The sequence below is a fragment of the Providencia sp. R33 genome (genome assembly GCF_019343475.1).
GTDB lineage: Bacteria > Pseudomonadota > Gammaproteobacteria > Enterobacterales > Enterobacteriaceae > Providencia.
The window spans coordinates 1380178-1437620 of the sequence record NZ_CP072453.1 but is presented as its reverse complement, the minus strand read 5'-3'; the positions used below and the strand labels follow the sequence as shown (position 1 = coordinate 1437620).

The window sequence follows — 57443 nt, the reverse complement described above, 5'->3', positions numbered from 1 at the left end:
GAATGCATTAATTTCGTGAACGTGAACCACAATGTAAAAAAGAAAAAGACGTAATAAAGAAAGTCTTTGATTTTATTTATGTATTCGCAAGAAATAGAAAACTCATAAGGATACCCACCAAATAAGATAATCGGAGTGCATTCTTTATACTTGGGCAAAACTTGATAAATGGATTTGACTAAATCACCCACTCCAAAAATTGAGGTAAATGTCCCATAAGCTTTAAAATCGTCTCTAAAATCAATCGTATCAGAACGAATCGAACCGTCTAATTGATTGGCAATCGAAGACAGTTGTAAATTGCTTGGTAAGTGGGAAGTTAAACCTGACAATTGTTCTCGATAGATATTTGAAAATGACCTGACAAACGCATCTCCTTGCATATTGGAGGCGATATCCCCATACAGTGAAAACTCATTGTCATTGCGATACCCAAATTCGGCATTAAATATTGAATTAGGCTCTTTAATCGAGGGGCTAAAATAGGTGCTGTAAGTGGTATCAAAAGAATTCAGCCATTCGGAAAAAGAGTGTTCTTCTGGGCGTAAATAACGCTCAATCTTTGCAACGTTTCCATCAATATTAGCGAGCCTATCGTCTATCGATGATGCTTTATCTTTGATGGAATTCAGGTTTTTATCCATGGATGATGTGGTTTTACTGATACTTTGTGTATCTGTACGAATTGAGTTTAAAATACCGGCATATTCACCTGACGCACTCCCGCCTCCATTACCGCCTTCGTTGCCGTTACCACCTTCGCTGCCGTTACCACCTTCGCTGCCGTTACCACCTTCGCTGCCGTTACCACCTTCGCTGCCGTTACCACCTTCGCTGCCGTTACCACCTTCGCTGCCGTTACCACCTTCGCTGCCGTTACCACCTTCACTGCCGTTACCACCTTCACTGCCGTTACCACCTTCGCTGCCGTTACCACCTTCGCTGCCGTTACCACCTTCACTGCCGTTACCACCTTCACTGCCGTTACCACCATCATTACCATTATCATTTTCGATAATTTCGCTATCACCAGTATCTAAATCAGCGACTCCAATTGTTGCCCAATCACTTGTAATACGAAGTGGATTTTCTTGTTTTAATATAACGGAACCAACTGAAAAGTATTTACAGCCATTTTCTGCATTATTAAATATATAATCTTTACCATCATGCGTTGGGTTTTTAACTGTAGTGTTATATAACGTGGGTTGTTTTAAACAATATTCTTCCAAGCTACCATGCTCAATAGAGGGACATCCTTCTTTTTTATCTAAATTATTGTAAGAATAAGCAGATTCATTAGGGCAATAAAAAGCGCGATAAGTTATCGTTAATATCGCTGAATTGGCTTTATCGGTTAATGAATATTTTGGTTTATCCTCAACCCAATCAACTGTACATTTTACCTTTGGATTAAATTTAACCGATAATGATGGCGGAGATGCATTTGGGTTTCTATTCGGTAGTTTAATATATTTTTCGGCAATCGTTCTCGGAGCAATAGAAAAACTACGTTCAAGAAAACAATCACTCGCTTGATAAGTTTGAAGCGGATATTCAAGAGTAAATGATGAAGACCAAAAACCCGTATTAGGGTCATATTGAGAGACTTTATAATTGGTATCAGATAATGTCACATTATACGTTTTAATTACCGCATTAGAATAGAAACTAAAACCGAGTAATAAAAAGAAAATAAAACGCATAATTGAAAACCTTGTTATTTAAAAAAATGGGGCACGAAGCCCCAAAGAGGATATAACGCTGAGTCAATAGCGTTAGACTTTTGATGCCACTTTTTTAAACATCTTAATGGCTAAGAAACCACCGACAACAAGCGCGATAACAGGCCACGCCAAATCAATCATGCCCGTTGCGGTACTGCCAACTCCTGTAATTGCATCTTGCGCAGCTTGCGGAACTGTTGACGTTGGTGTTTCAGCTGCAAAAACAGCAGGAGAAGCGATGGACGCGGTAGCAACAATGATTGTTGCTAATGTTTTTTTAAACATAAATCACCTTTCTAGGATAGTTCACGAGTTAATCGGTCAAAAAAACCGACGAGATAACCAGCCGCAAAACCTGAAGCAACAATTGATGAAAATAACGCAATTAATCCAAGCATAATTACCTCGGAGCGGTTAAGCGACCAGCAATAAATGACAATAAAAAAACAATGAAACCAGAAACGACATAAATAAAATCTCTTAACTCAAAAAGTAATGACGGTTCGAAATTAAACATGCCCTTTCCTATTAAAATTAATTAAATTTATTTTTTATCAATGGGGATTAATTTAATATTTCGAGAGAATTTTAATGCACCAAAATCCCCCACATCATATGAATCTATAGATAATGTATAAAAGCCCGCAGGATATGCAGCCTGATCTTTTTCCAGACCAATCATGAATTGCTTGGGATAAATACCGCCATTATAAATATAGGCTTTTTGCTCACGGAAATGTAAAATTTCACCTGTACGAGTTGAAGTGACTTCTTTTGTTTTAACTGCACAATCTTCAGCGTTTAATTCAATTTTAATCATAATAAATTCATCCTAATTATTTTTAAAAAGGTGTTTGAGAAAGCTTTAATTTTTCGCTCATTAAAGTTTGGTATAAAGTGTGATATATAGGCGGTATATCAAAACGTACATTTAGATCTTCAAGGTGTTCTTCCCTAAGAACCATAGAAAAAACTTTTAACATATCACCTTCATGATAATGAAAAACTTTAGCAAGCGTTGCTGATGCCTGTTTGCGTAACCATCGAACTTTTGCTTCAATGGAATCAATGGCTTTACGAACAAAAAGCGGTGGAATAGAAGTTGGTACAGTCGGATTAATTTGAGCAGAATAATCACATAGCCCAGTATAAATTCCTGCGATATTTAGCAATGTATCAATTGAAAGCCCTTTTAACTCGACCTCTGAACGATACCAAATACCCGAAACCTTTTGTTCCAATGCTTTATTGTAAATACGCCAGTAAATACGAGATTGACGAGAACCAATATTGACGATTTCTTTTGTCACACATCCATTGGCATCAATGCCATTTGATGTATCGAGTTTAGGTTTGGGACCTGCTCCACCATAGAACGCATCAAAACGATAATCCCGTAATGCCGCTTGACAGGTAAAAATCCCATCATAATCATCGGTTGCTAAGTCGAGACGTTTTAATGTAAAAATATCAAGGTGTTTTAACCACTTATGAATTTTTTGTGGTGTTGTTCCACTAAATACATGAGCACAACCTAAACCTGAAATTTGAACATAAAATGTATCGTTATTACCTCCCCAAAAAATCACACCGCAATGATCTGAGCCACCTTGGTCACTATACAACAGTGCGGAATCACTATATGCAAAACCGCCCTTACCCCTTGGCAGCCCCATAACTAAGCCAAAAACAGAAGCTATCCATGTTTTTAAACGAGAAAAATAGCATTCTATTAAGTCAGTATCATATTGATTTAACTGCTCATCGGTCATAGTGTTTGATGGGATCTCGGGGATCCCTTGAAACTCAGGCAAACATGCATAACGTGGTTCAGTTTGATAATGACGATAAGAAGGTAAATATTGAAATTTACGCCATTCAAAACCCTTTTCTTGAAAAGTATGAACATCTTTCATGACTGAAATGGGTGCGGAAAAAGCTAAATAGTCAATAAAAACAGAGCGAGTTGATTGATTACTCATAGCAAGCTCTCCCTGTAACCTAAGAAATTCCCTGAAATAGCCGTGGTTGGCGCTAAGATAAAATTATCGTGAAAGCAGTTTGAACACTCTTTAATCAATTCCTCAAAGGAACGGTAAAAATCCCACTCAATACCGACTTGAGCGTTAATGCCATACCCTTCTATAAAATCGAAATAGACAATGTTCATAAAATACCATGTATACATATTACAAATTATATTTCATTTGAAGATATACCTGTTACATATTACATGTCAACTAGTAATTGAAAATATGTATACATGTTATAGGATCTGAGTAGGCAACTAATGAGAGAAAAAAATATGACAGAACCACTGATTAAAACAGTTAGGCTAAAAGACACAGAATCCGCTGATTTAAAAGAAATTTCTTATAATTTAACAAGAAAAAATATTATGAATGGGCTTAAAGCGGTGTATAGAGAATCTGATATTGTTCACTTTGTCTTAGAGAACAAAATTCATGATGTAGATGTAAATGAAAATGGAGAGCTATTTTTCAAAAGTGACATAAAAAAATAAAATAATTACAGAAATGATAATATGTTTTGTTTTTAGATAGTTGCCTGAAATATTGTAGTTATCCTGAGACTACCCCCGTAGTACAGCACGGGGGTTTTCATATTCCTTGTAACATTTGTGAAAATGGAAACCACAAACACTATGCAAAGTATATTTGAAATTATTAGTTTTATTGCATCCATAGCCTCCTTACTGCTTGCTGTTGGTGCGATTTGGCTATCAATCGTATTTTTTAAAATGTCTAACGAGGCTGCTAAAGAAACAACAAAGGCAGCAAGTGAAATTCAATCAAACGTTGAAAGATTAGAAAAGCTATTTGATAAGTTATATTCGGATACATTCTCTATGATGAAAGATACAGTGACAGATATGAGAGAGCATATTTGGAAAAAACCTAATGAAATTAACGAAAATGATGATGAAAATACATTAGAAAAAGTCAAAGAAACATTGAAAAATGAAATAATTTCACTGGTTGACAATAAAATAAAAGCAATTGATGGTAATGAAGAAAAAATCAAAGAATTAGAGCTGTCGATTAACAATGTTATTGATTCGAAAATTAATAGTAACAATCTTCCAACGTTAAAAGATAGACTGGTTTTAATGGCGTTAATAAGTGCTAATGCACCGATTAAACTTAAATATCTTCGTGAATTATGGGCTGCTAAATCAGATAATGAATTTCCAACAGAACTCTTATTTACATATAGAAATAAAGGCTCTATTACGTGGGATGGCAGTCCTGACATCGTATCTAGTGACTCTGTAATTTTTAAAGTTAAGACACTTAAAAATGAAGATAATTAATTCACAAAATTCACTCTATGTGTAAAGACGAACATTTGAGGTTATAATGTCAAATTTTAATGATGATATGAATGCAATGATTTCTTATTATGCAGGTAAAGCCGCCATAATTTTAGGAGTATTAACGTTCGCCATGTTTTTACTCACATCTAAAGTTAACGCCATTGAATGGAAATATACGTTATATTTAGGAGCTGCAACTGCTTTCTGTGCGCTAGTAAGATGGAAATTGTAAGCTAAATGAGTATGTTATGATTAAATGTATTTTAAAAAAAGAAACACTACTTCTTGCTATAATAACAAGTGCTTCTTATTGCTCTGCTTATTTTTTTGAATTAGGTTATGCAAACCATTTTAATTATTCAAAAGACCTTATTTCCATAAGTATAATGAACTTATTACAGATGGGCTTTGGGTTGTTTATGTTTATATTCATAATCACAGGGATAATGGATATGCTTGTAAGCTTAATAAACCCATTGGGTATTATAGGTAAAATAGCAAAAAACCTATTCTCTTATTTTTTCCTATTTATCATCATGTTAATGATTTTATTTTTGAATGGTAATGTGAATTTTAAATACTTAGCTATTTCTATAGGGATATTTGCATTGCTAGTTGTTATTGTATCTTTCCCATTCAAAGAGAAATCGAAAAATATTTTTGAGAGCATCAATAATAATATTGAAAAAGAGTTGGTAGATAGAAAATCCAGCGTTAGAGAAACAAGGTTGTCAACCGATATGTTAGCAATTCTTTTTATTTTAATTATATTTTCATTAATAATTACTTCACTGGGTAAATATGGTGCAAGAACTAAATCAGTATTTTATTCAATTGAAAAGAATAATATGACATATGTAATAGTCAATAAGTATAATGATTATTTTATTGCTAAAAAAATCAATAAAGACAAAGAGCTTGAAGATGATACGTATATATTTAACATTACTGAGTTAAATAATATTCCAATGCGGGAAATTAAAATAGTAGCAGGCGATTGATTAACACAAGATGAAAAGATAAGAGGTCACATGAATAAAATTAAATTAGAAATTAATAAATGGTTAATTAATGATAAAAACAATAATAGAAAATCAAGAGCAGAATTAATTACATTTTTAATTGAAGATATTTATGAGTTTGTGAAAACTGAGGGGGCTGAAGGAGAAATCTTAAAAGGTAGTGATGAAGACGAGTATCAAGGTATCGGCATTATTTTAGATGTAGCAGATGATTATCTTTTTAATACAGTAATAGAATTATCTAATAAAAAAGAGTTAAATGATGGCAAAAGATGAATTAATAAAACCCTTTAATGATTTCTCAGATTTTAGCCTAGTAGATTCGCACAATGCACGCTATGTGTAAAGACGAACCTTCCCGATTGCGGTAAACCCCAAAACCATTCTACCGCAATCACTCAGAACCCTTTTGTAACATAGCGTTATACATTATGCGAACCTAGGTATAAAATGAAGAAATCCAGCGTTCTGGCTGGTTAATTGTGTTGGTTCTTTTTGGCTTCGTTATAGTCATTAATGAACCTTGTTACATCGGTTAACGTCATTTTGAAATGCGTATTATTGCCATTTTTGCGTCTTGGCGGTAATTCGATACCAAGCAACTTATTGTTATCTAAACGTGCATTGCTATAGTCAATCCAGCCAATTTTAGCCATTTGCAAAAAAGATTCTTCATCAATCCAAACAGTCTTCATTTAATTCATTCCCTATAAATTATCGCTGAAAGATTCTTTCGTCTTCGACCATAAAACTGTTGAGTTGCTATTAGATCGAACAATTAAAATCCTGTCAACCAGTGGCGCAAGCGCGGTTTCGTGTTTTTCAAAAAAGCCCGCCCGTTTTATCGGCGAGCGAGCTTTGGGTATTTCTGAAATTTTAGCGTGTCGCCTTACATGCCTAACGGCATATAAAGAAACTTTATTCTGATATAATCACAAAAGCTATATTCATAAATAAAATGACTGTTAATAGAAACCCCATTAGCGATATCCGCCCCCCGCTCTCGCAGTGAGCGAACATCGCTAACAGGGTTCTGATTAAAAGAGAGATTGATAAATAATTAGAATGTAACGTAATAAAAAATTAGGATAAAGGCGAAACAATCCGAGCTCTAATCAAAATATACATGGTGTTTTCAGTTTCAGATTCTGAGGTGGAATCAAACATCCAACCAATTAACGGGATAGAAGACGCAATAGGTGTTGAGTCTTTTTGATTAATCGCGTTATGTTGAATTAACCCACCAATAAGCAATGTATCACCATCTTTAAGCTGAACGGTCGTCTTAATGGTGCGTTCGTTTAAAATGATATCGGAAGCTGCGGTAACATTAGAAATTGAGCCGGAATTAGACGATAAATCTAACATAATCGAACCGTCACCCAGTACGATAGGCGTAACCCGTAAGTTAATTCCTACATCACGGCGCGTGATGGTTTGGAACGGATTTTTGGCGTCAACGCCCTCTCCAACCAGTTTTCCTGTCACAATCGGCACGTTTTGGCCTGAAGAGATAAAGCCCTCAGAGCCTGATAAGGTTAAAATACGGGGTACAGACAAAATTTTTGAGTCCTGAGCGCCTTCTACAGCTGTTAATGCCAACGATAATATGTTGCCTGAGAATATGCCAAATGCCGCTCCCTTGGAGGTCAGAGAGTCGGATAATGAGGTGGTATTGATACCCCCAACAATGTTTGAATCTGAACGCTTACCTGCTGCAAATGAAAAATCAAACGATGAACCTTTGCCAACCTCGAACATAATCGCTTCAATCAGAACTTGTTCTGTTTTCACGTCAATATCACGAATAAAGGAGCCAATATTATCAAAGTTGCCTTTAACGGTCGTCACAATCAGTGAATTGGAAGCCGCATCGAGCACGACGTGTGAACCTGATGTGGGTAATGATTTTAAATAGATATCGACAACGGGTAAGGCAGATTTAGCCGTAATACGCTGAAATTTAAAGGTGCGTGTTTCCATCTCCAAAAACTTAGGTGCGGATTGAACTGGATAATCTAATAAATTGTCCAGTGATGAGCCATTATCTTGATAATCTAAGCTGTTGGAATCATCATTACTTTCAAGCGGTGTCATATTAAGGCGCGTTTGTTTCACATCAATAGTCGGGTTCGCTTTAATAATCAGTGGACTCCCAGACACAACTTCATAACCACGAGAAGCCAGGACTGAAATAAAAAAAGCATCAATATTAGAGGCGTCCACATCCGAATTATAAATGGTAATTCGCCCATCAAAATTGCTGGGTAAAACAACGCCCTTTCCTGATAGCTGCGAATACCAATTCACAAACTCCGTCATGGGCGCATTATTCATTTCTAGTAATTGAGCGTGTGCGCAGGAGCACCACAATAAGAACGCCCCTATCAAGCTATTTACATGTGACTTCATGTGAAACCCCATTTAAATTTAATGACACTTTACAGGGCGATACCTGCGAAATTTTTATGCCTGCATTTGTTAAATCGTCTTCAGATAAAATGCCATTTGGTGTTGAAAATCGGTATTGAGTCTGATTACCGTGCTTCACGTAAGAATCAATAAAAACGTCAGAAAGTGGCAAGATGGGTGTTTCTGACGTTGATGGCCAATACTTGTGATAAAAAAATTGCCCTGAAAGGCACAGGAATATTCCCAAAAGAATTAAGCTGAGTCGTTTAGAGCGTTTGAAATAGATTTTTGTTAAGCGCATAAAAAAGCTCACATTAATTTTTGTGCGTTTTAAGACGTAGTAATGCGGAGGCAAAACACAAAATGCCCCATGCGCATAGAAATCAGAAAATTGCTGTTTGGTGTCATAAGCGGAATACAAAGGCCCACCTTGGTAAAACCAACGGTCAGTGACTAATGCAGTCGGTGAATCCCCGTATTTCACGATAGCCATGTGGATTTTCGGGAGTTGAAAATGCCCTAATGTCACTAATTGCAATAACCAATGAATATAGGGGATTTTTAAACGGTCAGCACGACGGCAATACACCACGTGTTCCGCAAACATCAATCGACTCTGTTTATCGACAACATGAAGACTTTGCACAAGGAAAAGAATATCCCAGCCGAGCTTTCGCGCATGTGCAAACCAATTGATTAACTCCTGTCGGCTCTTATCTGCCCAAGAACGCGAGTTAAACCATGTTCCGCATTCGTCCAAGACCAGTAAGCCATTGAGTGACTCATCGTAAGTAGAATTACCGCGCCCAATTGACTCTAAATCAATGATATTGGGTTTATCAGGAATACGTACCAGATTAATATTTTTGGCGTGATAACCAAACATCCCTGTTAACGAGATATTTAAGTTTGTCGCCACCTTACGCCCATTCATTAAGTAATCGCGGATTTTATACACGGCTGAGAGTGTTTTTCCTGAACCGAGTTTACCCGTGACAAAATAGACCGCCATTTCCCCTCCTAAAGTGAATAAGCATATGAATGCGTTAAATGACCATAGTAATATTCAAGGCGTGTCGGTATAAACGGGATGATAGACATAACATCACCTTATATAAGATAAAAGAAACATTGAGAACGCAAATGCCATAACGTCCCACACAGTAAAATCCACTTAAATCGCTCCTAATGCCGTTGCAATACGATGTTTCCATGACAAAACCATGGCAAGAACGTAATCTGAAATGATGATATAAACGCAGGTTTCAAAATTTGAGGGTAAAAATAACGAAAAGGCATCAATAAACGGGGAAATATACGTTAATGAAGTTGAGACCCAATTAATGAGTGCCGAGATAAATCCACCAAAAACATAGTTCACTACAGCATAGGTAATAATGACACCTGCAATATATTTAATGATTTTCCATAAAAAAGAAGCTGCAACGTAAATACGCCATGCATTAAACAACCATGTAATCAGTGCAGGTAACCAAGCCAGTAATAACGGCATAATGCGCTCCTTTTGGTATTAACTTTCTTTTGCGGGCGTTGCTGAAATTGAATGCATTAATTTCGTGAACGTGAACCACAATGTAAAAAAGAAAAAGACGTAATAAAGAAAGTCTTTGATTTTATTTATGTATTCGCAAGAAATAGAAAACTCATAAGGATACCCACCAAATAAGATAATCGGAGTGCATTCTTTATACTTGGGCAAAACTTGATAAATGGATTTGACTAAATCACCCACTCCAAAAATTGAGGTAAATGTCCCATAAGCTTTAAAATCGTCTCTAAAATCAATCGTATCAGAACGAATCGAACCGTCTAATTGATTGGCAATCGAAGACAGTTGTAAATTGCTTGGTAAGTGGGAAGTTAAACCTGACAATTGTTCTCGATAGATATTTGAAAATGACCTGACAAACGCATCTCCTTGCATATTGGAGGCGATATCCCCATACAGTGAAAACTCATTGTCATTGCGATACCCAAATTCGGCATTAAATATTGAATTAGGCTCTTTAATCGAGGGGCTAAAATAGGTGCTGTAAGTGGTATCAAAAGAATTCAGCCATTCGGAAAAAGAGTGTTCTTCTGGGCGTAAATAACGCTCAATCTTTGCAACGTTTCCATCAATATTAGCGAGCCTATCGTCTATCGATGATGCTTTATCTTTGATGGAATTCAGGTTTTTATCCATGGATGATGTGGTTTTACTGATACTTTGTGTATCTGTACGAATTGAGTTTAAAATACCGGCATATTCACCTGACGCACTCCCGCCTCCATTACCGCCTTCGTTGCCGTTACCACCTTCGCTGCCGTTACCACCTTCGCTGCCGTTACCACCTTCGCTGCCGTTACCACCTTCGCTGCCGTTACCACCTTCGCTGCCGTTACCACCTTCGCTGCCGTTACCACCTTCGCTGCCGTTACCACCTTCACTGCCGTTACCACCTTCACTGCCGTTACCACCTTCGCTGCCGTTACCACCTTCGCTGCCGTTACCACCTTCACTGCCGTTACCACCTTCACTGCCGTTACCACCATCATTACCATTATCATTTTCGATAATTTCGCTATCACCAGTATCTAAATCAGCGACTCCAATTGTTGCCCAATCACTTGTAATACGAAGTGGATTTTCTTGTTTTAATATAACGGAACCAACTGAAAAGTATTTACAGCCATTTTCTGCATTATTAAATATATAATCTTTACCATCATGCGTTGGGTTTTTAACTGTAGTGTTATATAACGTGGGTTGTTTTAAACAATATTCTTCCAAGCTACCATGCTCAATAGAGGGACATCCTTCTTTTTTATCTAAATTATTGTAAGAATAAGCAGATTCATTAGGGCAATAAAAAGCGCGATAAGTTATCGTTAATATCGCTGAATTGGCTTTATCGGTTAATGAATATTTTGGTTTATCCTCAACCCAATCAACTGTACATTTTACCTTTGGATTAAATTTAACCGATAATGATGGCGGAGATGCATTTGGGTTTCTATTCGGTAGTTTAATATATTTTTCGGCAATCGTTCTCGGAGCAATAGAAAAACTACGTTCAAGAAAACAATCACTCGCTTGATAAGTTTGAAGCGGATATTCAAGAGTAAATGATGAAGACCAAAAACCCGTATTAGGGTCATATTGAGAGACTTTATAATTGGTATCAGATAATGTCACATTATACGTTTTAATTACCGCATTAGAATAGAAACTAAAACCGAGTAATAAAAAGAAAATAAAACGCATAATTGAAAACCTTGTTATTTAAAAAAATGGGGCACGAAGCCCCAAAGAGGATATAACGCTGAGTCAATAGCGTTAGACTTTTGATGCCACTTTTTTAAACATCTTAATGGCTAAGAAACCACCGACAACAAGCGCGATAACAGGCCACGCCAAATCAATCATGCCCGTTGCGGTACTGCCAACTCCTGTAATTGCATCTTGCGCAGCTTGCGGAACTGTTGACGTTGGTGTTTCAGCTGCAAAAACAGCAGGAGAAGCGATGGACGCGGTAGCAACAATGATTGTTGCTAATGTTTTTTTAAACATAAATCACCTTTCTAGGATAGTTCACGAGTTAATCGGTCAAAAAAACCGACGAGATAACCAGCCGCAAAACCTGAAGCAACAATTGATGAAAATAACGCAATTAATCCAAGCATAATTACCTCGGAGCGGTTAAGCGACCAGCAATAAATGACAATAAAAAAACAATGAAACCAGAAACGACATAAATAAAATCTCTTAACTCAAAAAGTAATGACGGTTCGAAATTAAACATGCCCTTTCCTATTAAAATTAATTAAATTTATTTTTTATCAATGGGGATTAATTTAATATTTCGAGAGAATTTTAATGCACCAAAATCCCCCACATCATATGAATCTATAGATAATGTATAAAAGCCCGCAGGATATGCAGCCTGATCTTTTTCCAGACCAATCATGAATTGCTTGGGATAAATACCGCCATTATAAATATAGGCTTTTTGCTCACGGAAATGTAAAATTTCACCTGTACGAGTTGAAGTGACTTCTTTTGTTTTAACTGCACAATCTTCAGCGTTTAATTCAATTTTAATCATAATAAATTCATCCTAATTATTTTTAAAAAGGTGTTTGAGAAAGCTTTAATTTTTCGCTCATTAAAGTTTGGTATAAAGTGTGATATATAGGCGGTATATCAAAACGTACATTTAGATCTTCAAGGTGTTCTTCCCTAAGAACCATAGAAAAAACTTTTAACATATCACCTTCATGATAATGAAAAACTTTAGCAAGCGTTGCTGATGCCTGTTTGCGTAACCATCGAACTTTTGCTTCAATGGAATCAATGGCTTTACGAACAAAAAGCGGTGGAATAGAAGTTGGTACAGTCGGATTAATTTGAGCAGAATAATCACATAGCCCAGTATAAATTCCTGCGATATTTAGCAATGTATCAATTGAAAGCCCTTTTAACTCGACCTCTGAACGATACCAAATACCCGAAACCTTTTGTTCCAATGCTTTATTGTAAATACGCCAGTAAATACGAGATTGACGAGAACCAATATTGACGATTTCTTTTGTCACACATCCATTGGCATCAATGCCATTTGATGTATCGAGTTTAGGTTTGGGACCTGCTCCACCATAGAACGCATCAAAACGATAATCCCGTAATGCCGCTTGACAGGTAAAAATCCCATCATAATCATCGGTTGCTAAGTCGAGACGTTTTAATGTAAAAATATCAAGGTGTTTTAACCACTTATGAATTTTTTGTGGTGTTGTTCCACTAAATACATGAGCACAACCTAAACCTGAAATTTGAACATAAAATGTATCGTTATTACCTCCCCAAAAAATCACACCGCAATGATCTGAGCCACCTTGGTCACTATACAACAGTGCGGAATCACTATATGCAAAACCGCCCTTACCCCTTGGCAGCCCCATAACTAAGCCAAAAACAGAAGCTATCCATGTTTTTAAACGAGAAAAATAGCATTCTATTAAGTCAGTATCATATTGATTTAACTGCTCATCGGTCATAGTGTTTGATGGGATCTCGGGGATCCCTTGAAACTCAGGCAAACATGCATAACGTGGTTCAGTTTGATAATGACGATAAGAAGGTAAATATTGAAATTTACGCCATTCAAAACCCTTTTCTTGAAAAGTATGAACATCTTTCATGACTGAAATGGGTGCGGAAAAAGCTAAATAGTCAATAAAAACAGAGCGAGTTGATTGATTACTCATAGCAAGCTCTCCCTGTAACCTAAGAAATTCCCTGAAATAGCCGTGGTTGGCGCTAAGATAAAATTATCGTGAAAGCAGTTTGAACACTCTTTAATCAATTCCTCAAAGGAACGGTAAAAATCCCACTCAATACCGACTTGAGCGTTAATGCCATACCCTTCTATAAAATCGAAATAGACAATGTTCATAAAATACCATGTATACATATTACAAATTATATTTCATTTGAAGATATACCTGTTACATATTACATGTCAACTAGTAATTGAAAATATGTATACATGTTATAGGATCTGAGTAGGCAACTAATGAGAGAAAAAAATATGACAGAACCACTGATTAAAACAGTTAGGCTAAAAGACACAGAATCCGCTGATTTAAAAGAAATTTCTTATAATTTAACAAGAAAAAATATTATGAATGGGCTTAAAGCGGTGTATAGAGAATCTGATATTGTTCACTTTGTCTTAGAGAACAAAATTCATGATGTAGATGTAAATGAAAATGGAGAGCTATTTTTCAAAAGTGACATAAAAAAATAAAATAATTACAGAAATGATAATATGTTTTGTTTTTAGATAGTTGCCTGAAATATTGTAGTTATCCTGAGACTACCCCCGTAGTACAGCACGGGGGTTTTCATATTCCTTGTAACATTTGTGAAAATGGAAACCACAAACACTATGCAAAGTATATTTGAAATTATTAGTTTTATTGCATCCATAGCCTCCTTACTGCTTGCTGTTGGTGCGATTTGGCTATCAATCGTATTTTTTAAAATGTCTAACGAGGCTGCTAAAGAAACAACAAAGGCAGCAAGTGAAATTCAATCAAACGTTGAAAGATTAGAAAAGCTATTTGATAAGTTATATTCGGATACATTCTCTATGATGAAAGATACAGTGACAGATATGAGAGAGCATATTTGGAAAAAACCTAATGAAATTAACGAAAATGATGATGAAAATACATTAGAAAAAGTCAAAGAAACATTGAAAAATGAAATAATTTCACTGGTTGACAATAAAATAAAAGCAATTGATGGTAATGAAGAAAAAATCAAAGAATTAGAGCTGTCGATTAACAATGTTATTGATTCGAAAATTAATAGTAACAATCTTCCAACGTTAAAAGATAGACTGGTTTTAATGGCGTTAATAAGTGCTAATGCACCGATTAAACTTAAATATCTTCGTGAATTATGGGCTGCTAAATCAGATAATGAATTTCCAACAGAACTCTTATTTACATATAGAAATAAAGGCTCTATTACGTGGGATGGCAGTCCTGACATCGTATCTAGTGACTCTGTAATTTTTAAAGTTAAGACACTTAAAAATGAAGATAATTAATTCACAAAATTCACTCTATGTGTAAAGACGAACATTTGAGGTTATAATGTCAAATTTTAATGATGATATGAATGCAATGATTTCTTATTATGCAGGTAAAGCCGCCATAATTTTAGGAGTATTAACGTTCGCCATGTTTTTACTCACATCTAAAGTTAACGCCATTGAATGGAAATATACGTTATATTTAGGAGCTGCAACTGCTTTCTGTGCGCTAGTAAGATGGAAATTGTAAGCTAAATGAGTATGTTATGATTAAATGTATTTTAAAAAAAGAAACACTACTTCTTGCTATAATAACAAGTGCTTCTTATTGCTCTGCTTATTTTTTTGAATTAGGTTATGCAAACCATTTTAATTATTCAAAAGACCTTATTTCCATAAGTATAATGAACTTATTACAGATGGGCTTTGGGTTGTTTATGTTTATATTCATAATCACAGGGATAATGGATATGCTTGTAAGCTTAATAAACCCATTGGGTATTATAGGTAAAATAGCAAAAAACCTATTCTCTTATTTTTTCCTATTTATCATCATGTTAATGATTTTATTTTTGAATGGTAATGTGAATTTTAAATACTTAGCTATTTCTATAGGGATATTTGCATTGCTAGTTGTTATTGTATCTTTCCCATTCAAAGAGAAATCGAAAAATATTTTTGAGAGCATCAATAATAATATTGAAAAAGAGTTGGTAGATAGAAAATCCAGCGTTAGAGAAACAAGGTTGTCAACCGATATGTTAGCAATTCTTTTTATTTTAATTATATTTTCATTAATAATTACTTCACTGGGTAAATATGGTGCAAGAACTAAATCAGTATTTTATTCAATTGAAAAGAATAATATGACATATGTAATAGTCAATAAGTATAATGATTATTTTATTGCTAAAAAAATCAATAAAGACAAAGAGCTTGAAGATGATACGTATATATTTAACATTACTGAGTTAAATAATATTCCAATGCGGGAAATTAAAATAGTAGCAGGCGATTGATTAACACAAGATGAAAAGATAAGAGGTCACATGAATAAAATTAAATTAGAAATTAATAAATGGTTAATTAATGATAAAAACAATAATAGAAAATCAAGAGCAGAATTAATTACATTTTTAATTGAAGATATTTATGAGTTTGTGAAAACTGAGGGGGCTGAAGGAGAAATCTTAAAAGGTAGTGATGAAGACGAGTATCAAGGTATCGGCATTATTTTAGATGTAGCAGATGATTATCTTTTTAATACAGTAATAGAATTATCTAATAAAAAAGAGTTAAATGATGGCAAAAGATGAATTAATAAAACCCTTTAATGATTTCTCAGATTTTAGCCTAGTAGATTCGCACAATGCACGCTATGTGTAAAGACGAACCTTCCCGATTGCGGTAAACCCCAAAACCATTCTACCGCAATCACTCAGAACCCTTTTGTAACATAGCGTTATACATTATGCGAACCTAGGTATAAAATGAAGAAATCCAGCGTTCTGGCTGGTTAATTGTGTTGGTTCTTTTTCGGTTCTAGACTTAGTTTTATCTAATAAATATTTCATTACCTTCGATATGCGCATTTATCTTCCCCTAAAGTTATTGACTGGCACTTGACGCCAAACAAAAATATGACGGTGCATTACCTCTATAATTATCAGCTTATTTACTCATATAGATGTGGTCACATGGTTAACAAACTAAATCTTAACTGGCCTGAATTTTTAGAAAAATACTGGCAGAAAAAACCCGTTGTATTGAAAAATGCATTTCCTGATTTTGCTGACCCTATTACGCCAGATGAACTGGCCGGCTTGGCGATGGAGTCGGAAGTTGACAGCCGCTTAGTTAGCTTCATTGATAATAAATGGGAAGCGAGTCATGGCCCGTTCGAGGATTACAGCGAATTAGGTGAAAAAGGATGGTCATTGCTGGTACAGGCCGTCAACCATTGGCATGTTCCTGCCGCTGAACTGGTGAAACCATTCCGTGTGCTGCCTGAGTGGCGTCTTGATGACTTGATGATCTCCTATTCGGTACCTGGAGGTGGCGTCGGGCCTCATATTGATAACTATGATGTTTTCATCATCCAAGGAATGGGACGTCGGCGCTGGCGTGTGGGTGATGCCCTCCCGATGCGTCAATTCTGCTCACATCCAGCATTATTACATGTCGACCCGTTTGAACCGATTATTGACGTGGAAATGGCTCCCGGAGATATTCTGTATATTCCGCCCGGATTTCCTCATGATGGTTTCACTTTCGAAGATACCATGAATTATTCTGTTGGCTTTCGCGGACCAACTGGACGTGACCTGCTGAGTAGTTTTGCAGACTACGCACTTGAACAGGATTTGGGGGGAGTAAATTATGGCGACCCCGATCTGAAAGTGCGCGAAAATGCAGGAACTATGGAGACTTATGAGGTTGAACGTCTGCGCGCCATGATGATTGAAATGATCAATAAACCCGGGGATTTTGAGCAGTGGTTAGGTCGTTTTGCAACCACCCCACGCCATGAACTGGATATTGCTCCTCCAGAACCACCGTATCAGCCTGAAGAAGTATTGGGCGCGCTGAATGCAGGTGAAAAACTAATACGGCTGAACGGATTACGAGTCATGCGTACCGGAGATTATTTCTTCGTTAATACAGAAAGCTGGATTACTACAGAAGTGAAAGGCGCAGATACATTATGCCAGTTTACAGAAGTTGGAAAGAATGAACTCGGTGAAGCACTGAAAAACCATGATTTTATTGTGGAATTAACCGAGTTTATCAATCAGGGATATTGGTATTTCGAAGAATAAGTCACATCCGCCTGACAAGATAAAACACCTACTGGCGGGTGTTTTATCTCAACGTTTCCCTCTTTGAATAGCGTCAAAGAACTCCGATTAAATGGTATGATACTTCCCTGCTCCGTCTTTTTAGTCATTACCCCAGCTATTCAAAAATTCAGCTATATCATCAATATATTTCTTATTGATACCGGCCTCTTTTGCCATTTCTTTTTGCATCTCTTCACTAATTTCTTCGTTATCGGCCAAACGGGTAAGCAATAACTGAAAATAGTGAGCCAGAGGGTCGAATTCCTCTTCAGTGACTGGAAACGCTGATTCCAGTGAATATTCTTCCACCATGTCATAATATTTAAATGGTATATAGTGAGCCATTAAAAACCTCTGAAGTTAACCTGTACGTCCGTATCTTATTGTTAGCCATATCTTACATGAGGAGTGGCACAAACTAAACACGATGCCGCAGATATGCTGATATTAGCCTCATACAGGCAATTCAGTTGTTTATGCCATTTTATTTAAAAAGCGTTAGATAATGGAATGATTGTCACACTGAACCTTCTTTTTCGACAACTAAAATTCGTGCGGTACCAATCGGGTGTGCAACATGCTCACAGCCAATGCCAGCATAAAAAATATCACCTGTATTTAGGATGACTTTTTTAACTTCATTATTCTCTTTGTAGTACATTTCTACTGAACCATCCATGACAGCGAAAACTTCTTGTCCATCATTGATGTGCCATTTATAAGGTTTATCAGTCCAATGTAAACGGACAGTTGTGCCATCAAAATTAGCAATATCTTGAGCTTCCCACGCTTTTGAAGCTGTAAAACTAGCGCTGTTAAATATTTTCATTTTAACCTTTTAATAGTTGCAGGGAGAGTGCTCCATCATATTAGACCTTATTTACATTAGGCAAACAACAAAGAAAAGTCGATATCATTTTAATTTTAATAATTTAAAACATAAAAATGATGGGCTAGTTTTGATAGCACATTATTATTCATTAAGACTAGATATAAATTGTTAAAACGTATGGAGAAAATTTAACTATTATCATTTTAATGATTTTTATTTTGTCCATACGAAAAAGAGGAGATGTTTATGTCTGATATGCAAAAGTGGTTCGTAAAGTTACAGTTTGAAAATGGTAAGGATATTACGATATCTCAATTTGAATCTGAGTACGAAAAAGGTAATTACTTTATTTATATAGAATTAACTAAAGATAATTTTTCCCCTAACATTTATTTACCGAATGCTAGCACACTTGATCCCATTAGTGGCTCCATTATTCATGTTATTAATGAGTCATCAGACTCATCAAAAGTGCATACTCTTATAGAAACATCATCGAGTGAATTTATACTTCCCGCAGGCATGACGCTAATTGCATTAGGGAACCCTAATTTAGGTTGGTCAATAACCGGACATTTCTACTAGTTTTTTTATTAGATAGGCAATGGCCATATAATATTTCATGGCCTTTTATCTGCGAAATTGAAGTATTTCCCCTCTTACTTTCTCTCGGTTTTATCACTGAATTACATTTTTTGACAAATAGGGGTATCTATATTTTAGGCTTTATCTGTTATCAAGTGGCAAGCGGATAAAATATGATGAGTAAATCGCCCATTTATCTAATTTTGACCTTTATATTTGGAGTTTTACTATGACGGTTTCCATTCGTATTGCAAGTGGCTTACTTTTGACATCACTTCTTGCAGCTAACCATGCGCTTGCTCAAACAGAAAGTAATTTAAATCAAAGTGTTAAACTAAACCATGCGACGATATTTTTACGCGGGGCGGAGTTAGATAATAATGTGACGCTGTCACTTAAACAAGGCCAAAATGACATCGTATTAACCAATATTGCAGCAAATATTGACCCGCGCACATTGTCAGTTAGCCTGAAAAACGATGATGTTATTATTCGCTCAATCAATGTCCAAAAAGTTGCTATTCCCCCTATTTATTCCCCTGAAATAACTGCCCTTCAAGAACAACAGAAACAGAATAACCAACAAATTGAAAACTTGAATATTGCAATTAAAGTGGGTGAAGAACAATTATCGTTATTGAAAGATCAGCGTTTTTTTGGTGAAAGTAACAGCCAAACTATTGAGCAATCATCGCAGAAATTGAGTTTTATCCGCCAACAAATGACGCAAATACTGCAAGAACAGCAGCAAAACCAAACCTCAATTGATGCACTTGAAGAAAAAAATGCCTTATTACAAGCGCAGATTGACGAAAATACACCCGCTGTCGTCGGTCAGCAAACCCAAGTCGTTATGGTCATAGATGCTAAAAATGAGACCACAGCACACATACAGCTTTCTTACCTTACGCCTGATGCTGCATGGTCCCCAAGTTATGATTTTCGTAGCCAAGATGCTGAATCCCCTATTGTTCTGACCTACAAAGCTAATATTGTGCAAAATACAGGGATTGATTGGAAAGACGTCAATTTAACCTTATCCTCGGTTAATCCGTCTAAAAATATTACACCGTTTAACCTGCAACCGTGGCGATTATCGGTTTACGATGACAGCGTGCAGTATGAATCCCAAGCCTTAATGCGACAGGCTCCTGCCCCCGTTGCAATGGCAGAAAGCAGTATGCGTGAAAAAAAACAGCGGGATAGCTCAGGCATTGCCGATTTTGTCACTGCTTCAAACAATGGTATCAATTTAAACTATGATATTTCATTACCTTATAGCCTAAAAAGCAGTACGAAACCTAATTCGTTAACCATCAAACAAACAGATGTTACAGGGAAATACCAATACACGGCGACACCAAAATTGGCTGAAGACGTCTTCTTACAAGCGGATATCGATAATTGGCAGGCACTGAATTTACTCAATGGTAATGCCAATATTTATTATGGAAATACCTATATTGGTAATTTCCAAATTAATACCAATCAACTAAGCGATACCCTATTCATTCCTTTTGGCATCGATAAAAACATTCAGATTTCTCGTGAAAGTAATGAAAAAATGAAGAAAAAACCAAGTTTTATTGGTTCGACTATCGAGCAAAAAGAAGGCTATTTAATTAAAGCCAAAAATATGCATGCGAAGCCAATTAATCTGACGATTATTGACCAATTACCAGTTAGCCAAGACAGTGAAATCAAGGTATCTGAAATAGATAATAAACAGGCGGTAGTGAATAAAACAACAGGAGAATTAACCTGGGAAGTGGCATTAGAGCCCAATCAACAGATTGAAATTCCGTTTAATTATACGTTGAGCTACCCAAAAGATAAGCATATTTTAGGCCTTGAATAGTAACTTTTGTAGTTCCCTTTCGAAGGCGTTAGAATAAATTTACGCAATACAACTATAACAACTTAGAGGTCCCCATGATTATATTAGTGACAGGTGCATCATCAGGCTTTGGTGAGTCTATCGCGCGTAAATTTATTCAGCAAGGTCACACCGTTATTGGCACTGGGCGCAGAACAGCGCGCTTAGTCGCACTGCAACAAGAATTAGGTGATAACTTTCACCCACTGACATTAGATGTTCAAGATAGAAAAGCGATTCAAGCCGCTGTTGCTAATTTACCTTCTTCTTTGAAAAATATTGATGTTCTCGTTAATAATGCGGGGCTGGCATTAGGCTTGGAGCCCGCTTTTGATGCAAATCCTGATGATTGGGAAGTTATGATTGATACCAACACCAAAGGATTGGTCAATATGACTTATGAAGTGCTACAAGGTATGGTGGCAAAAGACCATGGTCATATCATTAACATTGGCTCGACAGCGGCAAGCTGGCCATACAAAGGTGGAAATGTGTACGGTGCGACTAAAGCCTTTGTTAAACAATTTTCTTTAGGTTTACGTGCTGATTTACAAGGTAAAAAAATCAGAGTTACTGATATTGAACCTGGTTTAGTTGGCGGAACAGAATTCTCTAATGTGCGTTTTAAAGGTGATGGCGATAAAGCTTCAAATACCTATAAAGGTGCGGAAGCTCTGACCCCTGAAGATATCGCAGAAACCGTCTTTTGGGTTGCAACACTTCCAGCCCATATGAACGTTAATACGCTTGAGTTAATGCCAGTTTGCCAAACATTCGCTGGCTTAACCATTCATAAACAACTTTAATTTTCGTACTATTCTCTACAGACGAAACAGTTTATTTTTGGCTATACTCAGTCTATAGACCCTGTTTAGTAAGGAATTTACATGAGCACACAGAATATTTTGAAGAAAGGCGTTGCAGCAGTTTGTGTTTGTCTGCCATTACTTTGGGCAACCGCTGCACCTGCGGCTCAAGGGAATACCACAACCTCATGTACCGCAGGCAGCACTTGTGTTTCTGTTGGTAAAGGTGACGACTCTTTAAATAAAGAGCAAGCCCGACAAGAGAAAGAACAATGGGATAACACCCGTATGCTGCGTAATAAGGTCAATACACGTACAGAAAGAGAGTTCGATAAGATTGATGCCGCATTTGATGCAAAAGACAAATGTGAAAAAAGCTTAAATCTTAATGCTTATTGGGAACCGAGTACAAAGCGTTGTTTAGATGTGGGTACTGGCCGCCCAATTAACCCATAAGTTTTGATTTGTACTTTATGGAATCATTTACTCAAGGAGAAACGATGCAAAAGAAATTATTAATTCCATTATTCTTAGCGATGTTAGTACCAGCCTTTGCTCAAGCGTCATGTGAAAGCGTGATAGAGGAAATTAAACAGAAAATTATCAATAATGGCGTGCCTGCCGATAATTTTAGTTTAGTTGCTGTTCCTAATGATGAAGTTGACCCTGCCAAAGGGCAAGTTGTCGGTCACTGCCAAAATGATTCATACAAAATTATTTATACTCGTCACTAGAGTTTAATAAGTAACAAAATAAAGGGCGACTCAGTCGCCCTTTCACTTCTTATTTTCCAATCGATTATGCAGGTACAGTAATAAATTCCTGTAATTTTTCGATATGCAAGTAATGCCCTAAATCACGCTCTTCCGGTCGCAATAAATACGGAATTTCGCCAATCAATGGAGCCTTGATGTGGTGCTGTAAGCGGTCAATAATTTGTGCATAATGCGCAAGCCCAGGATTAATTCGATTAGCCATCCAACCGATCAATGGTAAACCATCCGCCCTAATCGCATCAGCCGTTAAAAGCGCATGATTAACACAACCGTGTTGAATTCCCACGACCAAAATGACACCAACGGATTGCCCTTTCAGCCAATCTGCGTAAAAGGTATTATCATCCAGTAAATAACGCCAACCGCCATTTCCCTCGATGACTACCATGTCGCATTGGTCATTTAAATGTTCTAAACCTTGTTTTATCTTACTAAAATCAATGCTGTTTTCATGACTGTAGTTATCCGTAATACGAATAGGATTTACTTCATCATAAGAAACGAGGTCTTTAGATACGCTATGGATCAGTAATGCATCTTTATTCCTGACTCCTTCAGGGGTATCAATACATTGATCTGCAATAGGTTTATAACCTACCGCCTTAATTCCTTGCCCATTGAGTGCTTGCAAGATTGCAAGCGTCGATACTGTCTTCCCGACATCTGTATCTGTCCCGGTAATAAATAGATTGATCATGGTCTTTTTCTATCCTGAAGTGACAGACTCGCACAGCAATAAGCTGCAAAAATGATATGGATTCAGTTTATGGGAATGGGAAAGTGATAAGTTTGCGTTAGCTCAATTTTGTGGTGGATAGTCAAAAGTTTATGGAATTGTTTTATCCTTGTAGCAATTGTAGCAATAGTGAACCATCATACAAAGCGCGCTGAATTAATGTAGATTCACTCTCTTTTATTGAAAAATTAGATTTTTCTATCAATAAATTAGAACTATATAGCGGAGATGCATATTGTTGTATGTAATGATTTAATCGTTCAAATAATACCGTTGATGCGGTATTTAAAGGTGAATTAATAAGGATTAATTCTGTGCCAAGCAAATTCATCATAAGTGCCAATGGTTTTGCGAGTTGTTTTGCGACATCTTCTATTAGATAAACACAAAGGCCATCGCCCAATATTGCGCCAGCGCAAATTTTATCAATTGATATTTCACTTTGGTGTAAGACAGTATTCGAGTAGCTATCAAGTAAAGTATTGGCTTTTTGTACGATAGCAGAAATAGAAACTTCCCTTTCTAAGCAACCTTTACCACCACAGTAACAAGTAACTTGATGAGACTCCTTGGATTGGCTATGCCCAAAAAGAATCGGCTTATGTGTGTTTGCATCTAAGGTTGAACCTTGGTTAAGCACTGTGCCATTAACAACATCATGAAGTTGCAGGTAAATAATGTTTTTTACCTGACGCTTGGCGGAGAACGCGAAATGATCCATCAGCGCTAATGCATCTACTGTTGGGTGCAAGTAAACGGGTAATCCTGTTTGCTTCGTCAGGTGTTGAGAGATGGGGACTGCTTTGATATCAAAACCTGCCAGTTGGTGGATGGTACCTTGATATGGGTCTAAAATCCCTTCCGCTAAAATACTGATAGCGGTAAGTCGTTCAATTAAAGGTTGGTGATCGGCAAAAAACTGGCTGATTAGCTCTAGTAATTCTTGAATAAAAGCCGCGTTACCCTTTACATTGAATGGGTATTCATTTTGAGTTAACGTCGTTCCGTTGATTTCCTTCAATGAAACTGTAATTTTACGCGGCTCAATAACCATTGAAAGAAACTGCCACCCTTCACTTTCAATCACTAACCCAATAGCAGGACGCCCCCGTAAACCTAACACCGGGAACTCTAACTCTTTGATTAAGTGTGCATCCATGAGTTCGCGCGTGATTTTTGTAATACTTGCAGGGGCTAATGAGGCTTGCTTAGATAAAGCAATACGCGAAATTGGACCATGCTGATCAATAATTCGATACACGATACCTGTGTTTAATTGTTTGATTTGGTCAATATGACCCGTTTGATTCAGCATGATTATTGTTAAATCCTTTATAAAGCAATTAGTTATTATGCCTTATTATGTATGACAATAACTTTGTATACATATTAATTGTGATGCTTATCACGGTTATTTACCCACAATATTAGAAATCAAAAGGTGGGTAAGTTTTTTGGCCACTGCTGGCAACGTTCTACGAGTATTATAAACCAACCATACTTCAGATGATGCCTCAATATTCGTGAGTTTTACATACCTTACACCATCAACTTTCATACGAGTAAATGATTCTGTAATAATGGATATTCCCATCCCTGCGGAAACGAGCCCAAGTATTGTCATCGCTTCACCTGCTTCTTGGGAAATTTTTGGCACGATACCTGCGGAAGCCAATAAGCGGTTAATTTCATCATAAAGCGCAGTACCCACTTCTCGTTCAAAAAAGATTAACGGATAATTTGCAAGCTGTTGAATATCAATGCCCTGTTTCTCATATTCGAGCAATGGATGACCTTCATAAACAGCGACCATAAATGACTCTTTAAATAGCAGTTGGTAGTCAAGTTGTTCCGGTAAAACTGTATTTCTCATAATCCCCATATCGATCCGCCCTGTAACCAACGGGGCAATTTGCTGTTTTGTGTTCATTTGGTGCATGTGAATCGAGACTTCGGGATAAGTTTCACGGTATTGACGTAAGCTCATTGTGACTTTATGCATAAACGGAGTGGTTGAGGTAAAACCAATAGAAAGCTCCCCTAATTCCCCTTTCTCCATTCTTGCGGCTTTAGTTGATGCCGCATCCACTTGAGAAAGTATTTGATAGGCTTCTTTCAAAAACATAGTACCTGCGGGTGTTAAAGCTACATTTCGGTTATTTCGCTCTAATAATTTCGCATGAATATGCTCTTCAAGTGCTTGTATTTGTTGGCTTAAAGGGGGCTGTGAAATATGCAATCGTTCAGCGGCACGGCCAAAGTGTAGTTCTTCCGCAACCGCAATAAAATAACGTAAATGTCTAAGTTCTATACTCATCGCTAATTGATATCTTTAAAGTATCATTTTACATAATTAATATATTAGACAAAAAACTTAGAAATTTCTATGCTTTGATCGAAATCAAACAAGTTGGTATGAAAAGGAATACACATGGAACACTCATCAAATAGCCTGGCTACTGAGCAAGCGAATGACAAGGAAAGAACAGCGCCTACCGTACATACCTCCCCTAAAAAACATTATATTCAAAGAGATGATGCATTATATTTGCGTGTGACTCTTTCCTTTTTTACCGTTGGATTTGCAACATTCGCATTGCTCTATTTTGTCCAACCCATTTTACCGTTGTTATCCGCTGATTTTAATATCTCCCCCGCAACAGCCAGTCTGGCGCTATCATTAAGTACTGGTTTAATGGCTTTAGGCTTATTAATCACAGGACCAATATCTGATGCGATTGGACGTAAAAACGTGATGGTAATCGCCTTAACCTGTGCGGCGTTATTTACATTATTAAGTTCAGTGATGCAAAGCTGGCAAGGCATTTTGATTGCTAGAGCCTTAGTTGGCTTGTCGTTAAGTGGTGTTGCAGCCGTTGCGATGACCTATTTAAGTGAAGAAATTCACCCAAGTTATGTGGCTCTTTCCATGGGGCTTTATATCAGCGGTAATTCAATTGGTGGGATGAGTGGTCGCTTAATGACTGGGGTGGTTGCTGATTATTTTTCATGGCGTGTGGCTGTAGTGATTTTAGGTACTTTAGCGTTGATCGCAGCGATCGGTTTTTGGCGCTTATTACCCCCTTCACAGCATTTTCGTGCCAGCTCGTTAAAACCGAAAAATTTATGGGTAAATCTACACCTTCATTTTAGGGATAAAGGGTTACCTTGGTTATTCGTTGAGGGGTTCGTGCTCATGGGCGGGTTCGTCACAATGTATAACTATATTGGCTACCGTTTGTTAGAAGCCCCTTATAATTTTTCGCAATCTACCGTTGGATTTTTATCTGTTATTTACTTAACAGGGACATACAGTGCAACGAAAACAGGTAGCCTAACCCAAAAATATGGTTTGGGTAATATTTTGATTGCCGCTATTGGCATGATGTTATTAGGTATTTTAGTGACATTGCATTCGAATGTGTGGGTTGTTTTATTGGGGATGACCTTATTAACAACTGGTTTTTTCGCTGCACACTCTGTTGCAAGTAGCTGGGTTGGGCGTCGTGCTAAACGGGCCCGTGGCCAAGCATCATCACTGTACTTGTTCAGTTATTATGCAGGCTCAAGTATTGCGGGAACGGTCGGTGGGCTATTTTGGGCTAATTATGGTTGGAACGGCGTCGCTTTATTTATCGCAGGGATATTATTGGTAGGTGTTATCATTGCATACCGATTGAAATCAGGCTGTTATGACCATTAGCTTAGACACTGATAAAGGTTGAAATTTTCTCCCCCTCGTTATTACCGGATGATATGAACTCTTTTAATAACGAGGAAATCAAATGAAACAGTTGTTACTTGCCCCAATTCTTTTCTGTTGTAGCTTTCTAGTTTGGTCACATGGATATGTCGAATTTCCAGAAAGCCGAGCGTATTATTGCCAAAAGGGCCAAAATACTAATTGTGGCCCTGTTCAATATGAACCCCAATCCCTTGAAGCCCCTAAAGGCTTTCCTCAGGGAGGGCCTGCTGATGGTAAGCTAGCAAGTGCTGGAATTGCCCGTTTTGGCCAATTGGATGAACAATCTGCAAATCGTTGGAAACGTTCTAAATTAGAATATGTCCAGATTGATTTTAGATGGAAAATAACAGCAAAACACAAAACCACAAAATGGGAGTATTTTATTACAAAGAGAGGTTGGAACCCAAATGCCCCCCTAACGCGTAGCCAGTTTGAATCAACACCTTTTTGTAAAGTTGACCAAATAGGCCCAGTGAATGATCAGGAAAGTCATAGTTGTAGCTTACCCCCTTTAAATCATGGGCAACATATTGTTTTAGCAGTTTGGACAATAGCAGATACGCCAAATGCATTCTATCAAGTGATTGATTTAAATATAATTTACACACCTGTTGGTTAGAAGTCATGTTAGAATAAGGGGAATAGTTCCTCCCCTTCCTTTTTAGCCATTTCCATTTGTTTTATCTGGATGCTGATGTTATTTTAATTTAAACATATAGGATGTTGTAACTAATATGAATAAAAAACAGATATTAATCGAATCATTTAACTTATTAGAATTACAGATTAAGCAGCTTTCACGCTTACTCTCCGAACAAAAACACTATATTGCTCATGTGTTTACCTTACCGGATACGGCCAAAGGTGATGAAAATAATGAAATAAGCGAAATTATTGTTGATAAAGTTTCTGGCACAAAAGCCATTGAAGAAACAATCACCCTACTCAATTTGTTATTTATTCACCACAAGTCAGATGAGTTAAGCAATAAAACAGCAATTCGCTTACCTGGCGTTGTGTGCATCCAAACAAATAGTCAAGGCTACCAACAGTTTCATCAGTTAATTACCGAAATTAATCAATTAAAAAGTACAGTTAAAAATATTGTAACCCAAGTTGAAGAAACTCAGCGCTTTGATTTTATTCGCGAAAGTTTGCATGGCCTACTCACGCTTAATACTTATCGCACGCTTACTGATTTAGTTGATATAGACACTTTGGGCTTTGGCTGGGCGAATAAAAAGGTGATCAATAAAATCACCAAAGAGGCATTGCTCGATAAATTACAATACAGTTTAGAAAGTGGCCGTTGCCCTGCTCATCTAACGCGAGAGCATTGGCAATTGCAGTTAAAAACAGAAATACAATTGATTGCGTCCCTTCCACATGATGCCGTTTTAAAAACACAGCGTCCTGTAAAAGTTCAACCAATTGCTCGTGTTTGGGATAAGGCACAACAAAAACAGACTCAATTTGCCTGTGCAACACCATTATTGGTCTTTGCTGTAGAAAAAACATTGGCGGAAATTAAAATTGGAGAGTTGCCTGACTACCATGCAGATAATATCGCTTTGCGTAATCGCCCCCGAGCAAAACCTGTTGAGTTATTGCTCCCTAGACTAAATCTTTATATTGAGCGATAAAAAACACCCGCTAACTTACGCCAACGGGTGTCATAAATTTAATCTTAACGTTTAAATTAAGATTTCATACTGCCAACCATGTCCTCTGGACGAACCCAGTCATTAAACTGTTCTTCCGTTAAATAGTTCAGCTTTAATGCAGACTCTTTAAGTGTTAGGCCTTCTTTATGCGCTTTTTTCGCAATTTCAGCAGCTTTATCATAACCAATGTGCGTATTTAATGCGGTCACTAGCATTAATGATTCATGCAGTAATTTTTCAATACGCTCACGGTTTGGCTCGATACCTACCGCACAGTGTTCGTTAAAGCTGCGCATACCATCTGCTAATAAACGAACCGATTGCAGGAAGTTATCAATTAACATTGGACGAAAAACGTTTAATTCAAAGTTACCCGAAGCACCACCGATGTTTACAGCTACATCGTTACCCATAACTTGTGCACACAGCATGGTTAATGCTTCACATTGTGTTGGGTTAACTTTACCTGGCATGATTGAACTACCTGGTTCGTTTTCTGGAATTGAAATTTCACCAATACCACAACGAGGGCCCGATGCTAACCATCTAACATCATTAGCGATTTTCATTAATGATGCAGCTAAGCCTTTTAATGCGCCATGAGCATGGACTAAGCTATCGCACGTTGCTAGTGCTTCGAATTTATTCGGAGCTGTGATGAATGGCTGCCCTGTTAATTCTGCGATTTTTTTCGCAACACGAACGGCATACTCAGGGTGAGTATTCAGCCCCGTACCTACTGCGGTACCACCTAATGCTAATTCACAAACATGAGGAACAGCGTTCTCAATGTGCTTCTCGCTATGGGCTAACATCGCCGCCCAGCCAGAAATTTCTTGGCCTAAAGTCAGCGGTGTTGCATCTTGTAGGTGGGTACGACCAATTTTAACAATGTCTTTGAATTCTTTTGCTTTTGCATCTAAAGTTTTATGCAAAATTTTCAGTTCTGGGAGCAGATGTTCACGAATTGCTACAACAGCAGCTACGTGCATCGCAGTTGGGAAGACATCATTTGAACTTTGACTTTTGTTAACGTCATCGTTTGGGTGGATCAGACGGTCATTACCTCTTTGACCACCTAAAATTTCACTTCCACGATTTGCTAACACTTCATTCATGTTCATGTTACTTTGTGTACCAGAACCCGTTTGCCAAATCGCTAACGGAAATTCTGTTGGGTGTTTACCCGCTAAGACTTCGTCAGCGGCTGCAAGAATTGCATCGCCACGTTCTTTTACGAGTAACCCTAAATCCATATTCACACTTGCTGCCGCTTTTTTAGTAATCGCAAGCGCGTGGATAAGTGCAACAGGCATTTTTTCTACAGATATACGGAAATGTTCTAAAGAACGCTGCGTTTGCGCGCCCCACAATTGGTCAGCAGGTACTTCGATAGGCCCCATTGAGTCTTTTTCAATGCGAGTGGCTGCCATTACTATCTCCTTAGGTACATACACAGAATAATTGATTTTAGAATCATCTGCTTGCAGGTAAGCAAATAACCGAGCAGTATAATGCCACAAATTGAATTTCATTTATGAGACTTAGTCGAGCTTATTGTGTCCTGATGTTAAGGAAATGAGTTGATTTTTACAAAAAAGAGAATTTTTCTATGCTAAAAATGATAAACAAAGTCCAAAATTATGCTTGGGGTAGTAAAACAGCCCTAACACAGCTGTATGGAATAACAAATCCAGATAATTTGCCAATGGCTGAGCTTTGGATGGGAGCCCACCCTAAAGCTAGCTCCGACGTTATCGATAGCCAAAATAGTCAAATTACACCGCTAAATACATTGATTGATAGTAATCCTGAACTGTATTTAGGAAAAAAGGTTGCGCAGACATACCACCGCTTGCCTTATCTTTTCAAAGTACTTTGTGCGGCTCAACCACTGTCCGTTCAAGTTCATCCCAATAAAAAATATGCTGAAGTTGGCTTTGCCAAAGAGAATGCTGCGGGCATACCTCTCGATTCACCGATTCGTAACTACAAAGACGATAACCATAAACCTGAACTAATCTATGCATTAACACCGTTTAAAGCCATGAATGCGTTTCGTCCTTTGGATGAAATTGCGACTTTACTTGATTTTGTTTCTGCCGCTCATCCCGATATTCAGTTATTTGTACAGTCACCAACTGAAGAAAAACTTGCGCGATTATTTGCACAAATTCTTAATCTGGCAGGGGAACAAAAAGAGTTAGCGTTAGGTGTATTAAAAGCAGCGTTAAATAGCCGCCAAGGCGAGCCTTGGGATTCAATTAAACAAATGGTCAGCCTCTACCCAGAAGATAATGGCCTATTCACCCCACTTCTTTTAAATATCATTGAACTACAACCCGGCGAAGCCATGTTTTTGTACGCAAGAACACCACATGCCTATTTAGAAGGTGTCGGTTTAGAGGTAATGGCTAATTCGGATAATGTGTTACGCGCAGGCCTCACAAATAAACATATCGATATCCCTGAATTAATTGCCAATATCGATTTTAAGCCTACAGCTGCTCATAATTTGTTAAATGTGCCCGAAAAATCTGGAAATATCTGGAAATATCATATTCCAGTAGAAGATTTTTCATTTAATATATATTCTATTAACCACTCGGGGATTACCCTAACTAACGATACAGCCTCAATTTTATTCTGTATTGAAGGTGAGTTAGTTTTAAACTCAGGTGACAAAGAAATTAGCATTGATTCTGGTGAGTCTGTTTTTCTGCCTGCGTATGAGGAAAGTGTTACTATTAAAGGTAATGGTAAACTAGCCCGAGTATTTAATCTTTAGTGTCATATTCTGTATTAACCGCCTTTCTTATGCAGCATTAAGGCGGTTATATAAAACTTATACAAATTTATAAGTGCGTTAAAAACGTACTGAAAGGATGGATGTTTATAATGAAAAAGTCATTAGTCGCGGTTGGTGTTATCGTTGCTCTGGGCGCTGTGTGGACCGGTGCATCATGGTATACAGGCTCTAAAGTTAAAGATGAACTTGATAGAGTCATCCTGAAAACCAACGATTTTTTTGCTGTAAATGTACCTGAGTCAGGTGTGAACTTTAAATTAGAAAACTACAAAAAAGGGGTTTTCTCTTCACAAGCAGATATCGTAATTACCTCTGCGGACTCTGCAACACCTGATGAGTCAATCGTATTTAAAGCGAACATCGATCATGGTCCATTCCCTATTTCACAGGTTGCTAAGTTTAATCTAATGCCTAAATTAGCAGCGACCCAAGTTGAATTAGCGAACAATGCGACAACTAAAGAATTATTTGAAGCAACCAAAGGTAAGCCATTTATTCATGGTAATGCCGTTATTGGTTACAGCAAAAGCATTGATACTAATTTAGAGTTAATCCCTGTTGAATACACAAAAGATGACGCAACGGTTTCTTTCAGTGGCTCTAAATTTGATGTTTCCACAACCGCTGATCTTGCAGCAGTTGATGCTTCTTTAGTTACTGACAGTTTAGTTATCGGTAAAAAAGATAAAACTGAGTCCATGACATTAAAAGGCTTAAAATTAGTCTCTAATGTGACCAAATCTCAATACGGTTTCTATACAGGTAAACAAGAGTTTGTTATTGCAGATACTGACTTTAACATCCCTGATACTAAATTCTCATTTAAAGATTTCAAAATCTCAAGTGATACCTCTATTACTGGTGAAGATGTTAAAGGGAATATCTCTTACAGCATCGGTGACTTAAAAGCATTAGAACAAAACTTAGGTTCAGGCGCATTAACAGTTGCGATTGAAAAATTAGATGCAAAAGCATTAGGCAAATTTGTTGAGCAGTACAATGAAGCATTAGCTCAAGGCTTAGCAAGTGGCGATCCAACAGAAGCAACTGAACGTTTAGCAATGGAAATGATGTCTACAACATTACCTGAGCTGATGAAAAGCAAGCCAGTTTTCTCTGTTAGCCCGTTCTACTGGAAAAACGAAGCTGGCCAAAGTTCTGTTGACTTAAACATCACGTTTAATAAATGGAACCAAGATGAAATCACCGCGTTAGCGATGTCTAACAAAGTTGATGAAGCAATTAAACAACTGATTTCTTCTTTTGATTTCAACCTGAAACTGAACAAACCAATGTTGATTGAATCCATGACTCAAACCATGATCATCGACCAAGGCACACCAGTTGATGCTGATACGAAGAAAGAAATGAAAGGTATGGTTACATCTGAATTTGAAGGTGTTCAGCAAATGTTAACTTCTGACATGTTCTCTTCCCCATTTGAAGAAATGTTCATGACAGACGAAGAACGTGCTGAAAAAGCAAAACAGAAAAAATCACCGTGGATGATTGATAGCGAAAATGACTTAACAATGACTATCAAATTTGCAGGTAATGACCTGACATTCAACAACGATAAATACACCTTAGCTGAATTCCTGACTAAGATGAAAGTGATGTCTAACTCTGAAGATGACACTTTAGAGTATGAAGCAGAGCCAGCACCTGGCGCTGAAGTAGCACCTGAATTAGCCCCTGCTCCGCAAGAAGCGCCAGCGAACTAATTTCTGTCATCTAAAAAGATTAAAAGCGCCAGTCAATTTGATTGGCGTTTTTTTATATCACAGATAGATATGTGATATAAGTCACATTTATTATGCAATAAACAAACACGTTTCACATTTTTCGTGATTTAAAATTGCTTTTGGCGTTATAACCGCCAAAATAAGGGAATAAAATAGATAAAGGAACATTCCGTGATAAAAACAAATCTCCCTTTAACCGATTTACATCGCCACCTTGATGGTAATATCCGTCCAGAAACCATTCTTTCCTTAGCGAAAGAACACAATATTCAGTTACCTGCCACTGAACTTGAAGCACTACGCCCTCACGTACAAATTATAGGCCAAGAAGCCGACTTAGTTGGTTTCTTAACGAAATTGGATTGGGGTGTGGCTGTTCTTGCTGATTTATACGCATGCCGTCGCGTTGCGTTTGAAAACGTAGAAGATGCCTTCAATGCAGGTATTGATTATGCAGAATTACGCTTCTCACCTTATTACATGGCAATGAAACACCAGCTGCCCGTTGAAGGTGTGGTTGAAGCTATTATTGATGGTGTACAAGCAGGTTGCCGTCAATACGATATTAAAATTAATCTGATTGGTATTTTAAGCCGTACATTTGGGCAGAAAGCCTGTACTGCTGAGTTGCAAGGTTTACTTGCACATCGTAATCAGTTATGTGCTTTAGACCTTGCAGGTGATGAGTTAGGTTTCCCTGGTGCACTATTTGAAGAACATTTTATCAAAGCACGTGATACGGGTTTAAATATTACGGTGCATGCAGGTGAAGCAGCGGGTGCTGCCAGTATTTGGCATGCAATCAAAGAATTAGGCGCACAACGTATTGGCCACGGTGTAAAAGCCATTGAAGACCCTGCTCTGATTGAATATTTAGTGCAACACCAAATTGGTATTGAAAGCTGTTTAACGTCGAATATACAAACAAGTACAGTGGCTTCATTAGCACAGCACCCTCTCAAAACCTTTTTACAACACGGTGTATTAGCATCGATTAATACTGATGACCCTGCCGTTCAAGGTATTGAGCTGCGCCATGAATACGAAGTTGCAGCCCCGGAAGCTGGTTTAACACCTGACCAGATAGAACAAGCACAACGTAACGGCCTAACAATGGCGTTTTTATCTGACAGTGAGAAAGCTGATTTAACCCAAAAAGCAGCCAACCGTTAATCAGTGAGTCAGTGAGGGCATCAAATGATGTCCTTTTCCTTCAAATCGTCTTTTCATACAAACTCGCATCGCTTCTTAGCCCCCCTGTTAAGCCGCTAAATTCAGTATCGATGCTAAGATGTGTTATTTAATAAAAGTACATAGTATGTTGTAACTAAATATTTTAGAAACTATCAAAAATGGGAACGGGTTTACAGCTTAAATAAACGTGTTATTCAAGCTGTTATTTACAACAGTTACTTTGCTAAACGTTTTGCATAACGCTGTGCTAATACCGCACACACCATTAACTGAACTTGGTGGAAAATCATCAGTGGCAGCAAAATTACCCCTACCGTTGCCGCCGGAAATAACACATTAGCCATCGGAACACCATTCGCTAGGCTCTTTTTAGACCCGCAAAAAACAATCGTAATTTCATCTTCTTTGCTAAAGCCAAACAAACGCGCCGCTAACGTATTCACCATTATGACAACAAATAAAATAATACATGTCACGACAACAATCATCAGCAGCGAGTATGCATCAATTTTCTGCCAAATTCCCTCTACTACTGCTTCACTAAATGCCACATAGACGACAAGTAATATGGAAGATCGGTCAGTCATATTGACTAACTTACGGTGGCGATTAATCCAATTAGCAATTAATGGACGTGATAAATGCCCTACAACGAAAGGTAACATTAACTGCATAAGAATGGAGCCAATGGCATTAAGTGTATCCATCGCTTGGCTGCCATCCGCATCCATCAAAAGTCCGACTAAGATAGGTGAAAGGAAGACACCTAAAATGCTTGATGCAGAAGCGCTGCAAACCGCCGCGGCGATATTTCCACCTGCAACTGAAGTGAATGCTATAGCAGATTGAACCGTTGCAGGTAATGCACACAAGTAAAGGAAACCCATATAAACCGTCGGTGACATCCATGCAGGCACAATAACGGCTAAACCTAGACCAATAAGGGGGAACAAAATAAAGGTACTTGCAAATACCAGTAGATGTAAGCGCCAGTGCCCTATCCCTGCCATGATTGATTCACGTGATAACTTAGCGCCATGCATAAAGAACAGTAAAGCTATGGCCGCAGTAGTGAGGTACTGGAAGCCTGTTTTAATATCGCCTTCACAGGGAAATAGGCTCGCTACAACCACAACACAAATCATGATCAGTAAAAAAGGGTCAATCTTTAATTTTGCAAGTAAGTTCATTTGCTTATCCATAACAAAAGCCAGCGTTTTGAGTTGGCCTTAAAATCGGTTTTAGCCTTAAAAGATAGCCGTAATAATTCATTTTTCAATGGAAAAAATCTCAGCATCCATGAATCTCATCAAAGTGACAGCGTCACGTATCTTTTATGGCGTAACATCTTAAATTTAGTAAATTCGCGAAAAAAGCACATTTGTAGTGTAAAACAAACCTCTTTTATGGAGATCTTCACTGGATCTTTATCGATCATCAGTTAATCATCGTTATAGATTCGCTTTTTCATCGCTGTGGATATAAATAAACATCGAAAAGTAGCATTAGAAGGAATGAGTTGGCAAATAAATCTATGATAGAATTGTGAAATCTATTGCGATTGGCTAAAAATGGATAATTATTTATGAATTCAGTTTATGACGCTAACCGCCTGACGGGTTGGCTTTTGGTTCCTGCAATCTACTTGCTGCTAACCTTCTTAGCCGTTTGTAGCATGACGGTGATGTATTGCATCAAGTTGTATGAAATTGTCACCACAGTAGAGGGTTGGGCAAATTTTATTCCTGCCGCGTGGTATTTGTCATTTGCCATCTCGATTGGTATGACAATATTTAGTGTCCATGTGCTTCAGCTGATGTTTTCTCGTTCAAAGCACTTCCCTCGCCGCTTTACGATTTGGTTGCTTATCTTATTGTTATTAGGCCTGAAAACATTTGCCTTTTCACCGATTGATGACAACACTGCCCTGCAAGTCCTTGCTTGGCCCCTATTAGGTGCAGGGTTCTTTGTCCCTTATTTAAAGCGTTCTCAACGAGTTAAAATGACTTTCACACAAGATCGATAAGCATCACAAAAATTGCTTGATATCATAATGGCAGTTTAACTGGCTTCGGCCAGTTTTTGTTCTTTATATTTTCATTTCAGGCAATAGCATGACTGATTATCTATTACTCTTTATTGGTACGGTGCTGGTTAACAACTTCGTCCTTGTTAAATTTCTTGGGTTATGCCCATTTATGGGTGTATCAAAAAAATTAGAACCTGCCATTGGTATGGGGCTTGCAACTGCGTTTGTCATGACGCTAGCTTCTATAAGTTCATGGTTAATTGATACATTAATCCTTGTTCCTCTTGACCTTCTCTATTTGCGCACGCTGAGCTTTATCCTTGCGATTGCTGTTGTGGTGCAATTTACAGAAATGGTTGTGCGAAAAACGAGCCCTACCTTATACCGTTTATTAGGTATTTTCTTACCCTTGATCACAACAAACTGCGCGGTATTAGGTGTCGCACTGTTAAACATCAATATGTCCCATAGCTTCTTGCAATCTGCGGTGTATGGGTTTGGTGCTTCAGTAGGCTTCTCTCTTGTTATGGTCCTGTTTGCCGCTATCCGTGAGCGACTTGCTGTTGCCAATGTCCCTGCCCCATTCCGTGGTTCTTCCATTGGCCTGATCACTGCTGGGCTGATGTCCCTTGCATTCATGGGCTTTAGTGGTTTGGTGAAATTCTAATGATGTCTGTCTGGATTGCCATCGGTATATTAGCCGTATTTGGCTTAATTTTTGGCCTAATTTTAGGCTATGCTTCATTACGTTTTAAAGTGGAAGCCGACCCGATTGTCGAGCAAGTTGAAGCGATTTTACCTCAAAGCCAATGTGGCCAATGTAGCTACCCAGGTTGCCGCCCTTACGCGGAAGCCGTCGCGAACAATGGTGAAATGATCAATAAATGCGCACCAGGTGGCGAGCAAGTCATGCTAAAAATAGCAGAATTGCTGAATGTCGACCCGCAACCCATTGATGGTGATGAAGCAGCGCAGAACCCTGTTCGTAAAGTCGCCATTATCGATGAAGAAAATTGCATCGGTTGCACAAAATGTATCCAAGCTTGCCCTGTTGATGCCATTGTTGGTGCCACTCGTGCTATGCATACCGTAATTGAAGATTTATGTACTGGGTGTGATTTGTGTGTCGCGCCCTGCCCAACTGACTGTATTGAACTTGTACCCGTGAAAACAACGACTGCAAACTGGAAGTGGGACTTAAATACCATTCCTGTGAAGAATATTTCGGTTGACCCTGTTGAACAACCTGTGATGCCAGCAAGGGAGAATTCCCATGCGTAAGTTATTCAGTTGGTTGAAAAAAGACAATATCTGGGATTTTGACGGCGGTATTCACCCGCCTGAAATGAAGCTGCAATCCAGTCGTACCCCTATGCGGGTTGCAACTGTACCTAATGAGCTGATTATCCCGTTGCAACAGCATTTAGGGCCTGAAGGTGAGCTTATTGTTCAAGTGGGTGATACTGTGCTTAAAGGCCAGCCGTTAACACGTGGCCTTGGCCGTACGGTACCTGTTCACGCGTCAACGTCAGGAACAATTACGGCAATTGAACCAATGGTCACTGCACATCCCTCTGGTTTAAAAGAATTATGTGTGCGTATTCAATCTGATGGCCAAGATGCTTGGTGCCCATTAACGCCAGTTCCAGATTACCAACAGTTAACCAAACCAGAATTGCTACATAAAATTGAACAAGCTGGGATCGCTGGTTTAGGTGGTGCGGGCTTCCCGACGGCATCTAAATTAGCCGGCGGTAAAGATGCAATTAAAACATTAATTATCAACGCCGCTGAATGTGAGCCTTATATCACCGCTGATGATAGGTTAATGCAAGAACATGCCCAAGAAGTGATTGAAGGCTGCCGTGTCTTACAACACTTATTAAATCCAGACCAAGTATTGATAGGTATTGAAGATAATAAACCAGAAGCTATCCAAGCTCTGAATAAAGCCATTACAAAACAAGACAGCAAAATTTTTGTTCGCGTGATCCCCACCAAATACCCCTCAGGGGGCGCTAAACAGCTAACGAAAATTTTAACGGGTAAAGAAGTGCCGTCTGGCGCTCGTTCATCCCAAATTGGGGTATTGATGCAAAACGTGGGGACGGTTGTTGCCATTAAACGGGCTGTAATTGATGGTCAGCCATTAATTGAGCGTGTTGTGACAGTAACGGGTGAAGCGATTTCCCAACCGGGTAATTTCTGGGCGCGTTTAGGTACGCCAGTGAAACACTTACTGCAACAGTCGGGCTTTAACCCTGAACCGGAGCAAATGGTGATCATGGGTGGCCCACTAATGGGCTTTACCCTACCCGACCTCAATGTCCCTGTAGTCAAAATTTGTAACTGCCTTTTAGTGCCAACAATGGAAGAAATGGGGCCAAAAGCCCTTGAAGAAGCCTGTATCCGTTGTGGGTTATGTGTTGATGCCTGCCCTGCGGCTTTATTACCTCAACAACTATACTGGTTCAGCAAAGGTGATGAGCATGAAAAAGCACAAAAACACAATTTATTCGATTGCATCGAGTGTGGTGCTTGCGCCTACGTTTGCCCAAGTAATATTCCGTTAGTCCAATACTATCGCCAAGAAAAAGCAGAAATTCGCGAGATCGCACAAGAAGAACGCCGTGCGGCAGAAGCAAAATTACGCTTTGAGGCGAAACAACAACGAATGGAACGCGACAAACTTGCCCGCGAAGAACGCCATAAAAAAGCAGCAGTTCAAGTTGAAAGTGCAGATAAAGACGCAGTAAATGCGGCATTGGCGCGAGTGAAAGCAAAACAAACTGCGAGCCAAGAGCCAATCAATATTATTTCCGGCGAATTACCTGATAACAGCGCGGTTATTGCAGCTCGTGAAGCGCGAAAAGCACAAGCTCGAGCCAAACAAGCTGAAAAACTGGCTAATGAGCAAGTTAATGCGCCCGTTAACGGGTCGGATGTTGACCCACGTAAAGCGGCTGTTGCTGCGGCAATTGCCCGCGCGAAAGCCAAAAAAGCGGCGCAGGAGCAAACTGAGCCTGCGGTTGAAGCGCAAATAGAAGCCGATGTCGACCCACGTAAAGCCGCTGTTGCTGCGGCAATTGCCCGTGCGAAAGCCAAAAAAGCGGCGCAGGAGCAAACTGAGCCTGCGGTAGAAGCGCAAGTAGAAGCCGACGTCGACCCTCGCAAAGCCGCTGTTGCTGCGGCAATTGCCCGTGCGAAGGCCAAAAAAGCGGCGCAGGAGCAAACTGAGCCTGCGGTTGAAGCGCAAGTAGAAGCCAACGTCGACCCTCGCAAAGCCGCTGTTGCTGCGGCAATTGCCCGTGCGAAAGCCAAAAAAGCGGCGCAGGAGCAAACTGAGCCTGCGGTAGAAGCGCAAGTAGAAGCCGACGTCGACCCTCGCAAAGCCGCTGTTGCTGCGGCAATTGCCCGTGCGAAGGCCAAAAAAGCGGCGCAGGAGCAAACTGAGCCTGCAGTTGAAGCGCAAGTAGAAGCCAACGTCGACCCACGTAAAGCGGCTGTTGCTGCGGCAATTGCCCGTGCGAAAGCCAAAAAAGCGGCGCAGGAGCAAACTGCAATTGATGAATTATCGCCTGCGGCCGAGCAACCCATCGAGGAAGAAACTGACCCTCGGAAAATTGCGGTTGCTGCTGCGATTGCCCGCGTCAAAGCGAAACAAGCTGAAAAGCACAATGAACAAACGATAACAGAGTAAGTGATAACGAAATGAAATTTAGGCCAATTGATGCGAAAAATCGCCGACTAAAAATTGCAAGCGCACCATTTACTCATAATAACCAAAGCACCAGCTTAGTGATGTTTTGGGTACTTCTCGCTGCCATTCCGGGAATTGCGGCACAAATTTACTTTTTTGGTATTGGAACTCTCTATCAAATCATTTTAGCAATGCTAACTGCCGTTGTGACCGAAGCCGTTTCCATACGCTTACGTAAACAGCCTGTTGTTCCTGTGCTTAAAGATAATTCTGCCGTTGTCACCGCCCTATTATTGGGGATCAGCCTACCACCGTTATCACCTTGGTGGCTGATTGTATTAGGGACATTCTTTGCAATTACCATCGCCAAGCAATGTTATGGAGGGTTAGGACAAAACCCATTCAACCCAGCTATGGTTGGCTACGTTGTATTATTGATATCATTCCCTGTGCATATGACCAACTGGCTACCACCGCAAGAATTGCAAAACATGCATATCTCCGCCATTGATAGTTTGTCAGTTATCTTCAGTGGGCACACCTCTTCGGGAGTGACGCTTGATCAGTTGCGAACAGGCATAGATGGTATGAGCCAAGCCACGCCGCTGGATAGCTTTAAAACGGGTTTGCTAACACATCCTATTTCTGACGTATTGCAGCAGCCTATTTTACAAGGTTCATTAGCAGGAATTGGCTGGCAGTGGGTAAACATTGCGTATCTTGTTGGTGGTTTGATCATGATTAACCGCCGTATTATTAGTTGGCATATTCCGCTGTCATTCTTAGGTACACTGGCTGTTTTCGCAGTAATCAGTTATCTGATTGATGATAGCCGTTATGCACCTCCGTTGGTTCATTTACTATCAGGTGCCACCATGTTAGGTGCGTTCTTTATCGCAACCGACCCGGTGACAGCCTCAACGACACCAAAAGGACGGATTATTTTTGGTGTGATTATTGGTTTCTTAGTGTGGGTGATCCGCGTTTATGGCGGGTACCCTGATGCCGTTGCCTTCGCCGTATTATTGGCCAACATCACCGTGCCGTTAATTGATTATTACACTCAACCGCGTGCATATGGGCATAAATAAGGAGCCAACATGTTAAATACAATGCGACGTCACGGAACTATCCTTGCCATCTTCGCTGCGGGAACCACGGCATTGAGTGCAGCGGTCTATACTTTAACGAAAGATATTATTGCTGAGCAAGCTGCTATTGTGCAGAAGAAACTGCTCGACCAAGTCGTCCCCAGTGACCTCTATGATAATGATTTAACGAAAGAATGTTATCTAGTCACCAATGAAGCGATATTAGGCAATAAACAGCCGCGGCGTTTGTACATTGCCCGCAAAAATGGTGAGCCTGTTGCCGCAGCGTTAGAAACCACGGCATTGGATGGATACTCAGGCGCCATCCACTTGTTAGTAGGTGCCGATTTTAATGGTACCGTTTTAGGTGTCCGTGTGACTGAACACCATGAAACGCCGGGACTGGGTGATAAAATTGAAACGCGTATTTCAGATTGGATCACCCATTTAAGCGGGAAGAAAATCGAATCGCCAAATGACCCCAAATGGGCAGTCAAAAAAGATGGGGGCGAGTTTGACCAATTCACTGGCGCCACCATCACACCAAGAGCAGTAGTCAATGCCACTAAACGAACTGCGGTCTTTATGCAAACTGTTCCGCAAGAATTAGCAACTTACCCAACTTGTGGGGAAGAATAATGAGTGAATCTAAAGATTTATTAGTTCAAGGGTTATGGAAAAATAACTCTGCTTTGGTACAGCTATTAGGGCTCTGTCCACTATTAGCTGTTTCATCAACAGCAACCAATGCACTCGGGCTTGGCCTTGCAACAACACTGGTATTGATATGCACAAACGTTGCTGTTTCCGCCTTACGCCGTTGGGTACCTTCTGAAATTCGTATCCCAATTTATGTGATGATCATTGCCTCAGTTGTGAGCGCTGTACAGATGTTAATCAATGCTTATGCCTTTGGATTATATGAATCTCTGGGGATTTTTATTCCGTTGATTGTGACGAACTGTATTGTTATTGGGCGTGCAGAAGCCTACGCGTCTCGTAATCCTGTTGCATTATCAGCATTAGATGGCTTCGCGATGGGCTTAGGCGCAACGGCGACCTTGTTTGTTTTAGGGTCAATCCGTGAAATTTTAGGCAATGGCACCTTATTTGATGGGGCAGATTTACTGTTAGGCTCATGGGCAACCTCATTACGCATTGAAGTTATTCACCTTGATTCTCCATTTTTACTCGCTATGCTACCACCAGGTGCCTTTATTGGCCTTGCCCTATTGTTAGCAGCAAAATATTTAATTGATGAAAAAATGAAAAAAAGAGCGGCTTTGCGAGCCGATCATCAGCCCGTACGTGAATATGAAAAACAACAAGGTTGCGGCGGTCATCTTTCTTAATCTATAAATTAATGTGAGCAATGAACAAATCAAAACGTATTGAAATTTTAACTCGCCTTCGAGACGACAACCCTCACCCAACGACGGAGCTAGAATTTAGCTCCCCGTTTGAGCTATTGATCTCTGTGTTATTATCCGCCCAAGCGACGGATGTCAGTGTTAACAAAGCCACCGCCAAGCTTTATCCTGTGGCTAATACCCCAGAAACGATCATGGCGCTCGGCGTCGATGGCATTAAAGAATATATTAAAACCATTGGTCTATTTAATACCAAAGCAGAGAGTGTCTACAAAACCTGCAAAATACTGATTGAAAAACACAATAGTCAAGTTCCTGAAAACCGTGAAGCCCTTGAAGCGCTTCCGGGTGTTGGCCGTAAAACCGCCAATGTCGTTCTCAATACGGCCTTTGGTTGGCCAACCATTGCTGTCGACACCCATATATTTCGTGTGTGCAACCGTACCAATTTTGCCCCAGGTAAAGACGTGGTTGCCGTTGAAGAAAAACTACTCAAAGTCGTCCCTGCTGAATTTAAAGTTGATTGCCATCACTGGTTTATTCTGCATGGGCGTTATACTTGTATTGCACGCAAACCGCGCTGTGGTTCATGCATCATCGAAGACCTCTGTGAATTTAAAGACAAAGTCTACCCAGAGGATTAACGATATCGTGCTTTTTGTGGCAAAAAAGATAGGTCATCGTGCTAATCATAAGCACAACGCATTTTTTCCTTGCTCTAAGACTTTGTCTTACGTAACAATAGAGCCAAACTCAAACTTAATAAAACGGTAAGTATGTTTCAAGACAACCCACTGCTCGCACAACTTAAACAGACATTACATGCCCAAACACCTCGTGTTGAAGGGTTAGTAAAAAGTACTGAAAAAGGTTTTGGCTTTTTAGAGGTCGATGGCCAAAAAAGCTATTTTATTCCACCTCCGCAAATGAAAAAAGTGATGCACGGTGACCGTGTTATCGCAGCTGTTCATACGGATAAAGACCGTGAATTTGCTGAGCCGGAAGAGCTGGTCGAGCCTTTTTTAGACAGATTTGTCGGTAAAATTCAGAAAAAAGAAAACGACAATCGCTTATTTGTTATCCCTGATCACCCTTTACTCAAAGACATGATTTTATGTCGCCCTGTTAATGGCATTACCCACGAATTTAAGCAAGATGATTGGGTTGTCGCTCAAATGCGCCGTCACCCCTTAAAAGGGGATAAAAGCTTTTACGCAGATATCACTGAATATATCACTGAAGGCGATGACCACTTTGCGCCATGGTGGGTAACGTTACGCCGTCACCAATTAGACCGTAATGAACCGCAAATGGTGGAAAGTGAGCGGGACGATCAAGGTATTGAACGCGTTGACTTAACTGACTTACATTTTGTGACCATCGACAGCGCTAGCACTGAAGATATGGATGATGCGCTGTATGTTGAAAAAACCGCTGATGGTGTCCTTAAATTATTTATCGCTATCGCAGACCCAACCAGCTATATCCAAGAAGGCAGTGAATTAGACAAGCTAGCCCTTGCACGTTCTTATACTAACTATTTACCCGGTTTCAATATTCCCATGTTACCGCGTCAATTGTCAGATGATTTATGCTCTTTGCGCCCAAATGAACGCCGCCCTGCTTTAGTGTGTGTGACGCAAATTCATGCAGATGGCCGCATTGATGACAATATTGAGTTTTTCAGTGCTTGGGTCGAATCAAAAACCAAATTAGTGTATGACGAGGTCTCTGATTGGCTTGAAGAAACCGGAAATTGGCAACCTGCCAATGAAACCGATAAGCAACAAATTTTGCTATTAAAAGAAATGGCAGATAAACGCTTACATTGGCGTGAAACCAATGCATTAGTCTTTAAAGACCGCCCTGATTACCGCTTTGTGCTCGATGATAAAGGCAATGTCATTGATATTGTCTCAGAAAGCCGCCGCAGTTCTAACCGCATTGTTGAAGAAGCGATGATCACTGCTAACCTCTGCGCAGCAAGCGTGTTAAAAGAAAAGTTAGGTTTCGGGGTTTTCAACGTGCATATGGGCTTTGAGCCACTGCAAATTGAGCAAGTTGTTCAAACTTTAAAAGACAATGGTATTGAAACCACCGCAGAATCGTTGTTATCGCTAGAGGGTTTCCGTCAACTGCGTCGTAAGCTTGATGCAGAGCCTACCCAATTCTTAGATAGCCGAATTCGCCGTTACCAAACCTTTGCTGAAGTTAAAGCCGATCCAGGCCCCCACTTTGGTCTCGGTTTTGATGCTTACGCAACATGGACATCACCAATTCGTAAATACACCGATATTGTTAACCATCGGCTATTAAAATCCATTATTGCTGGCAAACCTTCAACGAATAAGCCCACTGAAGAACTTTCCATTAAATTGGCAGAACGCCGCCGTGCAAACCGTATGGCTGAACGCGATGTAGGTGACTGGCTCTATTCTCGCTACCTAAAACCATTTGAAGGTACAGATACAAAATTCCCAGCGGAAATTATTGATATTACCCGTGGTGGTATACGTGTTCGCTTAGTGGATAACGGGGCTGTAGCGTTCGTCCCTGCGCCATTTATTCACAGCGTTCGTGATGAAATTCAGTGCAGTCAAGAAACTGGCAGCGTTTTGATTAAAGGCGAAAAAGCATATCAACTCAATGATATTATTAATGTCACCATTGCGGAAGTCCGTATGGAAACACGTAATATCGTTGCTCGCCCAGCAGAATAATACTTTCTATGCTATCTTTAAAAGACCCTAAGTGAACGCTTAAGGTCTTTTCTTCGCTTGTAATCTAATCCGTAGCGATTAATTCGCATTTAACGTTAAACTTGAGCCATTATTCGCTATTTTTTCCTGATTATTCTTATTCGTAAATTTACCTATCATGCTAATTTATGATTTGTTTAATACGTGTTAAGGATTAAAAAATGAATACTGTCAGCAAACGCATTTTATCATTTATGGTTATCGCAACTGTCGCTATTAGCGTGAGTGCATGTTCCAACATGTCTAAGCGCGATAAAAATACCGCTATTGGTGCTGGTGTCGGTGCCGTCGGTGGTGCTGTCCTTACAGGGGGCAGTTCAATTGGTACAGTAGGCGGTGCTGCTATTGGTGGGATCATAGGTCACCAAGTTGGCAAATAACTCACAATAAACTCTCCCCATATTTTCTAAATAGCGCCATTCTTTTGGCGCTATTTTATTTTAAGTTACCTAAAACTAGTCTTATCAGAGATAATGCTTGACCACCAAAGGTGTACATTGTACGCTAATTAAATCTATTCTAGGGAGGGAGCCCTATGAGCCATGCTATTGAATTTATTGAAACCACTTTTTTCACCAAGCAAATACAAACCATTGCCACAACAGAAGAACTTAGAGCACTACAAAATCAACTTATTGCATGGCCAGATAAAGGCGACCTCATCCAAGGAACGGGTGGGCTACGCAAAATTAGAATGGCGGTAGGTAATCAAGGAAAAAGTGGCAGTGCTAGGGTCATTTATTTTTTAGCTACTAGAGAAATTATATATTTTATAATGGCTTATCCTAAAAGTGAAAAAGACACACTCACTGACAAAGAAAAAGCAGAATTAAAAAAACTCACAACAATACTTAAAGGAGAGGTATAACATGAGTATTTTCAATGAACTAAAAGCCTCTTTAGAAGAAGTGGTTGAAATCAAAAGCGGCACAAAAAAAGCCGCTAAAATCACTCGTTATGAAGTGGCTGATGTCAAAGCGATTAGAGAGCAACTCAATGTTTCACAAAGCGAATTGGCCCACGCATTAGGAACTAGCGTCGATACCATTAAAAGCTGGGAATTAAAGCGACGTAACCCAACAGGGCTAGCGGCTAAAGTGTTAGTCGCGATAAAAAGAAACCCTGAATTATTCAAAGAACTTGCTGCAATTTAAGCCATAAAAAAACGGTGATTACACCTGCAATCACCGTTTTTTCTTTAATTATTTTAATCAGCCACCAGCTAATTTAACTTGCATACCTTTTGCTTCAAGGAGTTGCTTAATGACATCTCGTTTATCCCCTTGAATTTCAATATTTCCATCTTTCACTGCGCCACCACAACCGCATTTTTTTTTCAATTCAGCCGCAAGTTTTGTGAGTTCTGCATCATCAAGGCCAAGCCCAGTGACAACGCAAACCCCCTTGCCTTTACGGCCTGATGTTTCACGGCGAATTCTAACAATGCCATCACCTTTTGGCCTTTCTACCGTCGGTTTTTCTTCATCAATACGCCCAATGTCTGTGCTATACACGAGACGGCTGTTTGAATCACTCATACGAGGCCTTTAATAGATTGGTTAATTTGCTGCAAGGTTAATGCTGGGTTTTCACTACGCGTGATCGGGCGACCAATCACCATGTAATCCACCCCCGCTTTAACGGCATCTTGTGGTGTCATAATGCGGCGCTGGTCGCCAACATCACTGCCTTCAGGGCGAATACCCGGAGTGACTAATTTAAAATCTTTACCACATAAGCTTTTTAAGCGCTGTGCTTCATGCGCCGAGCACACAACACCATCAAGTCCACATTGTTTAGTCAGTAATGCAAGACGCTCAGCATGAACCGCAGGCGAATCCTCGATCCCCACACCCACTAAATCAGTTTCATCCATGCTGGTCAAAACCGTTACTGCAGTTAATAAAGGCGCATCTTTACCATAAACTTCAAGTGCTTGACGAGCGGCTTCCATCATTCTAGCCCCACCGCCCGCATGTACATTCACCATCCACACACCCATTTCAGCGGAGGCAGCAACAGCTCGAGCAACGGTATTTGGAATATCGTGAAATTTTAAATCTAAGAAGATATCGAAGCCACGATCATGGAGTGATTTAACAAATTGAGGACCATTGAATGTGAACATTTCCTTGCCCACTTTAAGGCGGCAATCACGCGGGTCAATGCGGTCAACAAACGCCAGTGCGTCATTGGCATTTTCGTAATCAAGTGCCACAATGATTGGCGAGTGTGTCTGGTTCTCAGTTGAGGAAATCATTTCATAGCCTTTAAATGAGTTGTTATGAGGTTAAAAAAGTGACGCTGTCACTGACCATCTAACCCACGAATGGGTTTGATCGTATCCCAAGAGCGACAAGATGGGCAGTGCCAATATAATGAACGTGATGTAAAGCCACATTTGTGGCAACCGTAATCAGGTTTTGTGCGAATTTGCTCACCCACCATTTTCCGCAGCAAAATCAAACTTTCTTTTGCTCGGCCTTCTTCCGCTTCTTCCAGGTGATAATCCATTAAACGATAAAATAGGCGCATGGTTGGATGGCGTTGAATTTGGTCATTAATATAATTTGCAGCGGCTTCATGATTTTGTTTTTCAACAATGATATCAGCTAGATACAGCTCTGCAATAGCACCCGAATTACCTGCAACACATTGACGCAAGTAATCTTCCCATGCATCCAATTGGCCTGTACGTTGATAGCAAATGTGGAGTAGTGGTAATGTCTCTGTGACCAATTCCCTATCTTGCTCATACACTTGCTTTAAAACATGAATGGCCTTTTCATACGCGGCTTGCTCAATAAAAATACGCCCTTTCATAATCGAAACCCGCGCACAGTTTTTATCGGCTTGTTCGGCTTTATTTAATAAGGTTTGTGCATCATCAAGGTCATCACTTGCCAATTGCTGTGTGGCTAGCTCACAGTAAAAATGAGCAATTTGCTCACGCAGCTCGTTATGACCGAGTTTAACTAATTTACCAGCAACATCGATAGCTTTTGTCCATTCACTGGTTAACTGGTAAATATTCAGTAAAGATTGCAAAGCACTTTGCTTGAAGTCCACTTCATCAGTCAATTGTTGGAACATATTTTCAGCGCGATCGTACACTCCCGCTGTCATATAATCACGACCGAGTTGTTGAGTGGCTAAAAGACGTTGTTCGAAGGATAGAGACGCACTTTCCACCAGCGATTGGTGAATACGAATAGCGCGTTCAACCTCGCCACGGGAGCGAAATAAGTTACCAAGGGTAAGATGCGCTTCAAATGCTGAGCTATCATAGTTTTTAAGCATATCTAAAAACAAATCGACAGCTTTATCTTGTTGATTTGACAAAAGGAAGTTCACGCCTGTCACATAATCACGGGACAAGCGGTTGGCATGCTGCTGCTTATCTTGTTGAGCACTTCTGCGCCCCATATACCAACCATAAGCGGCAGCCACAGGAAGCAACAGAAACAGCAACTCGAACATACAGGATTATTCCTTGTTCTGAGTCGTCACTAATGAGGTTGAGTCAGAAATATTATTTTCTCCAGCACCTAATTGTGATTCTAAACGTCTAATTTTACGACGTGCGTTTTTCAGGCTAACAATTGTACGCAAATAAAATGCCGCGCACACTAGCCATCCCAGCACAAAACCGACACCAAAAAGTGATGCAAGAAGGGTTGATAAAGAAAAATCCCCTTTTGCTATCAGGTAGTTAAATGTAATAACCTGATCATTGCTCGAACCTAGCGTGATCGAGATAATAAAAAACGCGACCGCCAGTAATAAAATCAGAAAGTATTTCACATTTGTTCCCGTTATCAGTTCGTATCCATTCAATAATATCTACCTGATAAGGTAGCATTTCCCGCGCATTCAGACAAAGTAATTTATTTTATACCAATCCGAGATTTCACACGATTTGACGCAATAATCACTCTATTGAAGAAAGATTAACTGGCTTTTTGTTTCGTTTTAACGACAGAAATACACCATAAGCCAGTATAGCAAAAACAGCACTAATAAAGACAGATGTAATGACATCAATTGGCCAATGCATACCAAGCAACATACGACTGAAAGCTATTCCTTCGGCCCAGAGAGCTAAACCAATCGAAAGACCGTAATAGCCTTTTTGCCAAAAAAAAGCGATAAACAACAGTGCCCATCCAGCAGCAAATAACATATGCCCTGATGGAAATGAATACCCTGTTTCTGACTGCCAATGCTTGCGTTGCCACTTAGCAATATCTTCATGTTGTTTAACGACGGTTTTAATCAACTTGGTCCGAGCTGCTCGTGTTAACTCATAAAAATCCGAATGCGTCACATCATATTGCTCTTCGAGCCAAACTACATAAGGCCGAGGCTCTTGAAAATGGTTTTTAAGTAATGTTTTGGTGCCTTGTTGTAGTAGCAAAGCGCTCGAAATAATAATCACCACCTTCAATGCAATACTTTTTTCTGCACGTAATCTGAATGCAATAATACCAATGAGCGCCAGTGACGTAATAATGCTGTATGGAGCACCCGCTGTATCAGTTAGCCATAATAACCATTTCATTGATTTAAATTGGCTTTCTGGCGCCCACTGCCATCCTAAAATTAGCATTATCATTGGCGGCAATACCAATAAAATAGCGAACAGGCTGACGATTGAAATAGTCTTTCTCATTCAATGTATTCCATAAATATTAATTCCGTCTTATAAATAAATATTCCATTCACTCGCGATTAACTCTGTTATAGTAATACAGTGCTGGTCGTGTGCAAAGATTACTAGCCCCCTATATGCAAAACGTCATATAGCATCGATATATTATACTTGTCGTACCTTATATCGATTTACGTTATTACATTAAGCAAGAGTTACTTTAACTAATGAATGAAAAAATGCAGCTAAAACGTGTTGCTCAAGCAAAACTTCCAACACCTTTCGGGGAATTTCTAATGGTGGGTTTTGAGGAAATCGCAACTGGTCATGACCATGTCGCTTTAATCTTTGGTGACATTTCTGGGGGGACCCCCGTTCTCAGCCGTATTCACTCTGAATGTTTAACGGGTGATGCACTCTTTAGCCTACGTTGCGATTGTGGTTTCCAATTAGAAGCGGCGCTTTCTCAAATTAGTAAAGAAGGTCGCGGGGTATTACTTTATCATCGCCAAGAAGGCCGCAATATTGGCTTGCTAAATAAGATTCGTGCATATGCATTGCAAGATCAAGGCTTAGACACGGTTGAAGCTAACTTAAAATTAGGTTTTAAAGCGGATGAACGTGACTTTACGCTGTGCTCAGATATGTATAAATTACTGGGGATCAACGAAGTACGTTTGTTGACAAATAACCCGAAAAAAATTGATATCATGCGTGAGGCAGGAATTAACGTTGTCGAACGTGTGCCACTGATAGTGGGACGTAATCCAAGTAACGAACACTACTTAGATGTCAAAGCTCAAAAAATGGGCCATATGCTGTTTAAACATCAATAACGCCCATCACCAAGGAAGAGTGCCCGCGCTCTTCCCTTTTCTTTATCATCTTCGTTCAATGTGTGCCATTTCTTAATGGTTATATTCACTTTCTTTCTATAAGGTTTATACTGTTCCCAATATTATTACCTTGATGAATAACATCCTATCTTTCCCTTATTCATCAAACTACAAGGAGATATTGTGAACAACCTGCATTCTATTCAACGCATGAGAAGACTGCGTAAAACTGAAAAACTCCGCACTTTATTCCAAGAAACCCACCTATCAGTAAATGACCTTTGCTTGCCAATTTTCGTTGAAGAAGAACTCGACGACTACATGCCTATCAATAGCATGCCAGGTGTGATGCGTATTCCTGAAAAGCGTTTGGCATATGAGATTGAGCGTATTGCAAATGCGGGGATTAAATCCGTCATGACTTTTGGTGTTTCTCATCACCTTGATGATAATGGCAGTGATGCATGGCAAGAAAATGGCTTAGTTGCACGTATGTCCCGTATCTGTAAAGACACCGTTCCTGAAATGATTGTGATGTCTGATACCTGTTTTTGTGAATATACCTCCCACGGCCATTGCGGTGTGATGCATAACCACGTTGTTGATAACGATGCCACTATCCACAATTTAGGTTTACAAGCAGTTGCAGCTGCCCGTGCAGGTGCGGACTTTATTGCCCCTTCTGCTGCAATGGATGGCCAAGTTGCTGCCATTCGCCATGCGCTAGATGAAGCAGGATTTACGGATACCGCTATTATGTCCTATTCCACGAAATTCGCTTCTGCACTGTATGGCCCGTTTCGTGATGCAGCAGGTTCATGTTTAAAAGGTGACCGTAAAACTTACCAAATGAACCCAATGAATCGCCGTGAAGCGCTGCATGAGTCGCTGATTGACGAGCGTGAAGGTGCCGATGCGTTGATGATCAAACCCGCTGGGGCTTATCTCGATATTATCCGTGACTTACGTGAGCATACGCAATTACCTATTGGTGCATATCAAGTCAGTGGTGAATATGCACAAATCAAATTTGCAGCGCAAGCCGGTGCGATTGATGAAACGCGTGTTGCATTGGAAACCTTAGGCTCAATTAAACGCGCTGGGGCTGACCTAATCTTCACTTATTTTGCCTTACAACTGGCTGAAAGTAAGGTTTTATAGTCTTTTAGCTTATAACAAAACCGCGATACTGGATATAAATACAGTATCGCGGTTTTTTGGCATTTATGATTAGAAAACAACCCAATGAAGACTAAAAATAAACCAATTGGTTATTTTCCACGCTGAATATCAAGCTGATGGGTTAATGCTTTTGCATAATGCTGAGCGACTTCTGCCGAAGGTAAGCCCGCAATCAATAAGTCATCTTTACCCGCAGTTGTTTTGGCAACAACGCCCCAAAATTCCACCTCAAAAGTAATGCTATCTGGGTTTTGATCCGGCATTGGCACAATATCAAAATACTCTTTTAATGGCGCAATAGTAATTGCCGTGTAATCCGCATTTAAACCAAGTGGGAATTCTTTGTCCGCATAGAGACGTAAGTCATGAACTTCCGTTTCAGGTGTTCTCATCACAATAGAATACAAATTAGGAATATGTTCTAAAATATCGCGAACTTCTTCATTCGAGCCATCAAAATGAGAAGTTGTTAATAAGATATCTGCTGCCCACAATGCCCCTTTATAGAAATCGGTTTCATTGATATCTGCCATATATATTTCCTTTACGTTGTTTTCGATAAATTTAGCGGGTCCGAATCCATTACATGGATATTAATTCAAACAAAGAAACTGATTTATGGCGAACTTCATCCAGCACTAGTTGGATAAAGAATGGTTTTCTCCCTCACATTTAACCATCTACCTAACACCATAACGTAGATCCACATCGAAAATATTGAGAAAAAACAAGATTAAGAAATAAGATAGGAATAAAAAAACGCCTGTAGGTATTAACCAAACAGACGTTTTTTATTAGCGTAAGTTAGTGAAGCATTTGCCGAATGACATAATGCAAAATGCCGCCATGGCGGTAATACTCCATTTCAGTACCTGTATCGATACGGCAGCGCGTAGTAATCTCTTTAACTTCACCATTACCAAACGTGATTTTCACTTTTAAGTCTTGACCAGGAGTAAGCGATTGTAGACCGACTACGTCAATGCGCTCGTCACCTTTTAAGCCAAGGGTTTTGCGCGACATACCCTCTTTAAACTCCAGAGGCACAACCCCCATACCAATTAAGTTGGATCGGTGAATACGTTCATAGGATTCCGCAATCACCACACGAACGCCTAATAGATTGGTTCCTTTTGCCGCCCAGTCACGACTTGAACCTGAACCATATTCCTTACCTGCAATGATGGCTAATGTGCGTTTTTCTTGCTGGTACAACATCGCTGCATCGTAAATTGCCATTTGCTGGCCTGTCGGAATATGCAAGGTATAACCGCCTTCAACGCCTGGCACCATTTCATTACGAATACGAATATTGGCAAACGTACCGCGCATCATCACTTCATGGTTACCTCGGCGAGAACCATAAGAGTTAAAATCCGCAACCGCAACACCATGTTCTTGAAGGTAACGCCCCGCTGGACTGTCTTTCTTAATATTCCCCGCAGGTGAAATATGGTCAGTAGTCACCGAATCACCCAGAATGGCCAAAATATTGGCGCCGTGAATATCTTTTACTGGCGCAGGCTGGGCTTTCATGCCCTCAAAGAATGGTGGGTGACGAATATACGTTGAGTCCACCTGCCAATGATAGGTTGACGAGCTTTCAACTTCGAGGGCGCGCCACGCATCATCACCTTCAAATACGGCATTGTATTCTTTGCGGAACATATCCGTTTTAACTTGCTGCACTGCTTGAGCAATTTCAGCACTGGTCGGCCAAATGTCTTTCAGATAAACATCATTACCTTGTTTATCTACGCCAAGTGGTTCATTTTTCAAATTAATATTCATATTACCCGCTAGAGCATATGCTACAACGAGCGGTGGTGACGCCAGCCAGTTGGTTTTCACCAGAGGATGAATTCGCCCTTCAAAGTTTCGGTTCCCCGAAAGCACAGCACCCACGGTTAAATCAGTTTGTTTAATCGCCGCTTCGATTGGTTCAGGTAATGGGCCTGAGTTACCGATACAGGTGGTACAGCCATACCCGACAAGGTTAAAGCCGAGTTTATCTAAATAAGGGGTTAAACCCGCTACCGCAAGATAGTCCGTTACCACTTTGGAACCCGGTGCAAGGGATGATTTAACCCATGGTTGACGAGACAGCCCTTTTTCAACGGCTTTTTTCGCTAACAGCCCCGCCGCCATCAAGACACTTGGGTTTGAGGTATTGGTACAAGATGTAATTGCAGCAATCACGACTGCGCCATCGGTGAGCTCAAAGGTTTTATTTTGATATTTCACTTCAGGATGTGCGTTTTTGTCTTGTTTATTCACTTCAAGCTCAACTGCACCACGGAATGCTTTAGGCACTTGGCTCAGCTCCACTCTATCTTGTGGACGTTTCGGGCCAGCAAGGCTGGATTCAACGGTCGACATATCCAATTCAAGGGTGCTGGTAAAAATAGGTTCATCACCTGCATGGCGCCATAAACCCTGCTCTTTACTATATGCTTCCACCAGCGCCACTTCATCGTCACTGCGCCCTGTTAGTCGCATGTAAGACAAGGTAATTTCATCGATGGGGAAGAAACCACAGGTTGCACCATATTCTGGCGACATATTCGCAATAGTAGCGCGGTCAGCTAAAGGTAAATCCGCCAAACCATCACCGTAGAATTCGACAAATTTACCGACTACACCGTGTTTACGTAGCATTTGAGTGACGGTTAAAACAAGGTCAGTCGCCGTAATACCTTCCGATAATTTACCCGTTAACTTAAAGCCAACCACATCGGGGATTAACATAGAAACAGGCTGACCTAACATCGCCGCTTCTGCTTCAATTCCCCCCACTCCCCAACCCAACACGCCGAGCCCGTTGATCATGGTAGTATGGGAGTCGGTGCCGACAAGGGTATCAGGGTAAGCATATAACTTACCGTCAATTTCCTCATGCCAAACCGCTTTACCGAGGTACTCTAAGTTAACCTGATGACAAATCCCCGTACCCGGTGGCACAACTTGGAAACGGTTAAAGGCTTTTTGCCCCCAACGCAGGAATAAATAGCGTTCGTGGTTACGCTCCATTTCAATTTCCACGTTTTCACCAAACGCGGTTTGCGTGGCAAATTCATCCACCATCACCGAGTGGTCAATCACCAAATCAACTGGCGATAATGGATTGACTTGATTAACATTTCCCCCTAGTGATTTCACCGCTTCACGCATTGCTGCAAGGTCAACAACCGCAGGAACACCCGTAAAATCTTGCATCAGCACACGAGCGGGACGATAGGCAATCTCCCTATCTGCATGGGCATTTTTTTGCCAATCAATAATGGCTTGTAGGTCTTGTTCAACAACAGATGTGCCATCGACATGGCGTAACAGGTTTTCGAGTAATACTTTGAGGGATTTTGGCAGCTTTGAACCGTCGCCGATTTTTTTCGCGGCAAGCGCCAAACTGAAGTAATTATACTGCTTGTTTCCGACAACAAGTGTTGAGGCACTTGTTGTTTTTAGACTCAACGACATAACTCCTCCTTGGTTTTTATGGCTATGGCAATAATATTTATTTACCGCCATTATTTTTTGTTAACCAATTGTAAGCATAGTTGCTTTATAAATTTGATTTATAGATTTTGTGCCAAATTTGCAGTTTAAACCTATTAATCATAGGAAATTTAAGATAAGAATGGAAAGGATAAGCGGAAGTGAGAGTAAAATAGTCAATATTGCAAATAATTAAGTTATTAATGGTAGCCACTGTTAATAATGTGGCTACCCAAAATGGCTGGACAATAATCAAATAATCGGTAACTGAATATCTTTAAAGAATGCTTCAATTTCATCATTGTTACGAATGGCAATCGCCTTATCCACCACATCTCGAGTCAAATGTGGGGCAAAGCGCCATAAGAAGTCATACATATAGCTACGCAAGAAACTGGTGCGTTTAAAGCCAATTTTGGTGGTGCTATAGCTGAACTTATCACGCATATCAATAACAACAAGGTCAGAGTCATTTACCGCATCGACCGCCATACTGGCGATAATACCAATACCTAGCCCCAGTCTGACATACGTCTTAATAACATCTGCGTCTGTCGCTGTAAAAATAATTTTCGGCTCTAAGCCTATTTTTTGGAAAGCGACATCCAGTTCAGAACGACCTGTAAACCCATGGGTATACGTCACAATTTGGTATTCCGCGATGTCTTCAATCGTCACGTTCTTTTTCGTCGCCAGTGGATGATCCTTTTGCACGACCACACAGCGGTTCCAGTGGTAGCAAGGCAGCATAATCAAGTCGCTATATAGATGAAGGGCTTCAGTGGCGATTGCAAAATCACTGTTACCCTTGCATACCTCTTCCGCAATTTGGGTTGGCGTACCTTGCTGCATATGCAAAGACACATGAGGGTAGCGTTCAATAAAACCTTTAATAACAGGAGGTAACGCATAACGAGCTTGCGTATGGGTCGTTGCGATATTCAACGTACCACGATCTGGGTAGGTATGTTCACCGGCCACTGAGCGTATCGCTTCAATTTTCGACAGTACTTCTCTTGAAATACGTACCACCTCTTCACCTGCAGGCGTTACATGTGTTAGGTGCTTACCACTGCGAGCAAAAATTTGGATGCCAAGCTCATCTTCTAACATCCGCACTTGTTTACTGATACCCGGTTGCGAAGTAAAAAGCCCCTCCGCCGTAGAGGAGACATTTAAGTCATGGTTAACAACTTCAACAATATAACGTAATTGCTGCAATTTCATATTTCTGCCTACCCCTTACTGGATCACGATATATTCGCTATAGCTAAAAAATATTAGTTATAACTAAAAATTATATTTAACAGATTCGATATAACCAATATAACATTATTCTAACGAGAATAAACAGTATGATGACAAAATTTCATCTAAGGTCAGCTATTCACAATACAATGACGTAAGATATTGCAAAGACGGGTTATCTTTAATTCGTGATATGTTTCAATGAATAAAACGTAATTTGAAGGATTTCCACTTCGAGATAAACTAAATAAAGTGGAGTTATATATTCTCAACGAAGAGAGGTTTTTACATGCGTATAAATGTTTTAGCACTACTAATTGGTATGTCGACGGTTTCCTTTGCCCCTCAATTACTGGCTAAAGAAGTGG

Annotated in this window: 66 protein-coding genes (2 of these 66 only partly in view); 37 read left to right on the top strand and 29 right to left on the bottom strand. The window is 39.6% G+C overall.

Annotated features, from left to right (window positions below):
* The 5 genes from J6836_RS06720 to J6836_RS06700 form a co-directional block, all read right to left on the bottom strand.
* Window positions 1-1706 carry the 5' portion of a hypothetical protein gene (locus J6836_RS06720; RefSeq protein ID WP_219247884.1) on the bottom strand. 31 nt of this gene lie to the left of the window's left edge, so the window shows 1706 of its 1737 coding nt (coding positions 1-1706); it begins with the start codon at window positions 1704-1706; its stop codon lies off the left edge, out of view.
* 72 nt (window positions 1707-1778) lie between these two features.
* The gene (locus J6836_RS06715; RefSeq protein WP_219247882.1) at window positions 1779-2012 is read right to left on the bottom strand and encodes a major coat protein; all 234 of its coding nucleotides are present in this window, start codon (window positions 2010-2012) and stop codon (window positions 1779-1781) included.
* 259 nt (window positions 2013-2271) lie between these two features.
* Window positions 2272-2547 carry a single-stranded DNA-binding protein gene (locus tag J6836_RS06710; RefSeq protein ID WP_219247880.1) on the bottom strand — a complete coding sequence of 92 codons (276 nt, stop codon included), beginning with the start codon at window positions 2545-2547 and terminating at the stop codon, window positions 2272-2274.
* Window positions 2548-2569: 22 nt separating this feature from the next.
* Window positions 2570-3709: a replication initiation factor domain-containing protein gene (locus J6836_RS06705; protein ID WP_210834086.1), complete on the bottom strand. Its 1140-nt coding sequence runs from the start codon at window positions 3707-3709 to the stop codon at window positions 2570-2572.
* Window positions 3706-3897, bottom strand: a complete 192-nt coding sequence (locus J6836_RS06700) for a hypothetical protein (RefSeq protein ID WP_219247878.1) — start codon at window positions 3895-3897, stop codon at window positions 3706-3708. Before J6836_RS06700 ends, J6836_RS06705 begins: the two co-directional genes overlap by 4 nt.
* Window positions 3898-4032: 135 nt before the next feature.
* Here J6836_RS06700 and J6836_RS06695 point away from each other — a divergent pair, with 135 nt between their 5' ends.
* The 5 genes from J6836_RS06695 (at window position 4033) to J6836_RS23110 (ending at window position 6362) form a co-directional block, all read left to right on the top strand.
* Complete coding sequence (locus tag J6836_RS06695) at window positions 4033-4251, top strand: hypothetical protein (protein WP_210834089.1); 219 nt, start codon at window positions 4033-4035, stop codon at window positions 4249-4251.
* A gap of 141 nt (window positions 4252-4392) precedes the next feature.
* The gene (locus tag J6836_RS06690; protein ID WP_219247876.1) at window positions 4393-5061 is read left to right on the top strand and encodes a hypothetical protein; all 669 of its coding nucleotides are present in this window, start codon (window positions 4393-4395) and stop codon (window positions 5059-5061) included.
* A gap of 46 nt (window positions 5062-5107) precedes the next feature.
* Window positions 5108-5296 carry a hypothetical protein gene (locus J6836_RS06685; protein ID WP_219247875.1) on the top strand — a complete coding sequence of 63 codons (189 nt, stop codon included), beginning with the start codon at window positions 5108-5110 and terminating at the stop codon, window positions 5294-5296.
* Window positions 5297-5312: 16 nt separating this feature from the next.
* The gene (locus J6836_RS06680; protein WP_219247873.1) at window positions 5313-6065 is read left to right on the top strand and encodes a hypothetical protein; all 753 of its coding nucleotides are present in this window, start codon (window positions 5313-5315) and stop codon (window positions 6063-6065) included.
* Between the two features lie 30 nt (window positions 6066-6095).
* Window positions 6096-6362 (top strand): hypothetical protein, encoded by a 267-nt coding sequence (locus tag J6836_RS23110; protein ID WP_219247870.1) that lies wholly within the window; start codon window positions 6096-6098, stop codon window positions 6360-6362.
* Between the two features lie 200 nt (window positions 6363-6562).
* Here the strand turns inward: J6836_RS23110 and J6836_RS06670 are convergent, their stop codons facing one another.
* From J6836_RS06670 to J6836_RS06630, 9 genes are all read right to left on the bottom strand, one after another.
* Window positions 6563-6781, bottom strand: a complete 219-nt coding sequence (locus J6836_RS06670; protein ID WP_219247892.1) for a hypothetical protein — start codon at window positions 6779-6781, stop codon at window positions 6563-6565.
* Window positions 6782-7169: 388 nt separating this feature from the next.
* Window positions 7170-8498, bottom strand: coding sequence for a general secretion pathway protein GspD (locus J6836_RS06665; protein WP_219247890.1), 1329 nt, complete (start codon window positions 8496-8498; stop codon window positions 7170-7172).
* Entirely contained in the window at window positions 8479-9510 is a 1032-nt protein-coding gene (locus J6836_RS06660; RefSeq protein WP_219247888.1) for a zonular occludens toxin domain-containing protein, read from the bottom strand. The genes J6836_RS06665 and J6836_RS06660 overlap by 20 nt, the downstream gene beginning before the upstream one ends.
* A 162-nt stretch (window positions 9511-9672) precedes the next feature.
* Window positions 9673-10011, bottom strand: a complete 339-nt coding sequence (locus J6836_RS06655; protein WP_219247886.1) for a hypothetical protein — start codon at window positions 10009-10011, stop codon at window positions 9673-9675.
* Window positions 10012-10029: 18 nt separating this feature from the next.
* Window positions 10030-11766 (bottom strand): hypothetical protein, encoded by a 1737-nt coding sequence (locus tag J6836_RS06650; RefSeq protein ID WP_219247884.1) that lies wholly within the window; start codon window positions 11764-11766, stop codon window positions 10030-10032.
* A gap of 72 nt (window positions 11767-11838) precedes the next feature.
* Complete coding sequence (locus J6836_RS06645; protein ID WP_219247882.1) at window positions 11839-12072, bottom strand: major coat protein; 234 nt, start codon at window positions 12070-12072, stop codon at window positions 11839-11841.
* A 259-nt stretch (window positions 12073-12331) separates the two neighbouring features.
* Window positions 12332-12607, bottom strand: a complete 276-nt coding sequence (locus J6836_RS06640) for a single-stranded DNA-binding protein (protein WP_219247880.1) — start codon at window positions 12605-12607, stop codon at window positions 12332-12334.
* A 22-nt stretch (window positions 12608-12629) separates the two neighbouring features.
* Complete coding sequence (locus J6836_RS06635) at window positions 12630-13769, bottom strand: replication initiation factor domain-containing protein (RefSeq protein ID WP_210834086.1); 1140 nt, start codon at window positions 13767-13769, stop codon at window positions 12630-12632.
* Window positions 13766-13957: a hypothetical protein gene (locus tag J6836_RS06630; protein WP_219247878.1), complete on the bottom strand. Its 192-nt coding sequence runs from the start codon at window positions 13955-13957 to the stop codon at window positions 13766-13768. The genes J6836_RS06635 and J6836_RS06630 overlap by 4 nt, the downstream gene beginning before the upstream one ends.
* Before the next feature lie 135 nt (window positions 13958-14092).
* Here J6836_RS06630 and J6836_RS06625 point away from each other — a divergent pair, with 135 nt between their 5' ends.
* The 6 genes from J6836_RS06625 (at window position 14093) to J6836_RS06600 (ending at window position 17925) form a co-directional block, all read left to right on the top strand.
* A complete protein-coding gene (locus tag J6836_RS06625; RefSeq protein ID WP_210834089.1) occupies window positions 14093-14311 on the top strand; it encodes a hypothetical protein in 219 nt (72 codons plus the stop codon).
* A 141-nt stretch (window positions 14312-14452) separates the two neighbouring features.
* Entirely contained in the window at window positions 14453-15121 is a 669-nt protein-coding gene (locus tag J6836_RS06620) for a hypothetical protein (RefSeq protein ID WP_219247876.1), read from the top strand.
* A gap of 46 nt (window positions 15122-15167) precedes the next feature.
* Window positions 15168-15356 carry a hypothetical protein gene (locus J6836_RS06615; protein WP_219247875.1) on the top strand — a complete coding sequence of 63 codons (189 nt, stop codon included), beginning with the start codon at window positions 15168-15170 and terminating at the stop codon, window positions 15354-15356.
* Between the two features lie 16 nt (window positions 15357-15372).
* Complete coding sequence (locus J6836_RS06610; RefSeq protein WP_219247873.1) at window positions 15373-16125, top strand: hypothetical protein; 753 nt, start codon at window positions 15373-15375, stop codon at window positions 16123-16125.
* A 30-nt stretch (window positions 16126-16155) separates the two neighbouring features.
* Entirely contained in the window at window positions 16156-16422 is a 267-nt protein-coding gene (locus J6836_RS23105; protein ID WP_219247870.1) for a hypothetical protein, read from the top strand.
* Between the two features lie 381 nt (window positions 16423-16803).
* Window positions 16804-17925, top strand: coding sequence for a ribosomal protein uL16 3-hydroxylase (locus tag J6836_RS06600; RefSeq protein WP_219247868.1), 1122 nt, complete (start codon window positions 16804-16806; stop codon window positions 17923-17925).
* 120 nt (window positions 17926-18045) lie between these two features.
* Here the strand turns inward: J6836_RS06600 and J6836_RS06595 are convergent, their stop codons facing one another.
* Window positions 18046-18291 carry a DUF2543 family protein gene (locus tag J6836_RS06595; protein WP_219247866.1) on the bottom strand — a complete coding sequence of 82 codons (246 nt, stop codon included), beginning with the start codon at window positions 18289-18291 and terminating at the stop codon, window positions 18046-18048.
* 172 nt (window positions 18292-18463) lie between these two features.
* Window positions 18464-18775 (bottom strand): cupin domain-containing protein, encoded by a 312-nt coding sequence (locus tag J6836_RS06590; RefSeq protein ID WP_219247864.1) that lies wholly within the window; start codon window positions 18773-18775, stop codon window positions 18464-18466.
* A gap of 249 nt (window positions 18776-19024) precedes the next feature.
* Between J6836_RS06590 and J6836_RS06585 the strand changes: the two genes are divergently transcribed.
* The 5 genes from J6836_RS06585 (at window position 19025) to J6836_RS06565 (ending at window position 22779) form a co-directional block, all read left to right on the top strand.
* Window positions 19025-19363: a hypothetical protein gene (locus J6836_RS06585; protein ID WP_219247862.1), complete on the top strand. Its 339-nt coding sequence runs from the start codon at window positions 19025-19027 to the stop codon at window positions 19361-19363.
* 229 nt (window positions 19364-19592) lie between these two features.
* Window positions 19593-21221: a DUF4139 domain-containing protein gene (locus J6836_RS06580; RefSeq protein ID WP_219247861.1), complete on the top strand. Its 1629-nt coding sequence runs from the start codon at window positions 19593-19595 to the stop codon at window positions 21219-21221.
* Window positions 21222-21295: 74 nt separating this feature from the next.
* Window positions 21296-22045 (top strand): bifunctional NADP-dependent 3-hydroxy acid dehydrogenase/3-hydroxypropionate dehydrogenase YdfG, encoded by a 750-nt coding sequence (gene ydfG / locus J6836_RS06575; RefSeq protein ID WP_219247859.1) that lies wholly within the window; start codon window positions 21296-21298, stop codon window positions 22043-22045.
* 81 nt (window positions 22046-22126) lie between these two features.
* Complete coding sequence (locus tag J6836_RS06570) at window positions 22127-22501, top strand: DUF1283 family protein (protein ID WP_219247857.1); 375 nt, start codon at window positions 22127-22129, stop codon at window positions 22499-22501.
* 44 nt (window positions 22502-22545) lie between these two features.
* The gene (locus J6836_RS06565) at window positions 22546-22779 is read left to right on the top strand and encodes a DUF1161 domain-containing protein (RefSeq protein WP_219247856.1); all 234 of its coding nucleotides are present in this window, start codon (window positions 22546-22548) and stop codon (window positions 22777-22779) included.
* A 64-nt stretch (window positions 22780-22843) separates the two neighbouring features.
* Here the strand turns inward: J6836_RS06565 and bioD are convergent, their stop codons facing one another.
* The 3 genes from bioD to J6836_RS06550 all read right to left on the bottom strand — a co-directional run bounded on the left by bioD (window position 22844) and on the right by J6836_RS06550 (window position 25874).
* The gene (bioD, locus tag J6836_RS06560) at window positions 22844-23518 is read right to left on the bottom strand and encodes a dethiobiotin synthase (protein ID WP_219247855.1); all 675 of its coding nucleotides are present in this window, start codon (window positions 23516-23518) and stop codon (window positions 22844-22846) included.
* Window positions 23519-23660: 142 nt separating this feature from the next.
* Complete coding sequence (locus J6836_RS06555; RefSeq protein ID WP_219247852.1) at window positions 23661-24872, bottom strand: ROK family protein; 1212 nt, start codon at window positions 24870-24872, stop codon at window positions 23661-23663.
* A gap of 96 nt (window positions 24873-24968) precedes the next feature.
* Window positions 24969-25874, bottom strand: a complete 906-nt coding sequence (locus J6836_RS06550) for a LysR family transcriptional regulator (RefSeq protein WP_219247850.1) — start codon at window positions 25872-25874, stop codon at window positions 24969-24971.
* 114 nt (window positions 25875-25988) lie between these two features.
* Between J6836_RS06550 and J6836_RS06545 the strand changes: the two genes are divergently transcribed.
* The 3 genes from J6836_RS06545 (at window position 25989) to tus (ending at window position 28945) form a co-directional block, all read left to right on the top strand.
* Complete coding sequence (locus J6836_RS06545) at window positions 25989-27260, top strand: MFS transporter (protein ID WP_219247849.1); 1272 nt, start codon at window positions 25989-25991, stop codon at window positions 27258-27260.
* Between the two features lie 82 nt (window positions 27261-27342).
* Window positions 27343-27921, top strand: coding sequence for a lytic polysaccharide monooxygenase (locus J6836_RS06540; protein WP_219247847.1), 579 nt, complete (start codon window positions 27343-27345; stop codon window positions 27919-27921).
* Window positions 27922-28036: 115 nt separating this feature from the next.
* Window positions 28037-28945, top strand: a complete 909-nt coding sequence (gene tus, locus J6836_RS06535; protein ID WP_219247845.1) for a DNA replication terminus site-binding protein — start codon at window positions 28037-28039, stop codon at window positions 28943-28945.
* A gap of 56 nt (window positions 28946-29001) precedes the next feature.
* Here the strand turns inward: tus and fumC are convergent, their stop codons facing one another.
* The gene (fumC, locus tag J6836_RS06530) at window positions 29002-30399 is read right to left on the bottom strand and encodes a class II fumarate hydratase (protein WP_219247843.1); all 1398 of its coding nucleotides are present in this window, start codon (window positions 30397-30399) and stop codon (window positions 29002-29004) included.
* A 179-nt stretch (window positions 30400-30578) separates the two neighbouring features.
* Between fumC and manA the strand changes: the two genes are divergently transcribed.
* From manA to add, 3 genes are all read left to right on the top strand, one after another.
* Window positions 30579-31754: a mannose-6-phosphate isomerase gene (gene manA, locus J6836_RS06525; RefSeq protein ID WP_219247841.1), complete on the top strand. Its 1176-nt coding sequence runs from the start codon at window positions 30579-30581 to the stop codon at window positions 31752-31754.
* 110 nt (window positions 31755-31864) lie between these two features.
* Window positions 31865-33499: a YdgA family protein gene (locus J6836_RS06520; protein ID WP_255586338.1), complete on the top strand. Its 1635-nt coding sequence runs from the start codon at window positions 31865-31867 to the stop codon at window positions 33497-33499.
* A 192-nt stretch (window positions 33500-33691) separates the two neighbouring features.
* The gene (add, locus tag J6836_RS06515; RefSeq protein ID WP_219247837.1) at window positions 33692-34693 is read left to right on the top strand and encodes an adenosine deaminase; all 1002 of its coding nucleotides are present in this window, start codon (window positions 33692-33694) and stop codon (window positions 34691-34693) included.
* Between the two features lie 236 nt (window positions 34694-34929).
* On the opposite strand, the gene J6836_RS06510 is transcribed toward add, so the two are convergent.
* Entirely contained in the window at window positions 34930-35904 is a 975-nt protein-coding gene (locus J6836_RS06510) for a bile acid:sodium symporter family protein (protein ID WP_219249413.1), read from the bottom strand.
* Between the two features lie 395 nt (window positions 35905-36299).
* Here J6836_RS06510 and J6836_RS06505 point away from each other — a divergent pair, with 395 nt between their 5' ends.
* From J6836_RS06505 to nadS, 12 genes are all read left to right on the top strand, one after another.
* Entirely contained in the window at window positions 36300-36740 is a 441-nt protein-coding gene (locus J6836_RS06505; protein WP_219247835.1) for a DUF2569 domain-containing protein, read from the top strand.
* A gap of 88 nt (window positions 36741-36828) precedes the next feature.
* On the top strand, window positions 36829-37410 hold the full coding sequence (gene rsxA, locus J6836_RS06500) for an electron transport complex subunit RsxA (RefSeq protein WP_219247833.1): 582 nt from the start codon (window positions 36829-36831) through the stop codon (window positions 37408-37410).
* Window positions 37410-38024, top strand: a complete 615-nt coding sequence (rsxB, locus tag J6836_RS06495) for an electron transport complex subunit RsxB (RefSeq protein ID WP_219247831.1) — start codon at window positions 37410-37412, stop codon at window positions 38022-38024. Before rsxA ends, rsxB begins: the two co-directional genes overlap by 1 nt.
* Window positions 38017-40443, top strand: a complete 2427-nt coding sequence (rsxC, locus tag J6836_RS06490) for an electron transport complex subunit RsxC (RefSeq protein ID WP_219247829.1) — start codon at window positions 38017-38019, stop codon at window positions 40441-40443. Before rsxB ends, rsxC begins: the two co-directional genes overlap by 8 nt.
* 11 nt (window positions 40444-40454) lie before the next feature.
* Window positions 40455-41534: an electron transport complex subunit RsxD gene (rsxD, locus tag J6836_RS06485; RefSeq protein ID WP_219247827.1), complete on the top strand. Its 1080-nt coding sequence runs from the start codon at window positions 40455-40457 to the stop codon at window positions 41532-41534.
* A gap of 9 nt (window positions 41535-41543) precedes the next feature.
* Window positions 41544-42173 carry an electron transport complex subunit RsxG gene (gene rsxG / locus J6836_RS06480; protein WP_219247825.1) on the top strand — a complete coding sequence of 210 codons (630 nt, stop codon included), beginning with the start codon at window positions 41544-41546 and terminating at the stop codon, window positions 42171-42173.
* A complete protein-coding gene (locus J6836_RS06475; protein ID WP_219247823.1) occupies window positions 42173-42886 on the top strand; it encodes an electron transport complex subunit E in 714 nt (237 codons plus the stop codon). Before rsxG ends, J6836_RS06475 begins: the two co-directional genes overlap by 1 nt.
* Window positions 42887-42906: 20 nt before the next feature.
* On the top strand, window positions 42907-43548 hold the full coding sequence (gene nth, locus J6836_RS06470; protein ID WP_219247821.1) for an endonuclease III: 642 nt from the start codon (window positions 42907-42909) through the stop codon (window positions 43546-43548).
* 132 nt (window positions 43549-43680) lie between these two features.
* Window positions 43681-45624, top strand: a complete 1944-nt coding sequence (locus J6836_RS06465; protein ID WP_219247819.1) for an exoribonuclease II — start codon at window positions 43681-43683, stop codon at window positions 45622-45624.
* 200 nt (window positions 45625-45824) lie between these two features.
* Window positions 45825-46043: an osmotically-inducible lipoprotein OsmB gene (gene osmB / locus J6836_RS06460; protein ID WP_036957717.1), complete on the top strand. Its 219-nt coding sequence runs from the start codon at window positions 45825-45827 to the stop codon at window positions 46041-46043.
* Between the two features lie 155 nt (window positions 46044-46198).
* Window positions 46199-46531 (top strand): type II toxin-antitoxin system RelE/ParE family toxin, encoded by a 333-nt coding sequence (locus J6836_RS06455; protein WP_219247817.1) that lies wholly within the window; start codon window positions 46199-46201, stop codon window positions 46529-46531.
* Window position 46532: 1 nt separating this feature from the next.
* Window positions 46533-46817, top strand: coding sequence for a NadS family protein (gene nadS, locus J6836_RS06450; protein WP_219247815.1), 285 nt, complete (start codon window positions 46533-46535; stop codon window positions 46815-46817).
* A 57-nt stretch (window positions 46818-46874) separates the two neighbouring features.
* On the opposite strand, the gene yciH is transcribed toward nadS, so the two are convergent.
* The 5 genes from yciH to J6836_RS06425 all read right to left on the bottom strand — a co-directional run bounded on the left by yciH (window position 46875) and on the right by J6836_RS06425 (window position 50335).
* Window positions 46875-47201 carry a stress response translation initiation inhibitor YciH gene (gene yciH, locus J6836_RS06445; protein ID WP_219247813.1) on the bottom strand — a complete coding sequence of 109 codons (327 nt, stop codon included), beginning with the start codon at window positions 47199-47201 and terminating at the stop codon, window positions 46875-46877.
* Entirely contained in the window at window positions 47198-47923 is a 726-nt protein-coding gene (gene pyrF / locus J6836_RS06440) for an orotidine-5'-phosphate decarboxylase (RefSeq protein ID WP_219247810.1), read from the bottom strand. Before pyrF ends, yciH begins: the two co-directional genes overlap by 4 nt.
* Window positions 47924-47970: 47 nt before the next feature.
* Window positions 47971-49143, bottom strand: a complete 1173-nt coding sequence (lapB, locus tag J6836_RS06435) for a lipopolysaccharide assembly protein LapB (RefSeq protein ID WP_219247808.1) — start codon at window positions 49141-49143, stop codon at window positions 47971-47973.
* Window positions 49144-49149: 6 nt separating this feature from the next.
* Window positions 49150-49467, bottom strand: coding sequence for a LapA family protein (locus J6836_RS06430; RefSeq protein WP_219247806.1), 318 nt, complete (start codon window positions 49465-49467; stop codon window positions 49150-49152).
* A 127-nt stretch (window positions 49468-49594) separates the two neighbouring features.
* Window positions 49595-50335, bottom strand: coding sequence for a phosphatase PAP2 family protein (locus J6836_RS06425; RefSeq protein ID WP_219247805.1), 741 nt, complete (start codon window positions 50333-50335; stop codon window positions 49595-49597).
* A 218-nt stretch (window positions 50336-50553) separates the two neighbouring features.
* Here J6836_RS06425 and ribA point away from each other — a divergent pair, with 218 nt between their 5' ends.
* A complete protein-coding gene (gene ribA / locus J6836_RS06420; RefSeq protein ID WP_219249412.1) occupies window positions 50554-51150 on the top strand; it encodes a GTP cyclohydrolase II in 597 nt (198 codons plus the stop codon).
* A 183-nt stretch (window positions 51151-51333) separates the two neighbouring features.
* A complete protein-coding gene (hemB, locus tag J6836_RS06415) occupies window positions 51334-52311 on the top strand; it encodes a porphobilinogen synthase (protein WP_219247803.1) in 978 nt (325 codons plus the stop codon).
* A gap of 110 nt (window positions 52312-52421) precedes the next feature.
* On the opposite strand, the gene J6836_RS06410 is transcribed toward hemB, so the two are convergent.
* The 3 genes from J6836_RS06410 to cysB form a co-directional block, all read right to left on the bottom strand.
* On the bottom strand, window positions 52422-52865 hold the full coding sequence (locus tag J6836_RS06410; RefSeq protein ID WP_219247802.1) for a hypothetical protein: 444 nt from the start codon (window positions 52863-52865) through the stop codon (window positions 52422-52424).
* Between the two features lie 271 nt (window positions 52866-53136).
* Window positions 53137-55809: an aconitate hydratase AcnA gene (gene acnA / locus J6836_RS06405; protein WP_219247799.1), complete on the bottom strand. Its 2673-nt coding sequence runs from the start codon at window positions 55807-55809 to the stop codon at window positions 53137-53139.
* Between the two features lie 270 nt (window positions 55810-56079).
* Window positions 56080-57054 (bottom strand): HTH-type transcriptional regulator CysB, encoded by a 975-nt coding sequence (gene cysB, locus J6836_RS06400; RefSeq protein ID WP_206086092.1) that lies wholly within the window; start codon window positions 57052-57054, stop codon window positions 56080-56082.
* A 310-nt stretch (window positions 57055-57364) separates the two neighbouring features.
* Between cysB and J6836_RS06395 the strand changes: the two genes are divergently transcribed.
* Window positions 57365-57443, top strand: the start of a protein-coding gene (locus J6836_RS06395) for a M13 family metallopeptidase (protein WP_219247798.1). Its footprint extends 1955 nt past the window's final position; 79 of the gene's 2034 nt are visible here — the first part of the coding sequence; it begins with the start codon at window positions 57365-57367; the stop codon falls past the right edge of the window.

Coding starts and splice junctions, on each gene's coding strand:
- J6836_RS06715 (WP_219247882.1), bottom strand. CDS start 2,012: ATGTTTAAAAAAACATTAGCAACAATCATTGTTGCTACCGCGTCCATC.
- J6836_RS06710 (WP_219247880.1), bottom strand. CDS start 2,547: ATGATTAAAATTGAATTAAACGCTGAAGATTGTGCAGTTAAAACAAAA.
- J6836_RS06705 (WP_210834086.1), bottom strand. CDS start 3,709: ATGAGTAATCAATCAACTCGCTCTGTTTTTATTGACTATTTAGCTTTT.
- J6836_RS06700 (WP_219247878.1), bottom strand. CDS start 3,897: ATGAACATTGTCTATTTCGATTTTATAGAAGGGTATGGCATTAACGCT.
- J6836_RS06695 (WP_210834089.1), top strand. CDS start 4,033: ATGACAGAACCACTGATTAAAACAGTTAGGCTAAAAGACACAGAATCC.
- J6836_RS06690 (WP_219247876.1), top strand. CDS start 4,393: ATGCAAAGTATATTTGAAATTATTAGTTTTATTGCATCCATAGCCTCC.
- J6836_RS06685 (WP_219247875.1), top strand. CDS start 5,108: ATGTCAAATTTTAATGATGATATGAATGCAATGATTTCTTATTATGCA.
- J6836_RS06680 (WP_219247873.1), top strand. CDS start 5,313: ATGATTAAATGTATTTTAAAAAAAGAAACACTACTTCTTGCTATAATA.
- J6836_RS23110 (WP_219247870.1), top strand. CDS start 6,096: ATGAATAAAATTAAATTAGAAATTAATAAATGGTTAATTAATGATAAA.
- J6836_RS06670 (WP_219247892.1), bottom strand. CDS start 6,781: ATGAAGACTGTTTGGATTGATGAAGAATCTTTTTTGCAAATGGCTAAA.
- J6836_RS06665 (WP_219247890.1), bottom strand. CDS start 8,498: ATGAAGTCACATGTAAATAGCTTGATAGGGGCGTTCTTATTGTGGTGC.
- J6836_RS06660 (WP_219247888.1), bottom strand. CDS start 9,510: ATGGCGGTCTATTTTGTCACGGGTAAACTCGGTTCAGGAAAAACACTC.
- J6836_RS06655 (WP_219247886.1), bottom strand. CDS start 10,011: ATGCCGTTATTACTGGCTTGGTTACCTGCACTGATTACATGGTTGTTT.
- J6836_RS06650 (WP_219247884.1), bottom strand. CDS start 11,766: ATGCGTTTTATTTTCTTTTTATTACTCGGTTTTAGTTTCTATTCTAAT.
- J6836_RS06645 (WP_219247882.1), bottom strand. CDS start 12,072: ATGTTTAAAAAAACATTAGCAACAATCATTGTTGCTACCGCGTCCATC.
- J6836_RS06640 (WP_219247880.1), bottom strand. CDS start 12,607: ATGATTAAAATTGAATTAAACGCTGAAGATTGTGCAGTTAAAACAAAA.
- J6836_RS06635 (WP_210834086.1), bottom strand. CDS start 13,769: ATGAGTAATCAATCAACTCGCTCTGTTTTTATTGACTATTTAGCTTTT.
- J6836_RS06630 (WP_219247878.1), bottom strand. CDS start 13,957: ATGAACATTGTCTATTTCGATTTTATAGAAGGGTATGGCATTAACGCT.
- J6836_RS06625 (WP_210834089.1), top strand. CDS start 14,093: ATGACAGAACCACTGATTAAAACAGTTAGGCTAAAAGACACAGAATCC.
- J6836_RS06620 (WP_219247876.1), top strand. CDS start 14,453: ATGCAAAGTATATTTGAAATTATTAGTTTTATTGCATCCATAGCCTCC.
- J6836_RS06615 (WP_219247875.1), top strand. CDS start 15,168: ATGTCAAATTTTAATGATGATATGAATGCAATGATTTCTTATTATGCA.
- J6836_RS06610 (WP_219247873.1), top strand. CDS start 15,373: ATGATTAAATGTATTTTAAAAAAAGAAACACTACTTCTTGCTATAATA.
- J6836_RS23105 (WP_219247870.1), top strand. CDS start 16,156: ATGAATAAAATTAAATTAGAAATTAATAAATGGTTAATTAATGATAAA.
- J6836_RS06600 (WP_219247868.1), top strand. CDS start 16,804: ATGGTTAACAAACTAAATCTTAACTGGCCTGAATTTTTAGAAAAATAC.
- J6836_RS06595 (WP_219247866.1), bottom strand. CDS start 18,291: ATGGCTCACTATATACCATTTAAATATTATGACATGGTGGAAGAATAT.
- J6836_RS06590 (WP_219247864.1), bottom strand. CDS start 18,775: ATGAAAATATTTAACAGCGCTAGTTTTACAGCTTCAAAAGCGTGGGAA.
- J6836_RS06585 (WP_219247862.1), top strand. CDS start 19,025: ATGTCTGATATGCAAAAGTGGTTCGTAAAGTTACAGTTTGAAAATGGT.
- J6836_RS06580 (WP_219247861.1), top strand. CDS start 19,593: ATGACGGTTTCCATTCGTATTGCAAGTGGCTTACTTTTGACATCACTT.
- ydfG (WP_219247859.1), top strand. CDS start 21,296: ATGATTATATTAGTGACAGGTGCATCATCAGGCTTTGGTGAGTCTATC.
- J6836_RS06570 (WP_219247857.1), top strand. CDS start 22,127: ATGAGCACACAGAATATTTTGAAGAAAGGCGTTGCAGCAGTTTGTGTT.
- J6836_RS06565 (WP_219247856.1), top strand. CDS start 22,546: ATGCAAAAGAAATTATTAATTCCATTATTCTTAGCGATGTTAGTACCA.
- bioD (WP_219247855.1), bottom strand. CDS start 23,518: ATGATCAATCTATTTATTACCGGGACAGATACAGATGTCGGGAAGACA.
- J6836_RS06555 (WP_219247852.1), bottom strand. CDS start 24,872: ATGCTGAATCAAACGGGTCATATTGACCAAATCAAACAATTAAACACA.
- J6836_RS06550 (WP_219247850.1), bottom strand. CDS start 25,874: ATGAGTATAGAACTTAGACATTTACGTTATTTTATTGCGGTTGCGGAA.
- J6836_RS06545 (WP_219247849.1), top strand. CDS start 25,989: ATGGAACACTCATCAAATAGCCTGGCTACTGAGCAAGCGAATGACAAG.
- J6836_RS06540 (WP_219247847.1), top strand. CDS start 27,343: ATGAAACAGTTGTTACTTGCCCCAATTCTTTTCTGTTGTAGCTTTCTA.
- tus (WP_219247845.1), top strand. CDS start 28,037: ATGAATAAAAAACAGATATTAATCGAATCATTTAACTTATTAGAATTA.
- fumC (WP_219247843.1), bottom strand. CDS start 30,399: ATGGCAGCCACTCGCATTGAAAAAGACTCAATGGGGCCTATCGAAGTA.
- manA (WP_219247841.1), top strand. CDS start 30,579: ATGCTAAAAATGATAAACAAAGTCCAAAATTATGCTTGGGGTAGTAAA.
- J6836_RS06520 (WP_255586338.1), top strand. CDS start 31,865: ATGAAAAAGTCATTAGTCGCGGTTGGTGTTATCGTTGCTCTGGGCGCT.
- J6836_RS06510 (WP_219249413.1), bottom strand. CDS start 35,904: ATGAACTTACTTGCAAAATTAAAGATTGACCCTTTTTTACTGATCATG.
- J6836_RS06505 (WP_219247835.1), top strand. CDS start 36,300: ATGAATTCAGTTTATGACGCTAACCGCCTGACGGGTTGGCTTTTGGTT.
- rsxA (WP_219247833.1), top strand. CDS start 36,829: ATGACTGATTATCTATTACTCTTTATTGGTACGGTGCTGGTTAACAAC.
- rsxB (WP_219247831.1), top strand. CDS start 37,410: ATGATGTCTGTCTGGATTGCCATCGGTATATTAGCCGTATTTGGCTTA.
- rsxC (WP_219247829.1), top strand. CDS start 38,017: ATGCGTAAGTTATTCAGTTGGTTGAAAAAAGACAATATCTGGGATTTT.
- rsxD (WP_219247827.1), top strand. CDS start 40,455: ATGAAATTTAGGCCAATTGATGCGAAAAATCGCCGACTAAAAATTGCA.
- rsxG (WP_219247825.1), top strand. CDS start 41,544: ATGTTAAATACAATGCGACGTCACGGAACTATCCTTGCCATCTTCGCT.
- J6836_RS06475 (WP_219247823.1), top strand. CDS start 42,173: ATGAGTGAATCTAAAGATTTATTAGTTCAAGGGTTATGGAAAAATAAC.
- nth (WP_219247821.1), top strand. CDS start 42,907: ATGAACAAATCAAAACGTATTGAAATTTTAACTCGCCTTCGAGACGAC.
- J6836_RS06465 (WP_219247819.1), top strand. CDS start 43,681: ATGTTTCAAGACAACCCACTGCTCGCACAACTTAAACAGACATTACAT.
- osmB (WP_036957717.1), top strand. CDS start 45,825: ATGAATACTGTCAGCAAACGCATTTTATCATTTATGGTTATCGCAACT.
- J6836_RS06455 (WP_219247817.1), top strand. CDS start 46,199: ATGAGCCATGCTATTGAATTTATTGAAACCACTTTTTTCACCAAGCAA.
- nadS (WP_219247815.1), top strand. CDS start 46,533: ATGAGTATTTTCAATGAACTAAAAGCCTCTTTAGAAGAAGTGGTTGAA.
- yciH (WP_219247813.1), bottom strand. CDS start 47,201: ATGAGTGATTCAAACAGCCGTCTCGTGTATAGCACAGACATTGGGCGT.
- pyrF (WP_219247810.1), bottom strand. CDS start 47,923: ATGATTTCCTCAACTGAGAACCAGACACACTCGCCAATCATTGTGGCA.
- lapB (WP_219247808.1), bottom strand. CDS start 49,143: ATGTTCGAGTTGCTGTTTCTGTTGCTTCCTGTGGCTGCCGCTTATGGT.
- J6836_RS06425 (WP_219247805.1), bottom strand. CDS start 50,335: ATGAGAAAGACTATTTCAATCGTCAGCCTGTTCGCTATTTTATTGGTA.
- ribA (WP_219249412.1), top strand. CDS start 50,554: ATGCAGCTAAAACGTGTTGCTCAAGCAAAACTTCCAACACCTTTCGGG.
- J6836_RS06410 (WP_219247802.1), bottom strand. CDS start 52,865: ATGGCAGATATCAATGAAACCGATTTCTATAAAGGGGCATTGTGGGCA.
- acnA (WP_219247799.1), bottom strand. CDS start 55,809: ATGTCGTTGAGTCTAAAAACAACAAGTGCCTCAACACTTGTTGTCGGA.
- cysB (WP_206086092.1), bottom strand. CDS start 57,054: ATGAAATTGCAGCAATTACGTTATATTGTTGAAGTTGTTAACCATGAC.